This is a genomic window from Archangium sp. (assembly GCF_045802675.1).
Taxonomy (GTDB): Bacteria; Myxococcota; Myxococcia; order Myxococcales; family Myxococcaceae; genus Archangium.
Genome location: NZ_JBJMQO010000150.1, coordinates 113,133 through 154,305 on the forward strand (window position 1 = coordinate 113,133; position 41,173 = coordinate 154,305).

The 41,173-nt window shown below is 68.2% G+C and carries 35 protein-coding genes and 1 pseudogene (1 of these 36 running past the window's edge); 22 read left to right on the forward strand and 14 right to left on the reverse strand.

What is annotated here, in order from left to right; genetic code table 11:
- The 6 genes from ACJ8AN_RS42130 to ACJ8AN_RS42155 all read left to right on the forward strand — a co-directional run.
- Positions 1 to 195, forward strand: partial view of a MaoC family dehydratase gene (locus ACJ8AN_RS42130; protein WP_407761301.1) — the final stretch only. It extends 273 nt beyond the left edge of the window; the window shows 195 of its 468 coding nt (coding positions 274-468); the start codon falls outside the window, past its left edge; its stop codon occupies positions 193 to 195.
- A gap of 32 nt (positions 196 to 227) precedes the next feature.
- The gene (locus ACJ8AN_RS42135; RefSeq protein WP_407761302.1) at positions 228 to 383 is read left to right on the forward strand and encodes a hypothetical protein; all 156 of its coding nucleotides are present in this window, start codon (positions 228 to 230) and stop codon (positions 381 to 383) included.
- A 109-nt stretch (positions 384 to 492) separates the two neighbouring features.
- Positions 493 to 1,476, forward strand: coding sequence for a 2-deoxy-5-keto-D-gluconate 6-phosphate aldolase domain-containing protein (locus ACJ8AN_RS42140; protein WP_407761303.1), 984 nt, complete (start codon positions 493 to 495; stop codon positions 1,474 to 1,476).
- An 83-nt stretch (positions 1,477 to 1,559) separates the two neighbouring features.
- The gene (locus ACJ8AN_RS42145) at positions 1,560 to 3,392 is read left to right on the forward strand and encodes a DUF1549 domain-containing protein (RefSeq protein WP_407761304.1); all 1,833 of its coding nucleotides are present in this window, start codon (positions 1,560 to 1,562) and stop codon (positions 3,390 to 3,392) included.
- Positions 3,392 to 4,441, forward strand: coding sequence for a hypothetical protein (locus ACJ8AN_RS42150; protein WP_407761305.1), 1,050 nt, complete (start codon positions 3,392 to 3,394; stop codon positions 4,439 to 4,441). The genes ACJ8AN_RS42145 and ACJ8AN_RS42150 overlap by 1 nt, the downstream gene beginning before the upstream one ends.
- A 12-nt stretch (positions 4,442 to 4,453) precedes the next feature.
- On the forward strand, positions 4,454 to 6,034 hold the full coding sequence (locus tag ACJ8AN_RS42155) for a DUF1501 domain-containing protein (protein ID WP_407761306.1): 1,581 nt from the start codon (positions 4,454 to 4,456) through the stop codon (positions 6,032 to 6,034).
- Positions 6,035 to 6,049: 15 nt separating this feature from the next.
- Here the strand turns inward: ACJ8AN_RS42155 and ACJ8AN_RS42160 are convergent, their stop codons facing one another.
- The 6 genes from ACJ8AN_RS42160 to ACJ8AN_RS42185 form a co-directional block, all read right to left on the reverse strand.
- Positions 6,050 to 6,526: an SMI1/KNR4 family protein gene (locus ACJ8AN_RS42160; RefSeq protein WP_407761307.1), complete on the reverse strand. Its 477-nt coding sequence runs from the start codon at positions 6,524 to 6,526 to the stop codon at positions 6,050 to 6,052.
- A complete protein-coding gene (locus ACJ8AN_RS42165; RefSeq protein ID WP_407761308.1) occupies positions 6,526 to 7,878 on the reverse strand; it encodes an HNH endonuclease in 1,353 nt (450 codons plus the stop codon). Before ACJ8AN_RS42165 ends, ACJ8AN_RS42160 begins: the two co-directional genes overlap by 1 nt.
- Positions 7,879 to 8,303: 425 nt before the next feature.
- Positions 8,304 to 9,428: a polysaccharide deacetylase family protein gene (locus tag ACJ8AN_RS42170; RefSeq protein ID WP_407761309.1), complete on the reverse strand. Its 1,125-nt coding sequence runs from the start codon at positions 9,426 to 9,428 to the stop codon at positions 8,304 to 8,306.
- Positions 9,429 to 9,497: 69 nt separating this feature from the next.
- Positions 9,498 to 10,682, reverse strand: a complete 1,185-nt coding sequence (locus ACJ8AN_RS42175; protein WP_407761310.1) for an aminotransferase class I/II-fold pyridoxal phosphate-dependent enzyme — start codon at positions 10,680 to 10,682, stop codon at positions 9,498 to 9,500.
- Positions 10,683 to 10,805: 123 nt separating this feature from the next.
- Positions 10,806 to 11,129, reverse strand: coding sequence for a DMT family transporter (locus ACJ8AN_RS42180; protein WP_407761311.1), 324 nt, complete (start codon positions 11,127 to 11,129; stop codon positions 10,806 to 10,808).
- Positions 11,130 to 11,150: 21 nt separating this feature from the next.
- Complete coding sequence (locus ACJ8AN_RS42185; RefSeq protein ID WP_407761312.1) at positions 11,151 to 13,343, reverse strand: PAS domain-containing protein; 2,193 nt, start codon at positions 13,341 to 13,343, stop codon at positions 11,151 to 11,153.
- Between the two features lie 324 nt (positions 13,344 to 13,667).
- Here ACJ8AN_RS42185 and ACJ8AN_RS42190 point away from each other — a divergent pair, with 324 nt between their 5' ends.
- Positions 13,668 to 14,939 carry an MFS transporter gene (locus ACJ8AN_RS42190; RefSeq protein ID WP_407761313.1) on the forward strand — a complete coding sequence of 424 codons (1,272 nt, stop codon included), beginning with the start codon at positions 13,668 to 13,670 and terminating at the stop codon, positions 14,937 to 14,939.
- Positions 14,940 to 15,136: 197 nt separating this feature from the next.
- Positions 15,137 to 16,123 (forward strand): aldo/keto reductase, encoded by a 987-nt coding sequence (locus ACJ8AN_RS42195; RefSeq protein ID WP_407761314.1) that lies wholly within the window; start codon positions 15,137 to 15,139, stop codon positions 16,121 to 16,123.
- On the opposite strand, the gene ACJ8AN_RS42200 is transcribed toward ACJ8AN_RS42195, so the two are convergent.
- A complete protein-coding gene (locus ACJ8AN_RS42200) occupies positions 16,120 to 16,614 on the reverse strand; it encodes a DUF4442 domain-containing protein (RefSeq protein WP_407761315.1) in 495 nt (164 codons plus the stop codon). The two genes, ACJ8AN_RS42195 and ACJ8AN_RS42200, sit on opposite strands and share 4 nt — an antisense overlap.
- A 208-nt stretch (positions 16,615 to 16,822) precedes the next feature.
- Between ACJ8AN_RS42200 and ACJ8AN_RS42205 the strand changes: the two are divergent.
- The 3 genes and pseudogenes from ACJ8AN_RS42205 to ACJ8AN_RS42215 all read left to right on the forward strand — a co-directional run.
- Positions 16,823 to 19,330, forward strand: a pseudogene (locus tag ACJ8AN_RS42205) (non-ribosomal peptide synthetase); the annotation flags it as partial.
- A 221-nt stretch (positions 19,331 to 19,551) separates the two neighbouring features.
- Positions 19,552 to 21,888 (forward strand): beta-ketoacyl synthase N-terminal-like domain-containing protein, encoded by a 2,337-nt coding sequence (locus ACJ8AN_RS42210; RefSeq protein WP_407761316.1) that lies wholly within the window; start codon positions 19,552 to 19,554, stop codon positions 21,886 to 21,888.
- Between the two features lie 5 nt (positions 21,889 to 21,893).
- Positions 21,894 to 23,561 carry an alpha/beta fold hydrolase gene (locus ACJ8AN_RS42215; protein WP_407761317.1) on the forward strand — a complete coding sequence of 556 codons (1,668 nt, stop codon included), beginning with the start codon at positions 21,894 to 21,896 and terminating at the stop codon, positions 23,559 to 23,561.
- A gap of 54 nt (positions 23,562 to 23,615) precedes the next feature.
- Here ACJ8AN_RS42215 and ACJ8AN_RS42220 read toward each other — a convergent pair whose 3' ends face one another.
- Both ACJ8AN_RS42220 and ACJ8AN_RS42225 read right to left on the reverse strand, forming a co-directional pair.
- Complete coding sequence (locus ACJ8AN_RS42220) at positions 23,616 to 24,671, reverse strand: hypothetical protein (protein ID WP_407761318.1); 1,056 nt, start codon at positions 24,669 to 24,671, stop codon at positions 23,616 to 23,618.
- Positions 24,672 to 24,684: 13 nt separating this feature from the next.
- On the reverse strand, positions 24,685 to 27,174 hold the full coding sequence (locus ACJ8AN_RS42225) for a type VI secretion system Vgr family protein (RefSeq protein WP_407761319.1): 2,490 nt from the start codon (positions 27,172 to 27,174) through the stop codon (positions 24,685 to 24,687).
- Between the two features lie 199 nt (positions 27,175 to 27,373).
- Here ACJ8AN_RS42225 and ACJ8AN_RS42230 point away from each other — a divergent pair, with 199 nt between their 5' ends.
- The 6 genes from ACJ8AN_RS42230 (at position 27,374) to ACJ8AN_RS42255 (ending at position 32,842) form a co-directional block, all read left to right on the forward strand.
- Positions 27,374 to 27,559: a hypothetical protein gene (locus ACJ8AN_RS42230; RefSeq protein ID WP_407761320.1), complete on the forward strand. Its 186-nt coding sequence runs from the start codon at positions 27,374 to 27,376 to the stop codon at positions 27,557 to 27,559.
- A 26-nt stretch (positions 27,560 to 27,585) separates the two neighbouring features.
- The gene (locus ACJ8AN_RS42235) at positions 27,586 to 29,229 is read left to right on the forward strand and encodes a radical SAM protein (RefSeq protein WP_407761321.1); all 1,644 of its coding nucleotides are present in this window, start codon (positions 27,586 to 27,588) and stop codon (positions 29,227 to 29,229) included.
- A 269-nt stretch (positions 29,230 to 29,498) separates the two neighbouring features.
- On the forward strand, positions 29,499 to 30,161 hold the full coding sequence (locus ACJ8AN_RS42240) for a TetR family transcriptional regulator (protein WP_407761322.1): 663 nt from the start codon (positions 29,499 to 29,501) through the stop codon (positions 30,159 to 30,161).
- A 32-nt stretch (positions 30,162 to 30,193) separates the two neighbouring features.
- Complete coding sequence (locus ACJ8AN_RS42245) at positions 30,194 to 30,703, forward strand: helix-turn-helix domain-containing protein (RefSeq protein WP_407761323.1); 510 nt, start codon at positions 30,194 to 30,196, stop codon at positions 30,701 to 30,703.
- Positions 30,595 to 31,203, forward strand: a complete 609-nt coding sequence (locus ACJ8AN_RS42250) for an IS630 family transposase (protein WP_407761324.1) — start codon at positions 30,595 to 30,597, stop codon at positions 31,201 to 31,203. The genes ACJ8AN_RS42245 and ACJ8AN_RS42250 overlap by 109 nt, the downstream gene beginning before the upstream one ends.
- Positions 31,204 to 31,945: 742 nt before the next feature.
- Positions 31,946 to 32,842, forward strand: coding sequence for an RluA family pseudouridine synthase (locus ACJ8AN_RS42255; RefSeq protein ID WP_407761325.1), 897 nt, complete (start codon positions 31,946 to 31,948; stop codon positions 32,840 to 32,842).
- Between the two features lie 70 nt (positions 32,843 to 32,912).
- Here the strand turns inward: ACJ8AN_RS42255 and ACJ8AN_RS42260 are convergent, their stop codons facing one another.
- Complete coding sequence (locus tag ACJ8AN_RS42260; protein WP_407761326.1) at positions 32,913 to 33,704, reverse strand: enoyl-CoA hydratase/isomerase family protein; 792 nt, start codon at positions 33,702 to 33,704, stop codon at positions 32,913 to 32,915.
- A gap of 65 nt (positions 33,705 to 33,769) precedes the next feature.
- Positions 33,770 to 34,834, reverse strand: a complete 1,065-nt coding sequence (locus tag ACJ8AN_RS42265; RefSeq protein WP_407761327.1) for an oxidoreductase — start codon at positions 34,832 to 34,834, stop codon at positions 33,770 to 33,772.
- 139 nt (positions 34,835 to 34,973) lie between these two features.
- Between ACJ8AN_RS42265 and ACJ8AN_RS42270 the strand changes: the two genes are divergently transcribed.
- Positions 34,974 to 35,756, forward strand: coding sequence for a DUF1963 domain-containing protein (locus ACJ8AN_RS42270; protein ID WP_407761328.1), 783 nt, complete (start codon positions 34,974 to 34,976; stop codon positions 35,754 to 35,756).
- Positions 35,757 to 35,775: 19 nt separating this feature from the next.
- Here ACJ8AN_RS42270 and ACJ8AN_RS42275 read toward each other — a convergent pair whose 3' ends face one another.
- Positions 35,776 to 36,492: a YjjG family noncanonical pyrimidine nucleotidase gene (locus tag ACJ8AN_RS42275; RefSeq protein ID WP_407761329.1), complete on the reverse strand. Its 717-nt coding sequence runs from the start codon at positions 36,490 to 36,492 to the stop codon at positions 35,776 to 35,778.
- A 186-nt stretch (positions 36,493 to 36,678) separates the two neighbouring features.
- On the opposite strand from ACJ8AN_RS42275, the gene ACJ8AN_RS42280 reads away from it, so the two are divergent.
- From ACJ8AN_RS42280 to ACJ8AN_RS42290, 3 genes are all read left to right on the forward strand, one after another.
- The gene (locus tag ACJ8AN_RS42280) at positions 36,679 to 37,491 is read left to right on the forward strand and encodes an alpha/beta fold hydrolase (RefSeq protein WP_407761330.1); all 813 of its coding nucleotides are present in this window, start codon (positions 36,679 to 36,681) and stop codon (positions 37,489 to 37,491) included.
- A gap of 122 nt (positions 37,492 to 37,613) precedes the next feature.
- Positions 37,614 to 38,573, forward strand: a complete 960-nt coding sequence (locus ACJ8AN_RS42285; protein ID WP_407761331.1) for a hypothetical protein — start codon at positions 37,614 to 37,616, stop codon at positions 38,571 to 38,573.
- Positions 38,574 to 38,695: 122 nt separating this feature from the next.
- The gene (locus ACJ8AN_RS42290) at positions 38,696 to 39,079 is read left to right on the forward strand and encodes a hypothetical protein (RefSeq protein ID WP_407761332.1); all 384 of its coding nucleotides are present in this window, start codon (positions 38,696 to 38,698) and stop codon (positions 39,077 to 39,079) included.
- A gap of 22 nt (positions 39,080 to 39,101) precedes the next feature.
- Here ACJ8AN_RS42290 and ACJ8AN_RS42295 read toward each other — a convergent pair whose 3' ends face one another.
- Together ACJ8AN_RS42295 and ACJ8AN_RS42300 are read right to left on the reverse strand one after the other, a co-directional pair.
- Entirely contained in the window at positions 39,102 to 39,377 is a 276-nt protein-coding gene (locus tag ACJ8AN_RS42295) for a hypothetical protein (protein ID WP_407761333.1), read from the reverse strand.
- Between the two features lie 291 nt (positions 39,378 to 39,668).
- Positions 39,669 to 40,181: a DUF1294 domain-containing protein gene (locus ACJ8AN_RS42300; protein WP_407761334.1), complete on the reverse strand. Its 513-nt coding sequence runs from the start codon at positions 40,179 to 40,181 to the stop codon at positions 39,669 to 39,671.
- 126 nt (positions 40,182 to 40,307) lie between these two features.
- Here ACJ8AN_RS42300 and ACJ8AN_RS42305 point away from each other — a divergent pair.
- Positions 40,308 to 41,173: SPFH domain-containing protein (locus ACJ8AN_RS42305; RefSeq protein ID WP_407761335.1), on the forward strand; the 866-nt coding region annotated here is incomplete at its 3' end.

Below are 41,173 nucleotides of genomic sequence, written 5' to 3' on the forward strand. Positions count from 1 at the left end.
AACTACGGGCTGAACAAGGTGCGCTTCCCGGCGCCGCTCAAGTCCGGGTCGCGCTACCGGCTGAGCATCGAGCTCAAGGAGCTCAAGGACATCCCCAAGGGGGTCGAGGCGCTCCTGCTCGCGAACATCGAGGTCGAGGGCCAGCCCAAGCCGGCGTGCGCCGCCGAGGTGCTCTACCGGTTCATGAGCGCGTAATCCGACCCGCCGGGGCGTGTGTCCCGCGCAGGATGTCGCGCCCCGAGATTCCCTCCTTCACCTCCTCGCTCGTCATCCTCGCGCTGTGGATCTGGCTGCTCGTGATGGCCCCGCGCCTCGCCGCCCGGGCCCGGCAGCAGTCCCAGACGGCCTCACCCGTGGTGCCCGCTAGCGGAGCGGGCGCCTGAGCGACCCCGGGACACTCCCGTCATCCGGTTGCGCCTGGGCTGCCCTCGCATCGGGGCGTGCCTCACCTTGTGCGGGGAGAGCGCATCCCCGCTCGTGAGGCCTTCGGTCATGTCCACACTGCAACCCCCACCCGTTCCCCACCTGTACCTGCTCGCGTTCGACCACCGGCATTCCCTCGAGCACTCGCTGCTCGGGCTGTCCGCTCCCCCCACTGCCGACGAGGCGGACATGCTGCGCCACCTGAAGAGCGTCATCTACACCGGCTTCCGGCTGGCCCTCCGCGAGGGAGCCGGGATGGAGGGCGCGGGCATCCTGGTGGATGAGCACTACGGGGCGCACGTGGCGACGCATGCGCTCGAGGAGGGCATCCTGCTCGCCATGTCCGTGGAGAAGAGCGGGCAGGACGAGTTCGACTTCGAGTACGGCGAGGACTTCGGCGCGCACCTGGCGACGTTCGAGCCGGCCTTCACCCTGGCCCGGGTGCGCTACAACCCCGAGGGAGACGCGGTGGTGAATGCGCGGCAGGTGGCGCGGCTCGCCCGGCTGACGGACTGGCTGAGAGACCATGCGCGCCGCTTCCTCTTCGAGCTGCGGGTGCCGGCGACGCGGGCCCAACTGGCCGCCGTGGGAGACGACCTGGAGCGCTACGAGCGCGAGCTGCGGCCCTCGCTCCTGGTGCGCGCGATGAGCGAGCTGCAGGCGGGTGGCGTGGAGCCCGACGTCTGGAAGCTCGAGGGCCTGGAGCGGACAGTGGACTGTCTGCGCGTGGCCCGGCAGGCCCGGGCGGGAGGCCGCGAGCAGGTGTCGTGCATCCTGCTCGCGCGGAACACGGGCTGGGAGCGCCTGGAGCAGTGGATGCGGATGGCCGCGCCCATTCCGGGCTTCCTCGGCTTCTCGATTGGCCGCACGCTGTGGGGGGACACCATCCGGGCCCTGCACGAGCGCCAGCTCACCGCGTCCGAGGCCGCCGAGCGCATCCGCGACGACTTCCAGCGCGCGCTCATCCTCTGGGACAAGGCGGTGCTCGGCGCCGAGTACCAGCGCTCCAGCTGGAGGCCGGAGGCGCTTCGCCTGGAGGCGTCTCCCAGCTGAGTGACACGCGCGGAGACCCGATCTCGCGTTCGTAGCGGGCACCCACGATTGATCTCCTGGGTGTATCCGGTAGCGTGTCGCGGATGCACTGGCATCGGCACTCGAAGCGCGCGGCCCTGCTGACGGTGTTGCTCGTGATCTCCGGACTCGGTGGAGCCGACGCGCACGCCCAGCAATGCAGTCCCGAGACTCCTCCCACGGAGGAGTCCCCCAACGATCCGATGAGCGACACGCGCCTGCTGCGGCGCATCGTGCTCGGGCTCACCGGAACCACGCCGACCCTCGAGCAGTACGAGGCGATGGCGGCCGCGGCCACGCCCGAAGCGCGGGAAACGCTCCTGCGCTCCGCGCTCGATGACGCGCTCGCCTCACCAAAGTTCTACGAGCGCATGGTGAACTTCGGACACGATTGGATCTCCGTGGGCGCGTACACCACCGGCGCTTCCGGCGACGCGTACCAGGGCGACATGTCCGGCCACCTGCTCAAGTGCTCCGGGAGCAGCAAGCACCCGAGCGCGTACTACCAACTGAACGAGTTCAGCAACCAGTCGGTCAATCAGTGCAACGACCTGGATGGAGCGGGTAATCCCCTGGCGGCCGAGGTGCACTCGGTCGAGCCCTGGTGGGCGCCGGGAACGACGGTCGAGGTGCTCGGCAAGGCCGGTTCCGATGTCACCCAGGTCGTCGACGCCAAGGGAAACCCGGTCGACTGCGGCGTCGCGGCCGGCGGCTACTACGATCCCACGCTGCCCGCCGGGTGCGGCTGTGGACCGAACCTCGTGTGGTGCTCGCCGCTCTCCGGCCTGGGCAGCGCGAGCAACTTCGACCTCGGCGTTCAGCGGCGCCACCCGTACGAGGAGCCCGCGCGCCTGTTCGCGCACCTCGCGTGGCACGACCGGCCGCTGTCGGACCTCGTGCTCGGCAACTACTCGGTGGGGACCAACTGGCTGCGTGCGCTGTACGTGCGCTTCGGCCGGCAGATGGGCAGCACCGCATCGGACGCGAACACGACCTGGTGGCGCCCGGAGGCGGACACCGCCCCGCGAGATCCGCTGCACCCGACGGCGAATGATCCGCAGGCGTGGCGCGAGTTCGTGGTCGAGGACCTGGAGCCCTTCCACCTCGTGCTCAGCAACAACCGGGCGCCCTCCGGCAGCATGGATCGCACGTACCGCTTCGATCCCCGCACCACGACCGCGGCGCCCCAGGGTCTTCCCGCCGCCGGGGTGCTCACGATGATCGGCTCGCTGTCCTCGTTCCCGCGCGAGCGCGTCCGGGCCGCGCGCTTCCTGGAGATCTTCGCCTGCCAGAGCTTCTCGCCTCCTCCGGCGGACGTGCACTTCCCTCCGTACGAGACGGATCCCGCGAAGGGAGGAACGTGCCTGCACTGCCACAAGACGCTGGATCCCGCGGCGATCTCGTTCAAGCGGTGGGACTTCGATCCGGCCCAGAGCTACTACGTCCCGTGGCCCTTCATTCCGGGCATGGGCAAGCGGCGCATCACGAAGGAGTGGCTGTCCGGGCAGTATCCGTACACCGGCACCTCGCCCGGCTACCGGTGGAAGAACGCGTTCCTGCCCAACACCGTGTTGACGCCCGTCACCCCCGAGCAGATCGCGGCCAATCCCGAGGCGATCATGCTCGACACGATGCCCGACACGTACACGCTGCTCGGCGTGCAGGGTGACGGCACCATGGGTCCGCTCGGCTTCGGAAAGCTGCTCGTGCGCTCGGGCGAGTTCGATCGCTGCGCCGCGCGCAAGCTCTACTCGATGTTCATCGGCCGTGAGCTGAACCCGGCCTCGGAGAAGCGCTTCATCGACAAGCTCGCGAGGGAGTTCGTCGCACGCGACCGCAAGCTGAGGCCCTTCATCCGCTACCTCTTCGAACAGCCCGAACTGCGGAGGGGCCTGTGATGAGCACGCCACTCAGGATGTTGAGAACCGCCGTGCTGGCCGCGCTCGTGCTCACCGCCGGGGCGTGCACCAAGAAGACCCCGGACGTCTCCTATGGCTCGGACGGGGGCACGGACGGGGGCGAGAGCTGCGCCCCCTCGGGCAAGAACGATGAGATCCGGCTCGCGCTCGCGCCCGCGTGCGAGGGCTGCCACCTCATCGGCAACAAGCCGTTCTTCGCTTCGCTCACCGCGTTCGAGAACGGGCTCGTGTACGACGAGCGGTACGTGAAGCCCGGGGACCCCGAGAACAGCCTGCTGATCCAGCTGCTCGAGGGAACCGCCCCCGGTAGCTATCCCCAGATGCCGCCGGGCCAGCGCTACGAGGAGCTCGTCACCGACGGCCGCGCCACGCTGAGCATCGAGCAGGTGAAGACCTGGATCCGCGAGCTGCCCGCCGCCCCCGCGCGGCTGGAGGCTCCGGACCCGGAGGCGTTCACCGTCCGCCGGCTCTCCGCCGAGGAGATGGTGGTGAGCCTGATGGATCAGCTCGGGCTCACGCTCGAGGACTTCGTCAGCACCACGGATCCCAACTGGCGCAACACCGCGTACACAGTGAATGGCGGCAAGCTCTTCGTGTGGCCTGGGGATTGGGCGCCCGGCATCTCGACCCAATACGTCTCCGACTCGCGCAGCGTCGAGCGGTTCGAGGCGCTCGGAGGCGGCAATTCGCTCCTGTACCGCAAGAAGGACGTGAGCTTCGGCCCCTCCGCCGCGCAGACGCTGGTCCAGATGTCCCAGGCCTGGTGCGCGCGCGCGGTGGACAAGAAGGGAAACACGGCGGTGCTGCGCTACGTGACGCTCGCCGACACCTCCGCGAAGAACCCGGAGGCGGTACAGAAGAACCTGCGCGCGCTCTACCTGCGCATGCTCGGACAGCCGCCCTCGGACGCGGAAGCGAAGGAACTGTACGAGCAGGTCTATGTGCCACTCGAGGCGCAGAGCACGCGCCTCGGTTGGATTGGCGTCTGCGCGGCGCTCATCCGTCACCCGCTGTGGATCACCTACTGAGCCGAGGACACCATGACGAACACCTCTCGTCGCACGCTGCTCAAGTGGGCCCTCGGAGCGGGACAGTTCGCGCTCCTCGAACGCGCGGGGCTGCTCGGCTCGAGCACCGCGCGCGCCGCGGATACCGACGTCCCCTCCCGGCTCGTGGTGCTGTACATCCCGGGCGGCTACCGGCCGGCGTACTACTTCACCCCGATGGACGACGCGGACATTCCGCTCTGCGTGCCCGCGCCCTCCACCTACGCCGCCGAGCCCGTCTTCTTCAATGCGAGCCAGCTGGTGACGCTCGGGCCCGAGAACGGCCCGTACAAGCCGCTCCGCACCTGGCAGTCGTGGAACCCCTCGGACCCCGCCGCGCGAGGCTCCTACAGCCCGCTCATGTACGGCTTCACGCACTTCGCGCTGCAAGACCAGCTGAGCGTGCTGCACGGCATCGACCAGGGCACCAATGACCATTCGAGTGCGTTCATCGCCTCGATGTGCGGAGTCGCCGGTGCGGACTACCGGGCGCCCGCCGTGCATTCGGTGATCGCCAATCACCTGTTCGAGAAGTACCGCGAGAGCCGGCCGCTGCCGTTCGTGGTCGTCACCGGCGAGCGCGGCACGCCGAGCGGAATGGGGCTGCCCTCCCATGCCTCGCCCGTGCGGGTTCCGTCGATCGAGGCGCTCAAGCCGCAGCTCTCCGCGAAGCCCTCGGACAATCCCTGGTGGACGGGGCTCGATGCGCGCACCGAGGGCCCCGAGCTGGACGCACGCGGCCAGCCCACCGGCGGCACCTTGAAGACGACCACGATCGAGCGCTTCTCGCTCTCGCGGGCCCAGCGGCACATGGACCGCTCGACGGCGAAGGTGGACAGCTACCTCGAGGGCCTGCATGGCTCGCTGTCGTCGGTCTCGCGCGTGCTCGCGACGGATGTGGTGTCCGTGCTGCAGAACACCCAGGGCATCGACGTGCTGACGTCGAGCCGCCCCGCGTACCTGTCGAGCTACCTCTCCAACCAGTCGTTCACGTACACGTTCGGCAACGCGAACTTCCACCTCACGGGGCTCGACCCACGGATGGACCTGGCGCTGCGCCTGCTCAAGTCGGACCTCTGCACCTCGGTGCACGTGTCGCTGCAGGTGGACTTCGACACGCACAACGCCTTTGGCCACGGCTACAGCTGCGCGCACGGCCGAGGACTGATGGACTGCGTCGCGCGTTTCCTGGGCGAGCTCAAGGCCGCGCCCGCTCCCGGCAAGCCGGGCAAGACGCTGCTCGATGACACGCTCGTGCTGGTGATGAGCGAGTTCGGCCGCAGCTGGGCCTCGCGTAGCAGCGACGGCTCCTACTACCTGCCGGATGACCACCACCCGTTCACCTCGGTCTGCTTCGCGGGCGGAAACGTGGCGGCGAACCGGCAGGTGGGCTCGTACACCCCGCGCGGGCTCGGCGTGCCGGTGGATATCGTCGAGGAGAACGGTCAGGCCTCGAAGCGCGTGCCCCGGGCCGCGGACGCCGTGACCACCGCACTGCGGATCATGGGCATGAACACGAGCGACTTCTTCATCCCCGGCGGCTATGGCGAGGTGGTGGGAATCCGCAAGGCGTGAGGGGCTTCTGCCGAGCTATGGCTCGGGCATCCTTGGCGAAAGCTCATCGGCATGAAGCGATGAGATGAACGAGGTGAAATCGTCGGCCAGGAAGTAGAGGCTGCGCTCGCCCACGCGAGCGTGGCCATCCCAGTAACAGATGGCTCCTGTCCGGCCCCCCGCGACGCACAGGCAAATCTTGTCAATGCCTTCTGTCGTTGCAATCGGAAGCAGGTCCGCGGGAATGCGATCCCGGAACACGTCGCGATTCCAATCGAGATTGCACGACACGACAGGGTCATTCAGTCCCAGGAACAGGTGGATGCGGCCAAACGGATTCCCCTCGAGACCCTTGAGCGTGAACAGATCACGCTCGGGGCGCCCACCATGGGTGGCCAACAAAAACTCCTTGTAGGCAACCGGGAGGACAAGTCCATGCGTCTTCTCGAAGGCGCTGACGTCCTCCTCCGTGAGCGGAGGCCCTCCCTCACGCGTTCGTAGCAGAGCAGCCATCATTGACCTCCTGAGAAACCACCCGTGTGCCCCGTCTTGGCGTGGGTGTCCGTGGGAACGAGTTGCAGGGTCGTCCCATCCTGGTGGTGATGCCAGGTCATGCCCTTGGGCGTCTCCGCGAGTCCTGCGGCCTTGTTCGCGGCGGCGTAATCCCTGGCCCGGGAGCCCGTGAACTCAATCTTTACCTCGGCTTTGACGGCACCCGCAGCCCTGAAATCGGGGTAGCCATCCGCATCGAACGGGACCCCCGTCACGGGATGGTTCCTTCCCGCCAGATGGGCATTCCGGATGGGTGTTTCGGTGGGAGGAACCCCTGCTCGCTCGGACTTCGCTTCCGACAACCAGGCCTGGGCCCTGGCCACATCTCCCCTGGCCTCGTAGAGGGCCACGGCACCTGCCTCTCCACTGTCGAACACGAGGAGAGCCGCCTCCCGGTTGGCCTGAATGTACCTGGCCAGCTCGCGCAGCCCTTCCCCGCCCAGCCGCTCCGACAGCCGCTCCGCCACCGCTGCCAATCCCTGGAAGCCCAACTCCGGCACCTGGAGCCACCCTACCCGTACCCACCGGACACGCGGGGTCCCCTTTGCCTCGGAGAGGTAACTCAGGCCCTTGCCGCCGGCGTACAAGGCCACCAGCACCGCGGCGGCGGACAACTCGCGCGTGGCCTGCTCGTACTGGCCTTGCGACAGCGAGTACACCCCGTGGCACGTGCCGGCCACCAGGCTGTAGAAACCCACTGGGACGCCGAACGTCAGCGTGTCGAAGCCGCCCAGCGCTACGTTGCCCGGCGAGAAGGCCGCTTCCATTTCCGCCCGCTCCACCTCGTCGAGCACCCGCTGATGGGGTGGCGGCAGTTGTCCCTTCTGCGCAAAGTACTTCATGGCCAGGGCGCCCCGGCTCAGTTCGCTGGTGGACAGGGCTTCGTTCGCGGCGCTCGCCAGGCCCCGTGCCACGTCACCCAGACGCTCGGGGCGGTCCTGATAATCCGAGAGGTTCAGTCCTCGCTGCCGCAGCGCCTCGCGGACGGCGGCCATCCGCTCCAATGTCTCCCCGAGTTGTTTGTCCCGGGCCAACAGGAGAAGTACCTGGTGCAGGTCGTCGGTGAAGGCCGAGTGGATGACGAAGAGGGCAAAGAGCTCGGCGCGAGCGGCGCCATACTCCCGGGTGGCGGTGACGAGGAACGTGGCGCGTTTGCGGTTGAGGACGTCGGCTCCCTCGCGCAGAGGACCCAGGGAGCCGAGCCGGACGGCGGACCAATCATCCAGCCCCTCCACCAGCCGGACCATCTCCACACCGCACTGAAGCTCGATGAACTCCGCGGGCGAGGCGCACGCCAGGAACGGAGCGAGCACCTCCCGACTGGAGGAGAGGTCGGGCCAACCTGGGGGCAGCGCCTCTGCCCTCTGACAGCTCACCTCCTGCGGTACGTCCGCCTTCCGCCCAGGGAAGCCGCCCGCGCCGCCCGCCGCCTCCGTCATGGAAGTAGAGATCAGCGTTCCCGGACGCGCATGACCCGTGGCACACCCCATTTTCCGGGGAGCCCACCGCCGGGAAGAGAACTTCACGGACGCGGTGTTGTAGAGGGCGAAGTGGTCGTGATCCGAAGGTTGCTGCACGGGTGAACACGTAGGTGCACAGCACGCGACGTGGCACCAGGGGCCGTGAGGCCCAAGGGCCGTCGCTTCGAATCGACATCAGAGGTGCATGCCACATCGCACGCACGGCACTTCCCGGAGGGGGGCGGAGACGCCCCCCTTCGTTTCTTTCAGCGGCTCCCCTACTCCTCGTGGCAGTCCACCCACTTCACGCCCGAGCCGCGCGTGTCACGCCAGATGCGCGGGAGCGCCTCGGCGGCCTTGGGGTGGATGTCGTGGAAGAGGATGTTGCCGTGCCGCCACACCAGCATGAGCGACAGCACGCGCCCGGCCGCCTTCGGGCCCGAGTTGCTCGCGTGCCAGTCCTGCGAGTCGATGTTCCACAGGATGTTCTTCATTCCCCCGCGCTCCAGCACCTGGAGGATCTCCGGGGTGCGCTGACCGTACGGCGGGCGGAACAGCGTCAGCTTCGTCTGGCCCTCGGGCAGGCTCTCCGCGAGCTTGGGATGGAAGGACTCCATCCCCGGCACCGCGCCAGCCCAGGAGGCGTGGGATTTGTGCTCCTGCCCGTGCGAGCCCACGCACATGCCCGAGTACAGCGCCTTCAGCTGCTCCACCGAGGTCGCCTTGCGCCGGGCCTCGTAGTTGTTGCCGAGCAGGAAGAAGGCCGCGTGGATGCCCTCGGCGCGGACCAGCGAGGTGACCGCGTCCGTGCCGCCCGCTCCCTTGGGCGTGGGGCCGTCATCGAAGGTGAGCAGGAAGCTCCGGTCCGGCAGCTCCAGGCCGAACTTCTCCGAGGGCGACAGGGGCAAAATCTCACTCGTCGTCTTGGGGAAGAGCCCCGCCAGCCGGACGAGCTCGTACAGGTAGCCCTGGTAGAAGGGCTTCTGCTCCGCGTACCAGGGCGCCAGGTCCGCCGGCAGCTTCGCCAGGCCCGCGCGCGAGGTGGCCACCAGCGCCGCCCAGTCCTTGGGCACCGCGCCCTCGCAGAAGAGCGCCCCGGTGGCACACGTCTCGCGGGCCTTCGCGAAGTTCTCCACCAGCACCCCGTGCATCCGCTCCTTCCACTTCGCGAGGGAAGCCGCGTCTCCCGCGGGGGGCTCGGTGCTCGCATCGGCGTCCGCCATCACCTCGGTGAAGGCGGCGATCTCCGCGCGCGAGGCCACGTCGAAGGCCCGCGGAGACGTCAGCGGCGAGGGCCACTGGGAGCGCTCGGTGAGGGACACCTTCAGGCCCCCGGCGTGGGCGGCGGGGGCGAGCAGGGACGAACAGAGAAACGCGGTGAGGAGACGGAAGCGGCGGTGCATGAAGTCCTCTCGGAGAACAACGGCGAGCCGGTAGCCTACTTCGCCTCGGCCCGCCCGCGCCGCCTCCCGCTACGCCGCGCGCCGGTCCAGGATGCCCGAGCGGCCGATGCGCTCGACGGCCTCGGCCAGCCGCGCCTCGCTCTGCACGAGCGCGAGGCGCACATGGCCCTCGCCCATGGTGCCGAAGCCGCTGCCGGGCACCACGGTGACGCCGGCCTTCTCCAGCAACTCCATGGCGAAGGGGAGGCTGGACTCGAAGCCGCGCGGCACGGGCGCCCAGCAGAACATGGTGGCCTGGGGCTTGGGGACGGCCCAGCCCAGCCGGTTGAGCCCGTCCACGAGCACGTCGCGGCGGCGCTGGTAGGTGGCGGCCATGTCGGCCACGCACTGCTGCGGCCCGGTGAGGGCGGCGACCGCGGCGAGCTGGATGGGGCGGAAGAGCCCGTAGTCCAGGTGAGCCTTCACCTCGGCGAGCAGGCCGAGCAGCCGCGCGTTGCCCACGGCGTAGGCGATGCGCGCCCCCGCCAGGTTGTATGTCTTTGAGAGCGAGTTGAACTCCAGGCCCACCTCGCGCGCGCCCGGCGTCTCCAGGAAGCTCGGGGGACGGTACCCGTCGAAGCTCAGCTCGCTGTAGGCCGCGTCGTGCAGGATGACCGTGCCGTACCGGCGCGCGAAGGCCACCGCCTGCTCGAAGAACCCGGGCTGGACAATCGCGGCCAGCGGGTTGCTCGGGTAGTTGAGAATCAAGAGCCTGGCCCGCCGCTTGACCTCCTCGGGGAGCGACTCCAGGTCCGGGAGGTAGCCGAGCTCGCTCTTCAGCGGCACGGGGTACAGCTCCGCGCCGGCCAGCACGGGGCCCGCGGTGTAGATGGGGTAGCCCGGGTCAGGCACCAGCACGAGGTCGCCCGGATCCGTGAGCGCCTGGGTGATGTGTGCCAGGCCCTCCTGCGAGCCGGTGAGTCCCAGCACCTCCGAGTCGGGATTGAGCGCCACGCCGAAGCGGCGCTGGTACCAGCCGGCCACGGCCTCGCGGAAGGCGGGCAGGTCCTTCATCGGGTAGCCGTAGTTGCCCGGGTCGCGGATGGCCTGGGCCATGGCCTCGGTGATGTGCGAGGCGGGAGGCAGGTCCGGGCTGCCGATGGACAGGTTGATGACATCGGCACCCGTGGCGAGCTTGCGCTTGCGCGCCTCGTCCATGGTGGTGAAGACGGCGGCGGCGAGCTTCTGGAGACGCTGGGGCTTGCTCATGAGCATGGGACGGGCGCCCCTCTATCACGACCGGGGAGCGCCAGGGCTACCGGGCTCAACAGCCAGCGGAGGGGCGATATGGCCCGCACCGGGGAGTGAAGCCGCCCACCCCGTGCCCAGGCAGCCAGGCTAGGCCACGCGCAACAACGCAACGCCCACGAGGATGAGCAGCACCGCCAGGATGCGGGCGGGCGACAGGCCCTCGTGGAAGAGCACGACGCTGAACACGAGCGCCAGGGCCGCTTCCAGGCCGAGCACCGCGATGTACACGGAGCCCAGGTCCGCGCGGCGCATCGCGAAGGCCTGGAGCAGGGCCCCAGCCAGGAACAGGGCGAGGAAGGCGGCGATCGGCAGCGGGCGGGACACGCCCTCCGAAAGCTTCATGAAGATGCCCCCGGCAGCGAAGCACACGGCCGCGAGGAACATCAGGACCAGCTCCCTGCCCGACACCATGCCGTCCGCTCCCGAGGGCCGTTACCGGGCCGCGTCGTCGCCCGGCTCCCGGCCATTCACCGGGAGGAAGATGGAGAAGGTGGTGCCACGGCCGGGCTCGCTCTTCACCCGCATGTCGCCGCCCATCTTCTGGAGGATGGACAGGCTGATGGACAGGCCGAGCCCCGTGCCCGTACCAGCCGGCTTGGTGGTGAAGAAGGGCTCGAAGATGCGCGAGAGCACCTCGGGAGGAATCCCGTGGCCCGTGTCCGAGATGTCGATGCGCACCCGCTCTCCCTCCAGCGCGGTGAGCACCTGGAGCACGTTGCGCTCCGGCCCTCCGGACCGCATGGCATGCGTGGCGTTGACGATCAGGTTGAGGAAGACCTGGTTGAGCCGGCCCTCGCTGGCGGGCACGGGCGGCAGCACGTCCGCGTACTGCTTCTCCACCCGGGCCGAGTGCTTCAGCTCGTTGTGCGCCATGCGCAGCACCACATCCAGGCATGCGTGGATGTCCACGGGCGCCAGCTCCTCGCCCGCGGTATGCGAGAAGAAGCGCATGTCGCGCACGATGTCCCGGATGCGCCCGCCTCCCACGAGGCACTCGGCGAGCACCTCCTTCACCTCGGCGAGCGACACGCCCAGGCTCGAGGGCAGTCCCGGCACCGTGGCCAGCGTCTGCTCCAGCTCGTTGCGCCACTCCTGGAGCCAGGAGAGGTTGGAGAGCACATAGGAGGTCGGGTTGTTGATCTCATGGGCGATGCCCGCCGCCAGCGCGCCCATGGACGCGAGCCGGTCGTTCTGGATGCTCTGCTGCTCCAGCCGCCGCTTCTCGGTGAGGTCCGTGCCAACAATGAGCAGCCGCCGCGTCTCCCCCGTCACCTGCAGCGAGGCGGCGATGCCGAGCACCACGCGCCCGCCGCTCGCCGAGCGCAGCCCCTGCTCCTCCAGACACACCGTGCCACGGGCGCGCAGGGCCTCGAGGGCCTGGCGCAGCGGCTCGCGCTCGTCCTCCGGGGCGAGCGTCTCGAAGGCGCTGCCCATCAGCCGCGCCTGGGAAACACCCAGCAGCCGCTCCGCCACCGGGTTGACCTCCAACACGCTCCCGGCCGCGTCGAGCACGAAGACGGCCTCGCCGGACTTCTCCAGGAGCTGGCGGGTGCGCTCATGGGCCTCGCGCACCTGCTCCTCCAGATGGGCGGCGTGCCGTTCGATGACGCGCTTGGCCTCCTGCAGCACCGTCTCCTGGCGGCGGCGCTCGCTGATGTCGGCGTAGATGCCGACCACTCCCTGCACCTTCCCGTCCGCGTCCCGCAGCGGCACCTTGCTCGTGAGGATCCACGACGGCTCGGCTCCCCGGCGATACAGGGGCTCCTCGAAGGCGAGCTTGGGGATGCCGGTCTCCATCACCTCGCTGTCGTCGCGGCGGTAGGTCTCGGCGTGCTCGTCCGGCACGGCCATCTCGAAGTCCGTCCGGCCGATGACGTCCTCGGGCGAGTCGAGCCCCATGTCCCGGGCGAACTGCGGGTTGCAGCCCTGGAAGGTGTTGTTGCGGTCCTTCCAGAACACCGAGTGGGGAATGTGGGCCAGGATGCTGGAGAGCAGCGACTGCTGCTCGAGCAGCTGGCGTTCAATCCGCTGACGCTCGCGCATCTCCGCCTGGAGGTACGTGTTGAGCGAGCGCATGCGCTCCTGGGACTGCTCCAGCTCGACGTTGCGCTCCTTGAGCTGCCGCACCTGGGCGCGCAGGCGGAAGAGCAGCTCCACCTGGCGCTTGAGGCCGATCAGACCGCGCAGCTGGGACTCCGTGAGCGACCGGGGGCGCCGGTCCAGGACACAGAGGGAGCCGACGGTGAAACCCTCCTCCGTCTGGATGCGCACACCCGCGAAGAAGCGGATGCCCGGCTCGCCCTGAACGAGTGGATGGGTGGAGAAGCGCTCATCGGCCAGGACGTCGTCGACGAGGAAGATGCCCTCACGCTCGACGGCCTGGGTGCAGAAGGAGCTGCAGCGCTCCGTCTCCCCTACCCCCTGCAGCCCCACGTGGGCCTTGAACCGGTTCCGGTCCCGGTCCACCAGGCTGATGAGCGCGATGGGAGCGCCGCACGACTCCGCCGCGAGCCGGACGATGTCGTCGTAGTCGGGCCCGGGCGACGTATCGAGAAGGCCGGAGCGCCCGAGTGCCCGCGGGCGCTGGGCTTCGTCTCTCTGCAGTGCTGGAGATGGCATACGCATGGCGTGAAGGCGCATGTTGCAACACAGACGTGTGGTCCTTCACAGGCCATGCGCCATATTTCCCACGGGCATGTAGGTGCCAGGGCCCGAAGCACGCAACCGGCCTGGGAAGCTGCACTCGCATTGCACGGACGAATGCCCACTATCCTTCACTCCACCGCAACTCTTGCCATCTCAGAAACCGGCGAGACGATCGGACGAGACGCCGGAGGCGCGCGCCAGGGCGATGCCGCCGCGGCCCAGACATGGCGCTGCCGACCTGGGGATGAGGGGCCGCGAGTCTGCCATACTCCGCCAGTCTCCCCCCCACCCCGCGAGTCCTCCGTGATCGAGTCCGAGGCGGCCGTGCCCGCCACCACCCCCGAGCGTTGGTCCTGGCCTCCGCTGTTCGGCATCCTCGAAATCCAATTCGGCGCCGCCGTCGGCTTCCTTCAGACGGCCGTGCCCTACTGGCTGGCGAAGGACGGCATGCCGCTCGCCGAGATTGGCATCCTCTCCGGCACCGCCTTCTCGCCCCATGCGTGGAAGCTGCTGTGGGTGCCCCTCATCGACCTCGGCCCATGGCGGCGCATCTGGTACGGCGTCTCCACCCTGCTCACCGCGCTCTTCCTCCTGGCGTGCGCGCTGTTGCCGGAGCCCTCGGGGCACCTGGCGGTGTACACGCTGCTGCTCACCGGCCTGCAGGCGGCGGCGTCCACGGCCCACGCGGCGCTCAACGGCCTGATGGCCATCACCACGCGCCAGGAGGACAAGGGCCGCACCGGCGGCTGGCAGATGGCCGGTAACGTGGGCTCGACGAGCCTGCTGGGCGCCCTGGCCATCTGGCTCGCCAGTGCGTTCTCCCGGCAGGTGGCGGGCATCGTGCTGGCCACACTCGTGCTCGTGAGCGGCGCGGGCATCTTCTGGGTCGCCGAGCGTCCGGGCGAGAAGGTTGCGCGAGCCTCCGTGCTGCACGCGGCCTGGGAGCGCGTGAAGGGGATCGTTCAGGATCTCTTCCGCACCGCCTTCAGCCGCGACGGCATCATCATGCTGGTGCTGTGCCTGGCGCCGGTGAGCTGCGGCGCGCTCACCAACCTCTTCAGCGCGATGGCGGGCGACTACCACGCGCCCGAGCACGTGGTGGAGCTGGTGAACGGCCTGGGCATGGGCCTGTCCGGCGCGCTCGGCTCGCTGGCGGGTGGCTGGATGGCGGATCGCATCAACCGCAAGCTCAACTACGCGCTCATGGGCGGCGCCACGGGGCTATGCGCCCTCGCCATGGCGGCCGCGCCGTTGACGCCGACGACGTATGTCTGGGGCACGCTCGCCTACAGCTTCGCCAATGGCGCGGCCTTCGCGGCCTTCGCCGGCATGGTGCTGGAGCTCGTCAGCGCGGGAGCGGCGGTGACCACCAAGTACACGCTCTTCGTCGCGGCCTCGAACTTCGCCATCAGCACCGTCACCGCGCTCGACGGCAGCGCGTCCGGCTTCCGGGGGCTCGGCGTCCGCGCGAGCGTCGCGTTCGACGGCCTCATCACCTTCGGCGGCATTACGGTGGTGGTGGCGCTCTTCCTGCTCTTCCTGCGCAAGAAGCCCCAGCAGCCCGTGGCCGCGTGACACCCGGGGAGGACTCCGGGGAGGACTCCGGGAATGTCACCTGCGCGATAGCCGAGGGGCGCGGCGCGTGCGCCCGCCAACGTGGGGAGCCCGCTCTCGTCCCCACGGGAGAAGCGGCGATTGTGGGGGACTCCCCCGGCGAGCAGGCTCCTCCGCGCGCCGCGAGCCCCCCGCTCGCGCGCCCGGAGGACACCGCCATGAACCGGAGGGAGTTTCTCGAAGCCACACTCGCGCTGATGATCGCCCCCAGTGCCTTCGCCGCGGGGACGCCCTCCGCGACCCAACCGGTGCCGCGCCGGAAGCTGGGGCGCACGGGCGAGCAGGTCTCCTGCATCGGCGTCGGCGGCTTCCACATCGGCAAGCAGAAGGACGAGGCCGAGAGCCTTCAAATCATCCGGCGCGCGCTCGACAGCGGTATCAACTTCCTCGACAACTGCTGGGACTACAACGACGGGCAGAGTGAGCTCCGGATGGGCAAGGCCCTCCAGGACGGCTACCGGTCCAAGGCGTTCCTGATGACGAAGATCGACGGCCGCGACAAGAAGACGGCCGCGAAGCAGATCGACGAGTCGCTCGAACGCTTGCGGACGGACCACCTCGACCTGCTGCAATTGCACGAGGTCATCCGCGACAATGATCCGGACCGGGCCTTCGCCGAGGGCGGCGCCATCGAGGCGATGACCGAGGCACGCAAGGCGGGCAAGGCGCGCTTCCTCGGCTTCACCGGGCACAAGTCGCCGGACATCCACCTGAAGATGCTCGAGGCGGCGAAGCAGCACGGCTTCCGCTTCGACACCGTGCAGATGCCGCTCAACGTGATGGACGCCCACTTCGACAGCTTCGAGAAGAAGGTGCTGCCGGTGCTCGTGCGCGAGGGAATCGGCGTGCTCGGCATGAAGCCGATGGGGGGCGCCATCATCCTGGAGAGCAAGACGGTCACCGCGCCGGAGTGTCTGCGCTACAGCCTGTCGCTCCCGACGAGCGTGGTCATCACCGGAATGGACTCGCTGGACCGGGTGGAGCAGGCGCTCGGGGTCGCGCGAGGCTTCAAGCCCCTCTCGGAGAAGGAGGTGGGGGCACTGCTCGCGAAGACGGCGAAGGCCGCGAAGGAAGGCGCCTTCGAGAAGTACAAGGTCAGCCAGCACTTCGACGGCACGGTGCAGCACCCGGAGTGGTTGGGTTAGGCCGCGCGCTTGAGGGCCACAAGGAAGCGCGCCTCGGCTACCAGGGTGCCGTCCTCCGCCTCCAGGCGCACCGGCACCCAGCCTTCCACCTTGTCCCCGGACTGGCGCAGCGCCTCGCGGAACGAGGCCAGCACCTCCGGGGGCGGCTCGCACACGGCGAACACCGTGCCCTTCGCCTTGGAGCGGAAGTCCGTCTCCACGCGGTTCACCAGCGCCTTGTACGGGCCCATGGGGAAGTGACTGAAGACGAGCATCCCCATGGTCACCTCCATCGCCGTCACCTGCGCGCCCAGGTAGATGCTGCCCACGTGGTTGCGCGTGCGCCGCTTGAGGGGCAGCCGCGTGCGCGAGCGCGTCTCCGACACCTCCTCCACTCGGATGCCCAGGCCCGAGGTCATCGGGATGATGGCCGGCAACGCCATCGTCATCATCAGGTTCGCCGCCGCCGGAGATACCCGGCGCAATCTCTCCACGAGCTCGAAGGCAAGCATGGCCCCGGTATAACGCAGGTGCACGGGGAGACGGTGGTGGATGGGAGGGCTTTGACCCATCGCGGAGCAGCAATGGTGTACTATTTACACTCCGCACCTGGACGTGAGGGGATGAGGCATGCCCGCCACCGGAAAGCCCGCCGGCCACGCCGCGCGCGAGCCCCTCCTGATGCGGGCGTAGCTTCGCAACGCGTTCACTCTCCGCACGACGTTCTCCGAGACGGACCACGGCCCGCTACGGGTAGTCCACGGCCGGATGGACTTCGAGCTCCAGCACGTCGAGGCGCGGCACCTCTCCGAGGAGGAGCTGCTCCAGCGCCTGTATGCCGACGCGGCCCGCCCCTACGATCTCGAGAATGGGCCGGTGCTCCGATGCGCGCTGTACGGACGAGCGCCCCGCGAGCAGGTGCTGCTGCTCGCCACCCATCACCTGTCGCTCGATGGCGGCTCGCTGAACCTGCTGATCCAGGATCTCCAGCGGCTCTACGGCGCCCAGGTCCGGGGCTCCCAGGCCGTCCCCGGGCCCGCCGCGACCCGGGAGTATGACGAGCTCGTCCAATGGCAGTCGGAGTGGCTCGCGAGTGCCGAGGGGCTCCGGGCACGCGACTGGTGGCGCGAGCAGCTCTCCGGGAGCACGCCCGTGCTGAACCTGCCCACGGATCGCCCGCGTCCGGCCCGGCAGTCCTTCCGCCAACACACGCACCTCTTGCGGCTCGACGAGACGCTGGCCCGGGCGCTCGGAGCGCTCGCGAAGGCGGAGGGCACCAGCCTCTATGCCCTGATGCTCGCGGCCTTCCAGGTGCTGCTCCACCGGCACAGCGGGCAGGAGGACCTCCTGGTGGGAGTCCCCTTCTCCGGACGCAGCCAGGAGTGGCACACCCGCGTGGTGGGGTACCTCGTCAACACGCTCGCCGTGCGCTCCCGGGCTCCGGCGGGCACGTCCTTCCGGACGTTCTACAAGAACACCGCGCGCACACTGCGCGAGGCCCTGGCCCATGGGGACTACCCCCTCCCGAGGCTCATCGAGGACCTGAAGCCCCAGCGCGACCCGGGCCGAGCACCGCTCGTGCAGGCGACGTTCACGCTGATGCCACGTCCCCGGCCCGAGGAGTCTCCCGAGCCACCCCCGTTCGAGCTCGACCGGCTGACGGCCTCCAACGTCGGCCTGGCGGGCGATCTCTCGGTGCACATGCACCTCACCCGCGACGACGGGACACAGCTGCTCTGGGGCGCGAATGCCGACGTCTTCGAGGCGGCCACCGTGGAGCACCTGGCCGCGCGCTATGTCGCGCTGCTGGAGTCCATCGTCCAGGAGCTCGACCAGCCCATCACCCGGCTGCACATGCTCCCGGCCCGGGAGGAGCGCCAGCTGCTGGTGGAGTGGAACGCCACCGGGCAGGCGCGGCCAGAAGGTTGTCTTCACGAGCTGTTCGCCCGGCAGGTGGAGAAGACGCCGGGGGCCCTCGCGCTCCTCTTCGAGCAGCAGGCGCTGACCTACCGGGAGCTGGACTCGCGCGCCAACGTGCTCGCCCACCGCTTGCGGCGGCTCGGGGTTGGCCCGGAAGCCCGCGTGGGCCTGTGCCTGGAGCGCTCACCCGAGCAGATCATCGGCATCCTCGGCGTGATGAAGGCGGGGGGCGCCTACGTTCCCCTCGACCCGGCCTACCCCACCGACCGGCTGGCCTTCATGATCGAGGACGCACGGCTCTCCGTGCTCGTGACGCAGCGCTCGCTGGCCGAGCGGCTGCCCGCCACCGATGTCACGCGGCTCTTCCTCGGCCCGGAGGGCGAGGACCTCACGGCACCCTGCATGGAGGCGCCCGCCAGCGGGGTGGAGGCGGACCATGCGGCGTACGTCATCTACACCTCGGGCTCGACGGGCCGACCCAAGGGCGTCGTCGTCGAGCACCGGTCGGTCCTCAACCTGTTCGCGGTGCAGCCCCGGGTGCTGCCCCTCGGGCCGGGGGATCGCCTGCTGCAGCTCGCGTCGGTGAGCTTCGACATGGCGGTCCAGGAGATCTTCTCCCCGCTCGTCTCGGGAGCCACCCTGTGCATGGCCCGGCGAGAGGCGCTGGTGCCCGGGCCGGAGCTCGCGAGCCTCCTGCGAGAGCGGGAGATCACCACCATCACCCTATCTCCCTCCGCGCTCGCGGCACTGCCTCCGGGGGAGTACCCGTCCCTGCGGGCCATCATGGTGGGCGGAGAGGCGAGCCCGGAGCCGCTCGTGGCGCGATGGAGCGAGGGCCGCCGCTACATCAACGGGTATGGGCCCACCGAGGCCACCATCTACGCCACCTGCGGCCTGTGCACCGCGGGGGCTCCGGTGACGATTGGCCGGCCGATCGGCAACGTGCGCGTGTACCTGTTGGATTCGCGGCTCCAGCCGGTGCCCCGAGGAGTGCCGGGCGAGCTGTACATCGGAGGCGCGGGTCTGGCGCGCGGCTATCTGTGGCGCCCCGAGCTGACCGCGGAGCGATTCATCCCGGACCCCTTCGGCGATGAACCGGGCGCACGCCTGTACCGGACGGGAGACCTGGCGCGCTACCTCCCCGATGGCCAGCTCGACTTCCTCGGGCGAGTGGATCACCAGGTGAAGATCCGCGGCTTCCGCATCGAGCTCGGGGAGATCGAGTCCGTGCTGGGCACCCACCCGGACGTGCGCGAGGTCGTGGTGCTGGCCCGGGAAGACCCACCCGGAAGCCCGAGCCTCGTGGCCTACGTCGTGCCCACTTTCCCTCGCCCTCCGGGGAGGGACGGGGTGAAGGTAGCGCGTCCTCCGAGCTCGACACCGCGGCACTCCGGACCTTCCTCAAGCGGTCCATGCCCGAGTACATGGTGCCCTCGGCCTTCGTGCCGTGCGAACGCCTGCCACTCACATCCAACGGGAAGGTGGATCGCGCGAAGCTGCTCGCCTTGCCGTTGCGCCGCGAGCGGAGCGTGCGCTCCCGTCCCCCTGCGAACGAGACCGAGCGCACCCTGGCGCGCATCTGGCAGGACGTCCTACGGCTCGAGCGCGTGGGGGCGACGGAGAGCTTCTTCGATCTCGGTGGGCACTCGCTGCTGTTGACGCAGGTGCGAGCGCGGGTGAAGCAGGCCTTCGGACGCGAGCTGTCGATGCTGGAGCTGTTCGAGCATCCCTCGATCGAGTCCCTCGCGGCGCACCTCGCCTCGGCCCCGCGAGCACCGGAACCCTCGCGCGCCAGGCCCCTGCCCTCCGCGCAGGACGGCCAGTCGGTGGCCATCATCGGAATGGCCGGGCAGTTCCCGGGGGCGAGTAATCTGGAGCAGTTCTGGCGCAACCTCGCCGGAGGCGTGGAGTCCATCTCGCGCCTGAGTGACGAGGCGCTGGCCGAGGCCGGCATCCCTCCCGAGCTGTCGAGCCATCCCGGTTACGTCCGGGCCAAGGGGGTGCTGGAGGGAGCGGAGCTGTTCGACGCGGAGTTCTTCGGCTTCAGCCCTCGCGAGGCGAGCCAGATGGATCCGCAACAGCGCCGCTTCCTCGAGTGCGCCTGGGAAGCCCTGGAGGACGCGGGCTACCCGCCCCAGACGCATGGCGGCTCGGTCGGCGTCTTCGCCAGCTCCAGCGCGACGACCTACCAACCGCGCCCCGCCTCCGAGACGCCCGCTGACGTCTGGCAGCTCAAGCTGGGACTGGAGAGCGACTTCCTGTCGACCCGCGTCTCCTATGAGCTGGACTTGCGAGGACCGGGCCTGACCGTCCGGACCGGATGCTCGGGCTCGCTCGTGGCGGTGCACCTCGCGTACCGCAGCGTGCTCGCCGGTGAGTGCGACCTGGCGCTGGCGGGAGGCGTGTCCATCTCGGTACCGGTGAGCGGGGGTTACCTCTACCAGCCGGGGATGATCCTCTCGCCCGACGGCCACTGCCGGGCGTTCGACGCGCGCGCCGGTGGAACCGTGCGAGGCAATGGCGTGGGAGCCATCGTGCTCAAGCGCCTGGATCGGGCGCTGGCCGACGGGGACAGCATCCACGCGGTGATTCGAGGCAGTGCGCTCAACAACGATGGCGCGGGGAAGATCGGCTACACCGCGCCGGGAATCGCCGGACAGGCCGAGGTCATCACCCGGGCCCAGGAAGCGGCGGGAGTGCGGCCCCACGAGGTGTCGTTCGTGGAGACGCATGGAACGGGCACACCGCTGGGAGATCCCGTCGAGGTCGCCGCGCTGACGAAGGCGTTCCAGAGAGGCGCGGGCCCACAGGGGCACTGCGTACTCGGAGCCACCAAGCCGAACATCGGGCACCTGGACGCGGCGGCGGGAATCGCTGGGCTGCTCAAGACGGTGCTCAGCCTGCGCCACCGTCAGCTACCTCCGGTCGTGCACTTCGAGCAACCGAACCCAGCGCTGGAGCTGGCCGGGACGCCCTTCTCCATCAACGCGAGGCTCTCGGACTGGACGCCGCTCGAGGGCCTGCCGCGAATCGCCGGAGTGAGCTCCTTCGGCATCGGCGGCACGAATGCCCACGTGGTGGTGGAGGAGGCACCGGAGAGGCCCGCCACGAAGGACACGGGGACCTGGCGTGTACTGCCCTTGTCGGCGCAAAGCGGAGCGGCGCTCGCCGAGACTGCCCGGCGCCTGGGAGAAGCCCTCGCCAGACGTCCGGAGCTGTCGCTGGCCGACGTGGCCCACACGCTGCAGCGGGGACGGACCGCCTTCGAGCAACGCGTGGCGCTGGTCTGCCGGGACCTCCCGGGTGCGGTTCAGGGCCTGGAGCAACTGGTCCACGCGTTCGCGAAGGGCGAGCGTTCACCGGCCGAAGCCCGCGGCCGGGAGGTGGCCTTCCTCTTTCCCGGCCAGGGCACACAGCACGCGGGAATGGGGCGCGCGCTCTACGCCGCCCACGCGGTGTTCCGTGACGAGGTGGACCGGTGCGCCGGGCTGCTCCTGCCCCATCTGGGCCTGGACGTGCGTGAGCTGCTCCTCCAGGAAGAGGACGGCGCTTCCGGTGAGCGCATCCATCAGACGGAGCTCGCGCAGCCCTGCCTCTTCGTCCTCGAGTACGCGCTGGCCCGGCTCTGGATGTCGTTGGGGCTGAGCCCGAAGGCGATGATCGGCCACAGCCTCGGGGAGTACGTGGCCGCCTGTCTCGCCGGAGTGTTCTCGCTGGAGGACGCGCTGGTGCTGATCCGCGCGCGGGGACGCCTGATGCAGGCCGCTCCCGAGGGCGCGATGCTCGCGGTCGGGCTCCGGCCGATGCGCTGCGGCCCCTGCTCGATGAGCACCTCTGCATCGCGGCGTACAACGCACCCGCGCTGAGCGTGGTGGCCGGTCCGGCGGAGGCGATCTCCGGGCTGGAGCGGCGGTTGGAAGCGAAGGGAATGGGGAGCAAGCGACTGCGGACCTCGCATGCCTATCACTCGCCCTTGATGGAGCCGGCGCTGGCGCCCTTCGCCGAGCAGGTGCGGCGGGTGCGGCTCTCGGCCCCCACCCTCCCCTTCGTCTCGAACGTCACGGGGACGTGGATCACCGCCGAGCAGGCGATGGATCCGGAATACTGGGTCCAGCACCTGCGCCAGCCGGTGCGGTTCGCGGAGGGAGCGGCGTGCCTGCTGGCGGCGCCGGAGCAACTGCTGCTGGAGGTGGGGCCGGGCCACACGCTGGGCGCATTGGTGCGCCGCGGCCCGGGCTTCGGCGAGTCCCATGCGGTGCTCTCGTCGCTCCCCCGCCCGGGTATGGCAGCGGATGACGCGGAGTTCTTCCTGTCGCAGGTAGGAGAGGCCTGGAGCCTCGGAGCGACCATCGACTGGCGAGGCCTGAGTCCGGACGAGCGGGGCCGGCGCGTCTCGCTGCCGGCGTACCCGTTCGAGCGCCGGCGATACTGGAGCGATCAGGCAACGTCACACTCCACCACGACCCCGGCGCCTGCGCGGCCTCCGATGCCCGCGCGTGTGCCGATCGCAGGAGGAGATCCCATCCAGCAGGCACTGGCGGGGCTCTGGCGCGAGCTGCTGGGCATCAGTGAGGTGAGCCTCCACGAGGACTTCTTCGAGCTCGGAGGCCACTCGCTGCTCGCCGTCCAGCTGGGCGCGCGGATCCGCGAGACCTTCCGGATCGACTTTCCCCAGCAACGGGTGCTCGAGCACCGGACGGTCGCGCGGCTGAGCGCGTTCATCCAGGAGACCACGCAGGCGGGCTCGATGGGAGAGCCCGCACAACGCCACACGGCCACGCCCAGTGGCGCCGCGTCGCTGCTGGTGGAGCTGAACCGGGGCGACTCGAAACAGCGCCCACTCTTCCTGCTGCACCCGGTGGGCGGCACGGTGTTCACGTATCAGGCCCTGGCGCGCCTGCTCGACCTGGACCTGCCGATCTACGGCGTGCGAGCGCGGGGACTGGAGTCCGGCGAGCTTCCCGCCGGGAACATCGAGGCCATGGCGGCCCTGTACCTGGAGGCCCTCCGCACCCGGCAGCCCGCCGGGCCCTACCGGCTCGCGGGACACTCCTTCGGGGGCGTGGTGGCGTACGAGATGGCTCAGCAACTGCGGGCGCTCGGCGAGCAGGTGGAGTCGCTGGTGCTGATGGACTCACCGGGCCCCGGCCAGATGCCGGTGAGCCTGGGCTCCAATGACGAAATCCAGGACTACTTCCAGCGGATGGCGCCCGAGCTGTTCCAGGAGCTCTTCCTGCGCTCGGCGGGGCGGGAAGGCACGCTGGAGACGCAGTTGCCCCGGAGCGAGGTGTTCCTACGGGTGTTCCGGGAGAACGCGGCGGCCATGTTCGCGTATGCGCCGCGCCCATACGAGGGCCGGCTGGTCTTCTTCCACGCACAGGAACGGGACGCCATCAACCCGCGTCATCCCGAGCTGGCGTGGATTCCCCTGGCCACCGAGGGAGTCGAGGTCCACATCGTGCCCGGCAATCACGTGACGATGCTGGCGGAGCCCCACGTCCGCGGCCTCGCGAGCAAGGTGCGCAGGGCCCTGGAGTAGCACGAGGCGCGCGGGCCCACCGCCCGCCTTGTCCCAGCAGTGCAAGCTTTTGCTTCAACGAATAGCCCGCTGATTTCCCGGAGCGCTGACAATAAGTTGTTCACCAAGGCATGGATGAAGCTTGAGAATACTATTCACCCATGCTTTTGCCCGAAGCTCTCCAACCGAATCGAACTCGCCAGCACGATACCATACTCCTTCGACAGCATCCTCCTGCCACAGGCCATCGCCATCATCGCTCTGCCATTCCCTGGGACCCCGAGTATCCAGCACATAATCCTTACTGGACTTGACGAAATTCCACAGCAGCGCCTTCCAAATGAACTTCACATCATCGCGAGTATTCGCAATAATTCCGGGATCATATTCAATAGCCGCTGCCGCGAAGCTCGAGTCTCGTTCAACCGCAGCAGTCTCCAAATAGAAAACAGGCGAAGAATCATAGACCAGGGTCGTACTCTTCCCCTGAATCACTTTCTGGACTCTCTTACCATCACTCCCGTTGCCCGACTTCCATCCCGGCAGGCGCTCATCAACCACACCGACGATCCAAGAGCGACGTCCCGCCAGCACATGCATACGATTGAGTTCGAGCATTGAACGGAGCAGCTTCACCTCAACCTTTGCCATCTTCTTCAAGTCCCAAAAAGGGAGCTTGTCCGCTCCCTTCTCAATCATAGAGATGAGTCCTTCCAACACTCTATCCCCCCAGTCTCGATATTCACGTTTGAGGGTTTGAACACCGAACCCCTTACCTTGCTGATTCTCTACCACCCCCACCCAATCGTCGTGGAAGTCCGGCAGTTCGATGGAACTTAAGAACTTAAGATCCAATGTAAAGGCCAGCGTTTTCCCATTACGAAACCATCGCTCTCCCCATTCAACCTCCGCACGATTCGGCTTCAAATTCCCTTCTGAGCCATTGAAGAACCTTGGAAAACTCTCAAAGAGATTCGATGCCAATTCGTCGAGCTTTGCCTGTATAACCAAATCTCTATTGCTGGCATTGAAACGGAGACAAGGTATCCGGAAGTGGATGCGGAATTGATTGGCATGAAAATCACCTACCCCATCCTCAACAATCTTGAGTTCGGAAAAATCATTAATCATGAAAGCCTCATCATTAACGAAGAGTACCGTCCTCGAGCTCCGGGAGAACTACCGTGCACTGACCTGGTCGAACGCCCTGCACTTTGGCATACCCGGCCGAATCGAGCGTCCCCTTCTTGACCGTACCATCGGGGAGATGGAGTTCGAACTTCTGATTGGCAAGCGTTTCACCGTCTGATGTTTTCAGCGTAAGCTCGACAAAGCTCTCTGGAGAGTCGTCAGCGACCGCTGGAGCATCATTTGGCTTGATTGACTGACTTTGGAGCGAACCGGCTCCGAGCTTTTGTACCTTGGCTCCTGCCATTTTTATGGACGAGCCTTCCAGTGTGATGGTCTTACCGAAGAACTTGACGGCTCCTGACTTCTCGGCCTTCAAGACAAGCTTTTCATTCACGATGACGGAGAACGTATCCGCCTTCAGCCCGACACTCTTCGCCAGCCAGACCGAGCCGCTATTCACCTGTATACTGGATTTATTCTCTATGTGGAATTCGCAATCATTCCCCGTGAGCTGTTGCAAGCCACCTCGGGCGTCGGTATTGAAGTCGCTCCCCACCTGTATCGAGCTGTCTCCCGCGACGCTCTCTTGACGGCTTCCCCAGACATATTCCTTGTGAGCTCCAGCGATCTGCTGAGACTTGAGCCCGCCAACGGCTTCGTTCAGGGAAAGACCGACGTTGATGGAGTACTCACCTCCGATCGTCAGTGCTGCCGCTGCGCCTATCGTGGTGGATGCGGCCTGTTCGATCGTGATGACGGTGTTCTTGCCAATAGCGATGGATTGATTGCCGTCCACGGACTCGTTCTGACTGCCGCGCGTCGTGGTTGAACGATCACTGCGGACCTCAAGCGTCTGATTACCACCGATGGCGCTGTCATCATCCCTTGCGACATCAAGGTACGCATTGCCCTCCACGGTGATGGAGCGGTCCTTCTTCACCAGCAGGTCTTCGTAGCCGCGCACCTCCTGGTCCTTGTCGTTCTCGGTGACGAGGTCCTCGTCCTTCTGCGCGTGGGTGAAGATCTCCTCCTGCCCGGCCGCGTCTTCGATCCGGAACTCGTTGAAGCCGTCGCTGCCCAGGCTGGAGGCACTCTTCAGCGTGGACTTCGTCTTGTCGTCCGGAAGCGCGTAGGGTGTCGGATTGCCTCCGTTGTAGACGGTGCCAGCAATCAGCGGCCGGTCCGGGTTGCCCTCCAGGAAGCGCACCACCACCTCCTGGCCGATGCGCGGCAGGTACAGCGCGCCCCACGCGGGGCCGCCCCACGTCTGGCCCACCCGCACCCAGCACGACGCCTTGTCGTCCCGCTGGCCCTCCCGGTCCCAGTGGAACTGCACCTTGATGCGCCCATGCTCGTCCGTGTGGATTTCCTCTCCCGAGGACCCCACCACCGTCGCCGTCTGCAACCCGGGAATGTGCGGCAGGGGCGTGGTGCGCCTCGGCCGGTAGGGCACGCTGGCGGGCATGCACTTGAAGCTGTTGCGGTACAGCTGGCCCAGGGCCTCGCGGCCCCCAGGGGTCTCCGGCTGCCGGCCCGAGTGCGCCACTTCCACCACCACGTACTCGCCCGAGTGCGTGCCCTCGTCCTCCACCTCGAAGCGGTACCCCGCCGTCAGCCGGGGGCACACGCCCTCTCCCTCCAGGGTGCGCGCCGCCTGCACCGCCTCCTCCAACCGCACCTTCGCCGCGCCCTTCCCCACCGCGGGCGCCACGTACTCGCCCGGGTAGTCGTACACCTCCAGCTCGCCCTGCCCGTTGCCCGTGTCCTGCGTCTTGCCCGACACGTCCAGCGAGGGCTTCTGGAAGTCGTAGTCCTTGAGGTGCACCTTTCCGGGCCGCAGCCGATGCACCCGCTGCAACGACGAGAGGTACTCCCCCTCCTCCACCCGCCCGTCATTCTCGCGCAGCGGCAGCTTCGCTCCGCCCGGCAGCGCCTCGTGCACGTTGGGCTTGTCGCCCACCACCAGCACGTGCCCCTCCTCCGAGTGCTCGAAGAAGTAGAAGAGGCCCTCCCACTCCATCAGCCGGCTCACGAAGGCGAAGTCCGTCTCGCGGTATTGCGTGCAGTACTCGCGCGCCTCGTAGCTGCCGCTCAGCGACAGCTTCACCTTCACCCCGCCCTCCTCCAGCACCGCCTTGACGATCTGCGGCACCGTCTTCTCCTGGAAGATGCGGCTGTGCTTCACCCGCGTGAGCCACCACAGTTGGGGCACCACCCAGGCCTGGTACCGCCAGCGCCCTCCCTGCTGGCCCAGCGCGTCCAGCCTGCACACCCGCCCGTGCACATGACGCGTCTTGCCCTCGGGCAGCGGCACCGTCAGGAGCGCCTCGGCGCCCAGCAACTCCCGCGCCTCCAGGGGCTCGTCCTCCAGGGAATGGAAGCCCACCTGGAACTCATAGGGGCGGCTCAACCCCTCGCGTCCCGAGAAGTGGCTGACCGACAGACCCTCCGCCTCGAGAGACCCCACCTTGAAGGCAAAGGCCGGTGCTCGCGTCTGGCTCATGAATCCCCCTAGAGAAGTGGAGGATACACGGGACGGCGTGCCTTCGTGGCGAACATCTCGCCTGGCGCGTCACGGGCGCGCCCGTACAACCCCTCATGAACACATCACCCCTTCGCAGTCCGTGCTTCCAGTCTTTCCTGGAATGTTCCGTTTTGACCCCCGGGCGGGTATACTGACGGGACACGGAAAGGAGACCCACATGAAGAACGAAGAGCTGAAGAGCTTCAATGCGGTGGTGCGGGACATCTCGTCGCTGGTGGAGCTGAGCGATGAGGCGCTGGAGCAGGTTGTCGGTGGCCTGGCTGCCCCGGTCGACAGCTGCCCCACCGACCGCGCCTGTGAGCCCGACTGCCGCTGCAACAGCGCCTGCACCAACCTGGCCTGACACACCCCGGGCGGGGGAGGATCTCCATGTCAACGAAGCAAACGAATACCGGGACGCAGGGACTCGAGGACATGATCAAGCTCGAGCCCCTGGAGCTGCCCACGTCCTCCTTCCTGCCCCCGGGCCTCGCGCCCCTGAAGCTCTCGGCGAGCGAGCTCCAGGGGCGCAGTACCCTGCGCACCAGCAGCTACACCATCTACGTGGACCTGCCCGGCAACGCCGACGACATGCTGCTCGTCCACGCCTATACGGGCGCCTATGACCTGGCGTCCAAGCGGGTCGCTACCTATCTGCGCTCGATGGAGTCGCGGCACGCCCCCAACCCGCTCTATGGCACCTGGGCCGCCGAGCCCCCCATCGAGGGCGAGGTGCCCAGGCCGAGCGACGAGACGATCGAGGCCCTCAAGAAGCGCGGCTACCTGCTCACCCTGACGCCCGAGGAGGAGGAGTCCCTCTTCGCCCGGCTGAGCGCGAAGCACCACCTGGCCACGCTGCGCCGCTCGCCCATCTACATCGTCATGCCGACGTACCAGTGCAACCTGCGCTGCCCCTACTGCTTCCAGGATCACATGCGTACGGATCCCAAGTACTCGCACCTGCTGCGGGTGATGGACCGGAGCATGGCGGACCGGCTGCTCGCGGGCATGAACAACATCGAGGCCGCGCATGGCTTCGAGCCCGGTGCGGAGCAGACGCGCACCCTCACCTTCTTCGGCGGCGAGCCGCTCCTGGCCCGGAGCCGGCCCATCATCCAGTACCTCATCGAGCAGGTGCGCGCCCGCGGCAAGGCGCGCTTCACCGCCGTCAGCAACGCCACCGAGCTCGAGGCCTACGAGGACCTGCTCGGCCCGGAGAACATCTCCTCCATCCAGGTGACGCTCGACGGCATTCCTCAGGAGCATGACCGCCGGCGCATCTACCCGGATGGCTCTGGCTCCTTCGAGCGCATCGCGAGCAACATCTCCCTGGCGCTGGCGCGTGGCACGGCGGTGAGCGTGCGGATGAACATCGACCGCGACAACATCTCCCAGCTCCCCGCCCTGGCCGAGCTGTTCGAAGCCCGCGGCTGGAGCAGCCAGAGCCTCTTCAGCTCCTACGTGGCCCCCATCCACGCGGGCAACGGCAACGTGGATGCGAAGTCCACCTTCAATTCCTGGCAGCTCGGCCGGGCGCTGGATGAGCTGCGCCAGCAGCACCCGGGCGTGGCGCGGATCGGCCTCATGGACGACTCGCTCCAGTTCAAGGCCCGGCAGATCTTCGACCAGACGGCCGCGGCCGGTAGCTTCAACACCGCCTTCTGCGGCGCGCACACCACCATGTATGTCCTCGATGCCTTCGGGGACATCTACGCCTGCTGGGAGCGCACGGGAGATCCCCGTCAGCGCATCGGCCACATCACCGAGACCGGTGACGTGCTCATGAGCCGGATGCACCTGCATGCCTGGCGCGGCAGGAACGTGGTCTCCAACCCCGTGTGCCGCAAGTGCCGCTACGCGACCTCGTGTGGCGGAGGCTGCGCGGTGCTCGCCGAGGGCGCCACGGGCACCCTCTACAAGAATTTCTGTGATGGGTATGCCCAGCGCTTCCGCGCTCGCGTCGCCCAGGCCTACCTCGAGCACCTGAGCGGCCAGGGGCCAGGCGTCAACGTCGAGCGGCTCTGCGAGGCCTGAGCAGCGCCCCGGTCAGTGGCTGAGCGCTCAGGGGAGGCTTCGACACGAAGCGACTTCCCCTTGGCGGCGCTCATGACCTGGTGAGGATTCGTGATTTGACGCTCGAGGAAACCCTCGGGCTCGCTCGCGCGCTGCACCCGCTTCGAAGCCATCCCTGAACCACTGCCCTCCGTGGGGGAATGACACCAGGAGACAGGAGCCAACACGGATGCCGCTCCATGCACCCCAGGAGCAACCGTGTTACAGGAGTAAACGAGCGAGGGACGAGCATGGACGAGCGACGGAAGGGCCTCGAGCAGCCGAACCTGCGCGAGCGGAAGCAGCGCCTGCTCCGCCTGGAGCTCGGCGAGGTGGCGCTCCACCTGTTCATCCAGCGGGGCTTCGCCGAGACCACCATCGAGGACATCGCCGAGGCGGCGGGCATCTCACGCCGGACGTTCTTCCGGTATTTCGAGGCGAAGGAAGACGTCGTGCTCTGGCGGTTGCGCTACAGCAGCGAGCAGCTGGGCGCGGCGCTGGAGACCCGGCCCGCCGACGAGCCTCCCCTGCTCGCCGTCCGCAATGCCCTGGAAGTGATGCACGAGAGCTATCAGAGCGATCCGGAGCGCTACCGGGCCTACCTCCGGTTCCTGCTCGAGACGCCCAGGATCCGGGCCCAACTGCTCGACACCCGGGAGCAGTGGCGGGCGCTCCTCGCGCGCACCCTGGCCGCGAGGCTGGGCGATGCCAGGGACAAGAACGGGCGGGCGCTCCTGATCGCCTCCATCGCGGTCTGCGCGCAGGATGTCGCCGTGCGCCGGTGGGCCTCCGAGGGGACGCGGAGCCTGAAGGAATATTTGGACGAGACCTTCACGGCCCTCGGCGAGCTTCTCTGCTCGACACCGGCCCGGAGCGCTCCCGCCAGGAAGCGCTCACGGCGGCGGCCCGTCTAAGCGCCCGGACATAGATGTTGTACACCTCCAGTATGGAGCCGCTGGAGGTAGATGAGGAGGAGCGTGCGCGGCTGAGGGAACTGGGCCGCGCACCTACAGTGAGCTGGTGGGTGCGCGATCGGGTAGAGATGGTGCTGCTGGCTGCGGAAGGCTGGAGCGCACCGCGCATCGCCCAGCACCTGGGAGTGAGTGCCCAGACGGTGCGCCGCGTCGTGCGCGCCTTCCGCCAGCACGGGACGGACGCACTGGAGCGCAAGCTGCCCGGCCCACCTCCTGATTTGCAGAACCAGTTCCGGGTGCGACATGCCTTGGCTGCCCTGTTGGAGCAGCCGCGTACCTGGACGGCCAGTCAGCTGTCAGGTGCGCTGGAGGTCCACGGCCTCCACCTGGGACCACGGCAGGTTCGCCGTTACCTCAACGCTATGGGCGCCAGTTGGCAACGCACCAAGATGAGCCTGACGCACAAGCAGCGTGCCGAAGAGGTAGCACGCGCCAGGCGCCGGCTGGTCACACTCAAAAAAAGGCTCGTGCGTCGAGGATAGACCTCTTCTTCCTGGACGAATGTGGCTTCTCCCCAACGCAGCCCACCGGCTACAGCTGGAGCCCTCGCGGCCAACGTCGCCTTGTCCCCTACGAAGCGCCCATGCGCCGACGCGTCAACGCATTGGGGGCCTACCGGCCCGTGGGTGAACTGCCCACACTGCGCTTCCGGGTGTATTCACGCACTCTCGTCTCCGGTGACATCATCACCTTCCTCAAGACGCTGCCGTCCGGCGTGCGTCCGTGCGTTGTCGTCCTCGATAACGTCGGCATTCACGTCAGCAAGGAAGTGCAGCGGGCAAGGCCCTTGCTCAATCGCCTGGGGCTGTCGCTTTTCTTCCTGCCCGCCTATGCACCTGAACTCAACGAGGTGGAGGCGGTCTTTGGCGTCATCAAGAGCTACGAACTGCCTGAGCGCAGCTACGCCACCCTCCCAGAGTTGATGACGGCGGTACGGCGAGCCTTCCGCCGCTACCGCCGCCGGCTCAATCGAAGAAGGTGATCAACATCTATGTCCGGGGGCTTAGCGGGTCCTGGCGGGGCCGCTCGGAGTATGACAACGCGCCCCGACAGCCACGAACGAGCACGGGGGAGCGGCACACGGCAGCCGCAGCTCGGGCCAGGGCGAGCGCCAACGCAGCGGGCAGCTCATTCTCGGGAATGGTGCAGGCAACAGGGCGCTAGGTTGCACGCACCCGCCCCCGGGCCGCTGGGAACGGTGAGGCGCGCACCTGGACTGCGCTAGGAGCTTGTCGGCGAATCGGCCAGGAGTACGGAGGCGCGTAGCAGGCGCCATATGGCGCGCCAGCAAAGAAGAACAGAGGTCGGTGCCTGGCTTCGTTGGCGTGCCGGGCACGGAGTCCCGCCGCCCGTCAGGCGGGCTGCGCTACCAGGGCGGGCAGTTCCAGGCCCTGACGCCACGGCTTCTTGAGGTTGTGCACCGCACACGCCAGGGAGAATTCTCCGCGTACCTTGGGCAGGCCCCGCAGCGAGAAGCGCGGCAGCGTCCCGAAGTTACCCGCTGCTCCGAGCCGCGCCCCCCTCCTGGCAAGGGGGCGCGGCTTGCTTTCGCGGACCCAATCGATTCTCGTCGGACCCAATCTGGAGGCGCATGAGAGGAATGGGGACCATGTCGAGGGCAGGGGGTTGGGGCGCCACGCTCGCCGCCTCCGCACCTGCTGGGGGGAGCGGCTGGAGAGCCATGAGCGCTTCCTCGCGTAGCGCTCCGAGAAGGGGGTAGCCACATGGCCTTCAATAAGGGCTATTCCTACCGCGAGCAGCTGGGCGCCCGGGCGAGGGGACAGAGCACGCACTCCTATCTGGTCGCCGCCTACCGGCACTCCTCGAGCGCGGTGTGGTGGGAGCGGCTCGCCCGGGGCGAGGTCCTGTTGGATGAGCGCCCCGCGACGGGCGAGGAGCTTCTGAGAGCCGGCCAGTGGCTCGTCTGGAACCGGCCTCCCTGGGAGGAGAAGGAGACGCCGCGCGACTACTCGCTCGTGCATGAGGACGAGGCGATCCTGGCGGTCATCAAGCCGGGCGGCCTGCCCACGGTGCCGGGCGGAGGCTTCCTCGAGAACACCCTGCTCCACCTCGTGCGCGAGCGCTTCCCGGAGGCGAGCCCCCTGCATCGGCTGGGACGCGGCACCTCGGGCCTCGTGCTCTTCGCGCGCACGCACGACGCGGCGGCGAGACTCTCCCGCGCCTGGCGTGAGCACGAGGTGGAGAAGCGCTACCGGGCCCTCTCGAGCCATGTGGCCACCCAGGAGTCCTACGACATCACCGCGCCCATCGGCGAGGCGGTGTATCCGGGCATGGGCATGGTCCCCATGGCGGCTCCAGGCGGGAAGGTGTCCCGGAGCCTGGCGCGCGTGCTCCAGCGGCGCGCGGCGAGCACCCTCTTCGAGGTGGACATCCAGACGGGCCGCTCGCAGCAGATCCGCATCCACCTGGCCTTCATCGGGCATCCCCTCGTGGGAGATCCCGTCTACGCCGTGGGAGGCGTGCCGCGCGCCGAGCATCCGGGACTGCTCGGGGACATCGGCTACCTGCTGCACGCGGAGCGGCTGTGCTTCGCGCATCCGCTCACGGGCAGGCGCGTGGAGCTGCACGCCTCCATCCCGCGCGAGCTCCAGGTGCAGTAGTCCGAAGCGGACGCGGACGCCTCGGAGCCCTGGCTCTCGTGTCTGCCACCGGAGTGGACGAATCCTCCCCTCAGCGCCCCTGGAAGACGGGGGCTCTGCGCGCCGCCGCGGCCGCGAGCCCCTCTCCCAGGTCCTCGCTCCCGTAGCTCTCCGCCTGGAAGCGCGCCTCTTCCTCCAGGGCCCGCTGGAGGGCGGCCCGGTCCGGTGCCAGCCTGCGCTTGAGCGCGCGGGTGGCCAGCGGGGCATTCGCCGCCACCTGGGCCGCGAGCTTCCGGGCGCGTGCGAGCACCTCGGGCCCTGGCGTCGCCTCGAGCGCCAGCCCCAACCGCACCGCCTCACGCCCATCGAAGCGGCGGCCCGTGAGGAGCAGCTCCGCGCCCCGCTGCGCGCCCGCCCTCCACGGCACGAAGTACGTCGCCCCCATGCCCGGGTGCAGTCCCAGTTGAACGAAGTTGAGCGCGAGCTTCGCGTCCTCGGCGACGACGCACAGGTCGCACGCGAGCGCCACGCACAGCCCGGCGCCAATCGCCGCGCCCTCCACCGCGGCCACCGTGGGCACCGGCAGCTCCAGCACGCTGAGGTAGCGCGCATAGAAGTCGAGCATGAAGGTGCGCGCCTCCTCCGCGGACACCCGGCGCAGCCGCTCAAGCATCTGGAGGTCTCCCCCCGCGGAGAACGCTCCGCCCGCCCCGGCGAGGACGACCGCCCTCACGTCGGAGCGTTGCTGGAGCTCGGCTACCCGGCCACGCAGCGCCTCCCCGAGCTCGGGCGTCATCGCGTTGCGGCGGGCGGCATCATTCAGCGTGAGGGTGGCGACGGCCCCCTCCACTTCGAGCAGGACGGCTGTGGACGGAGTGGACATGGGGCCCTTCTACCTCATCTCGCGGCGGGCCCCCGTGCGGTGACGGGTGGAGTGCCACGGGGTCTTCACTCCGGGCGTGAGAGCGTGATGCGCCGGCCTTCCTCCGCGCTGCGCAGCGCCGCTTCGATCACCTGGATGACCTGGCCCGCGCTCTCCGCCGTCACCGGCACCGGACCCTCGCCCGCGATGGCCTCGGCCAGCTGGCGGTAGAAGCACTCATAGGCACCCGGGAGCGGGGAAACGCTCGCGCTCCCACCGAGAGGGACGTAGCGCTCCGAGGGCTCTTTGCCCCAACCGGACATGCCCGGCCGAAGCCCCGCCTTGAGTTGCTCTTCCTGCGGATCGAGTCCGTATTTGAGGCAGCCGGCCGTCTCGCCTTGCAGCACGAAGCGCGGCCAGGGCTCGTGCACCACCGAGCCCGAGTGGAGGATGACGCGCAGCTCGCCATGGCGCAGCACCAGGTGGAACCAGTCGATGGCCTTCGCCTCGGGCCGCTGCCGGCCAACGTCCGCGGTGAGCGACTCGGGCATGCCAAAGAGTTGCACGGCCTGGTCGATCAGGTGCGCACCGAGGTCCCACAGCGTGCCGCCACCGGGGACGTCCTCCTCCTTCCAGCGCCGCTTCACCTGGGGCCGGTAGCGATCGAAGTGGCTCTCGAAGCTGTAGAGCCGGCCCGCCCTCCCCTGCTCCAACCACTGGCGTACGGTGAGGAAGTCGCCGTCCCAGCGCCGGTTGTGAAAGACAGTCAGACACCGTCCGCGCTCGCGCGCCAGGGCGTCCAACCGAAAGGCCTCGGCCGAGCTCAGGGTGAAGGGCTTCTCGACGACCACGTGCTTTCCGGCCAGCAGCGCCCGCTCGGCCAGTGACGCATGCGAGTCATTGGGCGTGGCGATGACCACCAGTTCCAGCGCCGGGTCATCCAGCAGCGCGTCCTGGGAGAGCACGCGCACGCCCGGCCAGTCACGCGTCACATCCCCGGCGCGGCGGGTGGCGACCGCCGCCAGGGTGAAGGCCGGCTCCGCGGCGAGCAGAGGCGCGTGGAAGGTGGCCCCGGACAGGCCATAGCCGAGCAAGCCCACGCGGATGGGCGCTCGAGCGGAATCCTCGGAGCTGCTCCGGCTCTGGCTCATGGGCGAATCAATCCATCCTTGCCGGGGCGGCGCATGCGGGAGATGGCGTCGACCATGGGACGCATGCTTCCTTGGCCCCGGGCTTCTGGCAAACCGCCTCGCAGTCCCCTCTCCTGCTCCTGAACAGTAGGATGCGGGCATGGACGCGAAATCGATTCTGAAGGCACTCCATCCCTGGCGGGACTCACACAAGCGCACCGCCTGGCTTCCCAAGGTGAAGAGCGGTCCCGGACCCGCCGCCGGGTCCCGGTTCGGAGGGCTGCCGTGGCTCCCGAGCGGCGAGAGCCACCCGGCGTGTGAGAACTGCGACCGGCCGCTCCGGCTCCTGCTCCAGCTGGACCTGCAATCGCTTCCCGAGCCAGCGCGTCAGCACCTCGGACGGGGGCTGCTGCAGGTGTTCTACTGCGAGCGCGAGGACTGCGAGCAGGAGTGCGACGGGTGGTCACCCTTCAGCGAGGCGCATCGGGTCCAGGTCGTCGACGCGGCCGATGGAGCCCTGGCGGCGCCGGCCGGGAATCCGTTTCCGCCCAAGGAGATTTCCGGCTGGAAGCAGGCCGACGACTACCCCTCCACCGCCGAGCACGATGAGCTCGGGCTCGACTTCGAATACGACTTCGACGCGAACACGGTCCGGGTCCGCTGTCCGGAGGTCGGGCTCGACTCCCCGCCGGTCGGCATCCACGACCTCGAGGCGGAAACCGTCGCCAACGCGTCGATGGGGGACAAGCTCCTGGGTTGGCCGCACTGGATTCAGGGCGTGGAGTATCCGGAGTGCCCCAAGTGCAAGGCACGGATGGAGTACGTGTTCCAGATTGATTCCGAGGACAACCTCCCCCTCATGTGGGGCGACATGGGCACCGCCCACGTCACCCGCTGCCCCACCCACCGCGAGGTCCTCGCCCTGGGTTGGGCCTGCGGCTGACCACGAGCCCTGGCCCCGCTCAAGACAGCAGGAGCGCGGGCAACTCCGCCACGGATTGGAGCATGAATCTCGGTTCCGGCAGATGCGCGGGCAAAGGCAAACGCTTCGGGTTGATCCAGCAGAAATCCAGGCCCGCGTTCAAGGAGCCCAGATAATCGCTGGTGAGGGAATCGCCGACCATGAGGGTATGGGCGGGGGCGATCTCCAGCTGGGTGAGCGCGATCTTGAAAATCTCCTTCTGGGGCTTCGAGATGGCCACTTCCTCGGAGACCACGAAGGACTTGAACCAATTGCCCAGGGCGAGGTGTTGGTACTTCGCCTGCTGGATATGGGTCAGGCCATTGGTGACGATGCCCAATTTGTACCGGCGCCCGAGCAGGGAGAGCGCCTCCGCGATCCCCGGAAACCAGCTCGCGGTGGTGCCGAGCTGGTGCTCATAGAAGGCGGCTACCGGCTCCGCCTCGAGGCTGGCGCCCAGGGCCTCCGAGAGGAGCTGGAACCGCTTCAACCGGAGTTGGCCCACGGGCAGCTGCGTGCTCTCCACGGCCTTCCATAGCGATTGATTGATCTCATGGAAGCTGCGGGTGAAGGTGTCCACCTGCGAGAAGGCCCGGTAGAAGTTCTCATAGACCAGCGCCAGCGCCGATTTCTCCGAGGCCTTGAAGTCAATCAAGGTGTCGTCGAGGTCGAAGAGGATGCCCTCGTAGGGAAGCCGCTGCTTGGAGGTGGGATGCATTTCCCGCGTTCTAGGTCAGGAGGGCTTCAGCGGCAACGAGCCGGGGATGTTGGTTGATGGACGGACAAACCCTCGACGGGGGTGCACCATCCCGCAATCCAATCGTCCTCCGGTATTTCCGGACAGATGGGCGAAGGCCGTACTGGCACGATCGACGCACAACCACTCGGTGGGAGCGCGAACGTCATGAGCCAGTCCATCCGGAAGCGCAACAACGTGCAGGTGCTCGGCGAGGGCCGCGACACCCTCATCTTCGCCCACGGCTTCGGCTCCGAGCAGAGCGTCTGGCGGCACCAGGTGGCGGCGTTCAAGGACCGCTACCGCATCATCCTCTTCGACCACGTGGGGTGCGGCGGGTCCGACCTCAACGCCTACAGCCCGCATCGCTACAGCGGCGTGCACGCCTACGCGGAGGACCTGCTGGAGCTGTGTGAGGAGTTGAAGCTCTCCGACACCATCTTCGTGGGCCACTCCTTCAGTGGAATGGTCGGCGTGCTGGCGGCCCTGGTGGAGCCGCGGCGCTTCCGCCAGCTCGTCTGCGTCAAGTCGACGCCCCGCCTGCTGGACGACCCGGAGTCGGGCTACGTGGGCGGCTTCACCCGGGCGGAGCTCGACGCGTTCTTCAGCGCCATGTCCTCCAGCTACTCCGCGTGGGCGAGTGGCTTCGCGCCCCTGGCCATGGGCAACCCCGAGCGGCCCGAGCTGGGCCAGGAATTCGCCCGCACGCTGTCCTCCATGCGGCCGGACATCGCCCAGGCCCTCGCGCGGATGACCTTCCAGTACGACCACCGGCTGGATCTGCCGCGCGTGAAGGTGCCCACGCTCATCATCCACTCCGGAGAGGACCTGGCCGTCCCCAACCAGGTGGGCGAGTACATGGCCCGGCGCATCCCCCTGGCGAGGATGACCACCATCACCGCGCGCGGGCACCTGCCCCACCTGAGCGCGCCCGAGGCGGTGAATCGGGCCATCGCCAGCTACCTCTCCGCCTCCGCATGAACCGCTGGCCGTCCGTCGCGCGCTGAAAGGGGGCATTCATGCCGGAGCCGCGTCAGGGGTCTCTTCCCACTTCGGGAGCTTCAAGGGAGGACAGGCCCCGCTCCTTCTGGCGGGACGCGCGTGTGGCCTTCGCGCTCGTCTTCCGCTCGCCGCTCGCCTTCTTCCTCTTCGCGAGCCTGACCTTCGTGACGGCGCTCCTCGTGCTGGAAGAGACCGGCCTCCAGGGCCTGGCCTACCTGCACTCGCGCCGCGCGCAGCTCTGGCACATGCTCATCGCCCTCGCGCCCACGGCCTGGCTCACCTCTCTCGTCCTCATGCTCGGTGATTTCGAGAGCTACCGCTCGGCCTGGCCTCCCACGCGCAGGGGACGGATGGCGGTCCTGCTCTGCCTCGGCCCCCTGGTGTTCCTGCTAGCCCTCCCCCTCCTGGCCCAGCTCGTCATCCAGCGCGAGGACCCGCGCCTGAGCACCCTCCTCGCGCCCCTGGTCTCGGGTTTCGCCGCGAGGCTGATCGGCATGTCCGTCCTGGGAGTGTCGGTCGCGGCGCTACAAGCTTCCGCCCTGGTGGGCATCCACCTTCAGTTCCTGGGCCGCCTGCCGAAGTACCAGCAACTCGCGGAGCACCCCGGCCCGGAGAGCCTGGATGAAGACGTGCGGTGGTATCTGCTCCATCAGGCCCAGATGAGACGCTTCCTGCGCGCCGCCGCCACCGTGCTCGGCATCTCCATGCTGGGCGTGGGCGCGCTGCGCAACGTCCTCAACGAGGTCCTTCCCGCTTCCGCCGAGCCGTTCCCGATAGAGCCCGTCATGAGCTACGGCCTCTACTACACCGGGCTCATCGCCAGCCTCTACGTGCCGGCCCACCGGACGCAGAAGCAGGTGGGCCAGGCACTCGCGGAGCGGCTCGTCTGGCAGACCCTCGGAGCGCACCCGACCTGGAAGCAGCGGCTCGAGGAGCAGCAGGCCATCCGCGACCATCTGGGCCTGCGAGACTCCGCGATCCAGGAGCTCCAGCAGGGCCTCGCCGTGCTCGCGCCCTTCCTCGCGAGCCTCTCCTCCCTGGCGCTCGGCGCGGGCGGGTAGCGAGCACCCACCTTCAGCCCCCCGGCGAGCCAGAGGACAGGGCTGCAAGCGGGGGAGCGCTCCTGGCTCGGGGCTCCATGCGGAGATTATGCGTAGCCGTGACTCGGCGAAGGAGCGCGGAGATGAAGCGACCAGCAAGTGAGCGGGTCACCCTCGTGGAGGTGCTCGAGCTGACCGGATCCTTCGAGGCATTCGCAGCCGTCGTCCAGGCCGCGGCGCGACGCCTGGAGGCCGAGGGGGTGAGCGGGCTCGTGGGAGCGCAGTTCTACGTCACGCCCGGTTCCTCCGAGATCGGAGCGATCATCACGTTCGCCGACCCCAGCCAGGTCATGGACCATGTCCGCATGATCACGGGCTGGCCGGAGTTCAAGGAGCTCCTCGGCTGCGTGAAGCCCCTGGACGTGCGGGTCTACGGGCGGCTCGGCGAGGAAGCGCTCGCCTGGCTGCGGACGATGAACGTGGTGAGCAAGACCTTCGAGAACCATGTGGCGGGCTTCGTGCGCTGAGGACGAGGCGTGGGGGGCGCTACTACGCCTCCCTCGTCTGCGCCGCGAGCTGTGGAAGCTGGCGGTGAAGGACCTCAGCCCAAGCATCCAGGCGATTCGCAATCGACTCGACGCGGGGAGTCTTGCCGCCGAGCCGCACCTGCCATTTCGTATGGGAACCCCAGGACATGGAGTCGACCGTTCCACCCCACGTGGAGGCGAGCGCCTCGCTGTAACGGCGCCCGAAGTCCTCCGTGCTTCCCATGCCGGCCTCGCTCGTCCACACCTGCCCGTCGCGCTGGATGATGCCGAGGTTCACGATCCTGCCGTCGGGGGCTTCCCACCGGAGCGCCCTCGCGCGTCTCGCCGTACCCGTCGAAGTTGTACCGGTGCCAGAAGGGGCCGTTGGGCGTCTCCACTTTCAGTTGCGCGTCCACCACCGGCAGTGTTTGCACGATGGCCGGGTCACACTTCCCCTGCGTCGCTGAAAGACATACGCGCCCCTCCCCCGCCGATTCCGACAAGGGAGTACACCGGCCGGGGGACTCGCAATTCACCTTCCAGGGCGGTTGCAAGTCATTGTCGCGACATGCCGCTGGCCGCACGCGGGTCAGCGTGCTGGCGAAAGCAAGCCCAACACAGGCATGAACCAGAACACCTGATGCACCAGCACGATGATCCAGAACACCACCTGAAACGAGACCTTGCGGGTCTTGTGGCGGAAGACCTGCTGGGCGATCAGTGCCCCCGGCCAGCCGCCCAGCAGCTCGAACAAATGCAGCTGCGCCTCCGGCGTGCGCCAGGCGCCCCGTAGGGCGCTCCGTTTGTCCTGCCAATAGAGAAAGTAGGTCAGCAGGCTGGCCACGACGTACGCCAGTAGCGGCCACGGCAGGTGCGCCTTGATGAGAACACCGATACTGCCCAGGGCCGGCAGCATGCAAAGGGCCAGGAAGACGGTCAGCCCACCCGCATCGGGCCGGATGAAGCCGAAGCCCTTGTCATCGTTCCAGCGGCTGATCTTGCCCCGGCCTTCCATTCGAGCCCCCTGTTTTGCCCGTTCGGGCGCGAATTCTCCTCGCGGCAGGCGCCACCGTACCAAAGAAAAAGGCTCGGCCGGAGCCACGCCTGCCTCCGACCGGCACCGTCAGGCGGCGTTCTCCTGACGACAGGCTCGCGCATGGGGGCCTCCGCGCGGGCCCCACTCCACGGATGATGTCCGCTCGTCGCGACACTTTCCGAGGAGGAGTCGATGGACTTCCTAGAAACGCTGGGGTTCGGGCCCGCGGGCCTGAGCGCGGGTATCGTCTTTGGAGCCGTGGGCTGGTTCGTCATGCGCTGCGTGCTCACCGGCTTCTTCACCGTGGACCAGAGCGAGCGCGCGGTGAAGGTGCGCTTCGGCCGCGCGGCCCGGCTCGCTGGCGAGCCCACGACGAAGAAGGGCCCCGTCAGCGAGGGACTCGCCCGCACCGACGAGGACCGCTACGTCTATCCCCAGCTCGAGGTCATCCATCCGGGCGGCCCCTACTTCAAGTGGCCCTGGGAGCGGGTGGTCAAGGTCTCCGTGGCCACCCAGACGCTCAACATGGCCTATGACCCCGAGTCCCCCACCGCCAACGAGGGCGGCACGGTGCTCGAGGCCGTCACCAAGGACCAGCTCAACACCGGGCTCACCGGGCAGATCCGCTACCGCGTCTCCGAGCAGAACCTCTATGCCTACCTCTTCGCGGTGAAGAACCCCATCGCTCACGTGATGGGCTACTTCATCTCCATCCTGCGCGAGCGCATCGCCAGCTTCGAGGCGCCGCCTCCGCCCGCCGTCGAGGGCACCCTGGAGGCCGTCGAGGCGTCGATCGTCTCCGGCGTCTCCATCAACGACCTGCGCAAGAACCTGCGCGACCTCAACGAGCACATGGATCGCGAGTGCCGCGGCAGCCTGTCGCGCTACGGCATCGTCCTGGATGCCTCGCTCATCACCGGCATTGATCCACCCCACGAGGTGGAGTCGGCGCTCGCCGCCATCAACACCGCGCACAACCACGTCTCCTCCGACATCAGCCTCGCGCAGGCAGCGGCGGACCAGAAGATCGTCCAGTCGCGCCGGGCCGTGGAGATCGA

What these genes read in the sequence shown, in the direction of transcription:
- ACJ8AN_RS42265 (WP_407761327.1), bottom strand. Translation starts at nt 34,834, where the DNA reads ATGAGCCAGAGCCGGAGCAGCTCCGAGGATTCCGCTCGAGCGCCCATC.
- ACJ8AN_RS42150 (WP_407761305.1), top strand. Translation starts at nt 3,392, where the DNA reads ATGAGCACGCCACTCAGGATGTTGAGAACCGCCGTGCTGGCCGCGCTC.
- ACJ8AN_RS42280 (WP_407761330.1), top strand. Translation starts at nt 36,679, where the DNA reads ATGAGCCAGTCCATCCGGAAGCGCAACAACGTGCAGGTGCTCGGCGAG.
- ACJ8AN_RS42245 (WP_407761323.1), top strand. Translation starts at nt 30,194, where the DNA reads ATGGAGCCGCTGGAGGTAGATGAGGAGGAGCGTGCGCGGCTGAGGGAA.
- ACJ8AN_RS42240 (WP_407761322.1), top strand. Translation starts at nt 29,499, where the DNA reads ATGGACGAGCGACGGAAGGGCCTCGAGCAGCCGAACCTGCGCGAGCGG.
- ACJ8AN_RS42275 (WP_407761329.1), bottom strand. Translation starts at nt 36,492, where the DNA reads ATGCATCCCACCTCCAAGCAGCGGCTTCCCTACGAGGGCATCCTCTTC.
- ACJ8AN_RS42195 (WP_407761314.1), top strand. Translation starts at nt 15,137, where the DNA reads ATGAACCGGAGGGAGTTTCTCGAAGCCACACTCGCGCTGATGATCGCC.
- ACJ8AN_RS42135 (WP_407761302.1), top strand. Translation starts at nt 228, where the DNA reads ATGTCGCGCCCCGAGATTCCCTCCTTCACCTCCTCGCTCGTCATCCTC.
- ACJ8AN_RS42170 (WP_407761309.1), bottom strand. Translation starts at nt 9,428, where the DNA reads ATGCACCGCCGCTTCCGTCTCCTCACCGCGTTTCTCTGTTCGTCCCTG.
- ACJ8AN_RS42145 (WP_407761304.1), top strand. Translation starts at nt 1,560, where the DNA reads ATGCACTGGCATCGGCACTCGAAGCGCGCGGCCCTGCTGACGGTGTTG.
- ACJ8AN_RS42290 (WP_407761332.1), top strand. Translation starts at nt 38,696, where the DNA reads ATGAAGCGACCAGCAAGTGAGCGGGTCACCCTCGTGGAGGTGCTCGAG.
- ACJ8AN_RS42180 (WP_407761311.1), bottom strand. Translation starts at nt 11,129, where the DNA reads ATGGTGTCGGGCAGGGAGCTGGTCCTGATGTTCCTCGCGGCCGTGTGC.
- ACJ8AN_RS42270 (WP_407761328.1), top strand. Translation starts at nt 34,974, where the DNA reads ATGGACGCGAAATCGATTCTGAAGGCACTCCATCCCTGGCGGGACTCA.
- ACJ8AN_RS42220 (WP_407761318.1), bottom strand. Translation starts at nt 24,671, where the DNA reads ATGATTAATGATTTTTCCGAACTCAAGATTGTTGAGGATGGGGTAGGT.
- ACJ8AN_RS42260 (WP_407761326.1), bottom strand. Translation starts at nt 33,704, where the DNA reads ATGTCCACTCCGTCCACAGCCGTCCTGCTCGAAGTGGAGGGGGCCGTC.
- ACJ8AN_RS42185 (WP_407761312.1), bottom strand. Translation starts at nt 13,343, where the DNA reads ATGCGTATGCCATCTCCAGCACTGCAGAGAGACGAAGCCCAGCGCCCG.
- ACJ8AN_RS42200 (WP_407761315.1), bottom strand. Translation starts at nt 16,614, where the DNA reads ATGCTTGCCTTCGAGCTCGTGGAGAGATTGCGCCGGGTATCTCCGGCG.
- ACJ8AN_RS42160 (WP_407761307.1), bottom strand. Translation starts at nt 6,526, where the DNA reads ATGGCTGCTCTGCTACGAACGCGTGAGGGAGGGCCTCCGCTCACGGAG.
- ACJ8AN_RS42155 (WP_407761306.1), top strand. Translation starts at nt 4,454, where the DNA reads ATGACGAACACCTCTCGTCGCACGCTGCTCAAGTGGGCCCTCGGAGCG.
- ACJ8AN_RS42255 (WP_407761325.1), top strand. Translation starts at nt 31,946, where the DNA reads ATGGCCTTCAATAAGGGCTATTCCTACCGCGAGCAGCTGGGCGCCCGG.
- ACJ8AN_RS42235 (WP_407761321.1), top strand. Translation starts at nt 27,586, where the DNA reads ATGTCAACGAAGCAAACGAATACCGGGACGCAGGGACTCGAGGACATG.
- ACJ8AN_RS42140 (WP_407761303.1), top strand. Translation starts at nt 493, where the DNA reads ATGTCCACACTGCAACCCCCACCCGTTCCCCACCTGTACCTGCTCGCG.
- ACJ8AN_RS42175 (WP_407761310.1), bottom strand. Translation starts at nt 10,682, where the DNA reads ATGCTCATGAGCAAGCCCCAGCGTCTCCAGAAGCTCGCCGCCGCCGTC.
- ACJ8AN_RS42225 (WP_407761319.1), bottom strand. Translation starts at nt 27,174, where the DNA reads ATGAGCCAGACGCGAGCACCGGCCTTTGCCTTCAAGGTGGGGTCTCTC.
- ACJ8AN_RS42230 (WP_407761320.1), top strand. Translation starts at nt 27,374, where the DNA reads ATGAAGAACGAAGAGCTGAAGAGCTTCAATGCGGTGGTGCGGGACATC.